Origin of the sequence: Marinomonas sp. S3726 (assembly GCF_000967665.1) — a bacterium.
Lineage (GTDB): Bacteria > Pseudomonadota > Gammaproteobacteria > Pseudomonadales > Marinomonadaceae > Marinomonas.
Window position 1 is genome coordinate 115,343 of sequence record NZ_JXYC01000012.1, and the last position, 57,671, is coordinate 173,013.

Annotated in this window: 55 protein-coding genes (2 of these 55 running past the window's edge); 34 read left to right on the forward strand and 21 right to left on the reverse strand. The window is 38.1% G+C overall.

The window, feature by feature from the left end; translation table 11 throughout:
* The 9 genes from TW85_RS11180 to TW85_RS11220 form a co-directional block, all read left to right on the forward strand.
* Nucleotides 1–459 carry the 3' portion of an ABC transporter ATP-binding protein gene (locus tag TW85_RS11180; protein WP_046017196.1) on the forward strand. The gene continues 258 nt to the left of window position 1, outside the view, so 459 of the gene's 717 nt are visible here — the last part of the coding sequence; its start codon lies off the left edge, out of view; it ends in the stop codon at nucleotides 457–459.
* On the forward strand, nucleotides 460–1,668 hold the full coding sequence (locus tag TW85_RS11185; RefSeq protein WP_046017197.1) for a hypothetical protein: 1,209 nt from the start codon (nucleotides 460–462) through the stop codon (nucleotides 1,666–1,668). It begins immediately after the preceding gene.
* Entirely contained in the window at nucleotides 1,668–4,703 is a 3,036-nt protein-coding gene (locus TW85_RS11190) for a hypothetical protein (protein ID WP_046017198.1), read from the forward strand. Before TW85_RS11185 ends, TW85_RS11190 begins: the two co-directional genes overlap by 1 nt.
* Complete coding sequence (locus TW85_RS11195; protein WP_046017199.1) at nucleotides 4,693–6,126, forward strand: hypothetical protein; 1,434 nt, start codon at nucleotides 4,693–4,695, stop codon at nucleotides 6,124–6,126. The genes TW85_RS11190 and TW85_RS11195 overlap by 11 nt, the downstream gene beginning before the upstream one ends.
* Nucleotides 6,110–6,886, forward strand: a complete 777-nt coding sequence (locus TW85_RS11200; RefSeq protein ID WP_046017200.1) for an SUMF1/EgtB/PvdO family nonheme iron enzyme — start codon at nucleotides 6,110–6,112, stop codon at nucleotides 6,884–6,886. The genes TW85_RS11195 and TW85_RS11200 overlap by 17 nt, the downstream gene beginning before the upstream one ends.
* 41 nt (nucleotides 6,887–6,927) lie before the next feature.
* Entirely contained in the window at nucleotides 6,928–8,490 is a 1,563-nt protein-coding gene (locus TW85_RS11205; protein WP_046017201.1) for a hypothetical protein, read from the forward strand.
* Entirely contained in the window at nucleotides 8,487–9,572 is a 1,086-nt protein-coding gene (locus TW85_RS11210; RefSeq protein ID WP_046017202.1) for a hypothetical protein, read from the forward strand. The genes TW85_RS11205 and TW85_RS11210 overlap by 4 nt, the downstream gene beginning before the upstream one ends.
* A gap of 61 nt (nucleotides 9,573–9,633) precedes the next feature.
* Nucleotides 9,634–10,587 (forward strand): hypothetical protein, encoded by a 954-nt coding sequence (locus TW85_RS11215; protein ID WP_046017203.1) that lies wholly within the window; start codon nucleotides 9,634–9,636, stop codon nucleotides 10,585–10,587.
* Nucleotides 10,588–10,757: 170 nt separating this feature from the next.
* Nucleotides 10,758–11,648, forward strand: a complete 891-nt coding sequence (locus TW85_RS11220; protein WP_157196932.1) for a hypothetical protein — start codon at nucleotides 10,758–10,760, stop codon at nucleotides 11,646–11,648.
* Between the two features lie 7 nt (nucleotides 11,649–11,655).
* Here TW85_RS11220 and TW85_RS11225 read toward each other — a convergent pair whose 3' ends face one another.
* The 7 genes from TW85_RS11225 to TW85_RS11255 all read right to left on the reverse strand — a co-directional run bounded on the left by TW85_RS11225 (nucleotide 11,656) and on the right by TW85_RS11255 (nucleotide 19,342).
* Nucleotides 11,656–13,491, reverse strand: coding sequence for an AarF/UbiB family protein (locus TW85_RS11225; protein WP_046017205.1), 1,836 nt, complete (start codon nucleotides 13,489–13,491; stop codon nucleotides 11,656–11,658).
* Nucleotides 13,492–13,511: 20 nt separating this feature from the next.
* Entirely contained in the window at nucleotides 13,512–14,771 is a 1,260-nt protein-coding gene (locus TW85_RS11230; protein WP_046017206.1) for a 2-oxo acid dehydrogenase subunit E2, read from the reverse strand.
* Between the two features lie 21 nt (nucleotides 14,772–14,792).
* Nucleotides 14,793–15,770, reverse strand: coding sequence for a transketolase C-terminal domain-containing protein (locus tag TW85_RS11235; RefSeq protein WP_046017207.1), 978 nt, complete (start codon nucleotides 15,768–15,770; stop codon nucleotides 14,793–14,795).
* The gene (locus TW85_RS11240; RefSeq protein WP_046017208.1) at nucleotides 15,763–16,953 is read right to left on the reverse strand and encodes a thiamine pyrophosphate-dependent dehydrogenase E1 component subunit alpha; all 1,191 of its coding nucleotides are present in this window, start codon (nucleotides 16,951–16,953) and stop codon (nucleotides 15,763–15,765) included. The genes TW85_RS11235 and TW85_RS11240 overlap by 8 nt, the downstream gene beginning before the upstream one ends.
* Before the next feature lie 375 nt (nucleotides 16,954–17,328).
* Nucleotides 17,329–17,724, reverse strand: coding sequence for an acyl-CoA thioesterase (locus TW85_RS11245; protein WP_046017209.1), 396 nt, complete (start codon nucleotides 17,722–17,724; stop codon nucleotides 17,329–17,331).
* 54 nt (nucleotides 17,725–17,778) lie between these two features.
* The gene (locus TW85_RS11250; RefSeq protein ID WP_046017210.1) at nucleotides 17,779–18,786 is read right to left on the reverse strand and encodes a GGDEF domain-containing protein; all 1,008 of its coding nucleotides are present in this window, start codon (nucleotides 18,784–18,786) and stop codon (nucleotides 17,779–17,781) included.
* A gap of 208 nt (nucleotides 18,787–18,994) precedes the next feature.
* A complete protein-coding gene (locus TW85_RS11255; RefSeq protein WP_046017211.1) occupies nucleotides 18,995–19,342 on the reverse strand; it encodes a hypothetical protein in 348 nt (115 codons plus the stop codon).
* 215 nt (nucleotides 19,343–19,557) lie between these two features.
* On the opposite strand from TW85_RS11255, the gene TW85_RS11260 reads away from it, so the two are divergent.
* Nucleotides 19,558–20,061 (forward strand): GNAT family N-acetyltransferase, encoded by a 504-nt coding sequence (locus TW85_RS11260; RefSeq protein ID WP_046017212.1) that lies wholly within the window; start codon nucleotides 19,558–19,560, stop codon nucleotides 20,059–20,061.
* Between the two features lie 24 nt (nucleotides 20,062–20,085).
* Here TW85_RS11260 and TW85_RS11265 read toward each other — a convergent pair whose 3' ends face one another.
* The 3 genes from TW85_RS11265 to TW85_RS11275 all read right to left on the reverse strand — a co-directional run bounded on the left by TW85_RS11265 (nucleotide 20,086) and on the right by TW85_RS11275 (nucleotide 22,486).
* A complete protein-coding gene (locus tag TW85_RS11265) occupies nucleotides 20,086–20,811 on the reverse strand; it encodes a pseudouridine synthase (protein WP_046017213.1) in 726 nt (241 codons plus the stop codon).
* A gap of 121 nt (nucleotides 20,812–20,932) precedes the next feature.
* Nucleotides 20,933–21,862, reverse strand: a complete 930-nt coding sequence (locus TW85_RS11270; RefSeq protein ID WP_046017214.1) for a D-2-hydroxyacid dehydrogenase — start codon at nucleotides 21,860–21,862, stop codon at nucleotides 20,933–20,935.
* Between the two features lie 9 nt (nucleotides 21,863–21,871).
* On the reverse strand, nucleotides 21,872–22,486 hold the full coding sequence (locus TW85_RS11275) for an arylesterase (RefSeq protein WP_157196933.1): 615 nt from the start codon (nucleotides 22,484–22,486) through the stop codon (nucleotides 21,872–21,874).
* 35 nt (nucleotides 22,487–22,521) lie between these two features.
* Here TW85_RS11275 and TW85_RS11280 point away from each other — a divergent pair, with 35 nt between their 5' ends.
* From TW85_RS11280 to TW85_RS11305, 6 genes are all read left to right on the forward strand, one after another.
* The gene (locus TW85_RS11280; protein WP_046017216.1) at nucleotides 22,522–23,208 is read left to right on the forward strand and encodes an ABC transporter ATP-binding protein; all 687 of its coding nucleotides are present in this window, start codon (nucleotides 22,522–22,524) and stop codon (nucleotides 23,206–23,208) included.
* A complete protein-coding gene (locus TW85_RS11285; RefSeq protein WP_046017217.1) occupies nucleotides 23,205–25,670 on the forward strand; it encodes an FtsX-like permease family protein in 2,466 nt (821 codons plus the stop codon). Before TW85_RS11280 ends, TW85_RS11285 begins: the two co-directional genes overlap by 4 nt.
* Nucleotides 25,671–25,673: 3 nt before the next feature.
* The gene (locus TW85_RS11290; RefSeq protein ID WP_046017218.1) at nucleotides 25,674–28,001 is read left to right on the forward strand and encodes a DNA polymerase II; all 2,328 of its coding nucleotides are present in this window, start codon (nucleotides 25,674–25,676) and stop codon (nucleotides 27,999–28,001) included.
* 136 nt (nucleotides 28,002–28,137) lie between these two features.
* Nucleotides 28,138–30,756: an EAL domain-containing protein gene (locus tag TW85_RS11295; protein WP_046017219.1), complete on the forward strand. Its 2,619-nt coding sequence runs from the start codon at nucleotides 28,138–28,140 to the stop codon at nucleotides 30,754–30,756.
* Entirely contained in the window at nucleotides 30,734–31,399 is a 666-nt protein-coding gene (locus TW85_RS11300) for a TetR/AcrR family transcriptional regulator (protein ID WP_046017220.1), read from the forward strand. Before TW85_RS11295 ends, TW85_RS11300 begins: the two co-directional genes overlap by 23 nt.
* Nucleotides 31,392–31,661, forward strand: a complete 270-nt coding sequence (locus TW85_RS11305) for a glutaredoxin family protein (RefSeq protein ID WP_046017221.1) — start codon at nucleotides 31,392–31,394, stop codon at nucleotides 31,659–31,661. The genes TW85_RS11300 and TW85_RS11305 overlap by 8 nt, the downstream gene beginning before the upstream one ends.
* Here the strand turns inward: TW85_RS11305 and TW85_RS11310 are convergent.
* Nucleotides 31,653–32,441, reverse strand: a complete 789-nt coding sequence (locus tag TW85_RS11310) for a TatD family hydrolase (protein ID WP_046017222.1) — start codon at nucleotides 32,439–32,441, stop codon at nucleotides 31,653–31,655. The genes TW85_RS11305 and TW85_RS11310 overlap by 9 nt on opposite strands.
* Nucleotides 32,441–33,631: an HDOD domain-containing protein gene (locus tag TW85_RS11315; RefSeq protein WP_046017223.1), complete on the reverse strand. Its 1,191-nt coding sequence runs from the start codon at nucleotides 33,629–33,631 to the stop codon at nucleotides 32,441–32,443. Before TW85_RS11315 ends, TW85_RS11310 begins: the two co-directional genes overlap by 1 nt.
* 115 nt (nucleotides 33,632–33,746) lie before the next feature.
* Between TW85_RS11315 and TW85_RS11320 the strand changes: the two genes are divergently transcribed.
* The 13 genes from TW85_RS11320 (at nucleotide 33,747) to TW85_RS11380 (ending at nucleotide 46,136) form a co-directional block, all read left to right on the forward strand.
* Nucleotides 33,747–34,682, forward strand: coding sequence for a chemotaxis protein CheV (locus TW85_RS11320; RefSeq protein ID WP_046017224.1), 936 nt, complete (start codon nucleotides 33,747–33,749; stop codon nucleotides 34,680–34,682).
* A 64-nt stretch (nucleotides 34,683–34,746) separates the two neighbouring features.
* The gene (locus TW85_RS11325; RefSeq protein ID WP_046017225.1) at nucleotides 34,747–35,550 is read left to right on the forward strand and encodes a hypothetical protein; all 804 of its coding nucleotides are present in this window, start codon (nucleotides 34,747–34,749) and stop codon (nucleotides 35,548–35,550) included.
* Between the two features lie 128 nt (nucleotides 35,551–35,678).
* Nucleotides 35,679–36,680, forward strand: coding sequence for a ferrochelatase (hemH, locus tag TW85_RS11330; RefSeq protein ID WP_046017226.1), 1,002 nt, complete (start codon nucleotides 35,679–35,681; stop codon nucleotides 36,678–36,680).
* Nucleotides 36,677–37,399 carry an HAD family hydrolase gene (locus tag TW85_RS11335; RefSeq protein WP_046017227.1) on the forward strand — a complete coding sequence of 241 codons (723 nt, stop codon included), beginning with the start codon at nucleotides 36,677–36,679 and terminating at the stop codon, nucleotides 37,397–37,399. Before hemH ends, TW85_RS11335 begins: the two co-directional genes overlap by 4 nt.
* Before the next feature lie 28 nt (nucleotides 37,400–37,427).
* On the forward strand, nucleotides 37,428–37,811 hold the full coding sequence (locus TW85_RS11340) for a hypothetical protein (RefSeq protein WP_157196934.1): 384 nt from the start codon (nucleotides 37,428–37,430) through the stop codon (nucleotides 37,809–37,811).
* A gap of 10 nt (nucleotides 37,812–37,821) precedes the next feature.
* Nucleotides 37,822–38,307, forward strand: a complete 486-nt coding sequence (locus TW85_RS11345) for a topoisomerase DNA-binding C4 zinc finger domain-containing protein (protein ID WP_046017229.1) — start codon at nucleotides 37,822–37,824, stop codon at nucleotides 38,305–38,307.
* Nucleotides 38,308–38,439: 132 nt separating this feature from the next.
* A complete protein-coding gene (locus TW85_RS11350) occupies nucleotides 38,440–38,817 on the forward strand; it encodes a CbiX/SirB N-terminal domain-containing protein (protein WP_046017230.1) in 378 nt (125 codons plus the stop codon).
* Between the two features lie 54 nt (nucleotides 38,818–38,871).
* Nucleotides 38,872–40,257: a Wadjet anti-phage system protein JetA family protein gene (locus TW85_RS11355; protein WP_046017231.1), complete on the forward strand. Its 1,386-nt coding sequence runs from the start codon at nucleotides 38,872–38,874 to the stop codon at nucleotides 40,255–40,257.
* A 2-nt stretch (nucleotides 40,258–40,259) separates the two neighbouring features.
* A complete protein-coding gene (locus TW85_RS11360; protein ID WP_046017232.1) occupies nucleotides 40,260–40,898 on the forward strand; it encodes a DUF4194 domain-containing protein in 639 nt (212 codons plus the stop codon).
* Between the two features lie 7 nt (nucleotides 40,899–40,905).
* On the forward strand, nucleotides 40,906–44,319 hold the full coding sequence (locus tag TW85_RS11365) for an SbcC/MukB-like Walker B domain-containing protein (RefSeq protein WP_046017233.1): 3,414 nt from the start codon (nucleotides 40,906–40,908) through the stop codon (nucleotides 44,317–44,319).
* 27 nt (nucleotides 44,320–44,346) lie between these two features.
* Entirely contained in the window at nucleotides 44,347–44,652 is a 306-nt protein-coding gene (locus tag TW85_RS11370) for a BolA/IbaG family iron-sulfur metabolism protein (protein ID WP_046017234.1), read from the forward strand.
* Between the two features lie 24 nt (nucleotides 44,653–44,676).
* Nucleotides 44,677–44,979, forward strand: a complete 303-nt coding sequence (locus TW85_RS11375; protein WP_046017235.1) for an STAS domain-containing protein — start codon at nucleotides 44,677–44,679, stop codon at nucleotides 44,977–44,979.
* Between the two features lie 14 nt (nucleotides 44,980–44,993).
* Nucleotides 44,994–46,136, forward strand: a complete 1,143-nt coding sequence (locus TW85_RS11380) for a fused response regulator/phosphatase (RefSeq protein ID WP_238326205.1) — start codon at nucleotides 44,994–44,996, stop codon at nucleotides 46,134–46,136.
* Between the two features lie 41 nt (nucleotides 46,137–46,177).
* On the opposite strand, the gene TW85_RS11385 is transcribed toward TW85_RS11380, so the two are convergent.
* On the reverse strand, nucleotides 46,178–46,831 hold the full coding sequence (locus tag TW85_RS11385; RefSeq protein ID WP_046017237.1) for a YecA family protein: 654 nt from the start codon (nucleotides 46,829–46,831) through the stop codon (nucleotides 46,178–46,180).
* Nucleotides 46,832–46,926: 95 nt separating this feature from the next.
* On the opposite strand from TW85_RS11385, the gene TW85_RS11390 reads away from it, so the two are divergent.
* The 5 genes from TW85_RS11390 (at nucleotide 46,927) to TW85_RS11405 (ending at nucleotide 50,947) form a co-directional block, all read left to right on the forward strand.
* Nucleotides 46,927–48,663, forward strand: a complete 1,737-nt coding sequence (locus TW85_RS11390; RefSeq protein ID WP_046017238.1) for an ATP-dependent DNA helicase RecQ — start codon at nucleotides 46,927–46,929, stop codon at nucleotides 48,661–48,663.
* 26 nt (nucleotides 48,664–48,689) lie between these two features.
* On the forward strand, nucleotides 48,690–49,145 hold the full coding sequence (locus tag TW85_RS11395) for a SprT family zinc-dependent metalloprotease (protein WP_238326206.1): 456 nt from the start codon (nucleotides 48,690–48,692) through the stop codon (nucleotides 49,143–49,145).
* Between the two features lie 95 nt (nucleotides 49,146–49,240).
* Complete coding sequence (locus TW85_RS26155) at nucleotides 49,241–49,393, forward strand: hypothetical protein (protein WP_157196935.1); 153 nt, start codon at nucleotides 49,241–49,243, stop codon at nucleotides 49,391–49,393.
* A 156-nt stretch (nucleotides 49,394–49,549) separates the two neighbouring features.
* Complete coding sequence (ttcA, locus tag TW85_RS11400) at nucleotides 49,550–50,386, forward strand: tRNA 2-thiocytidine(32) synthetase TtcA (RefSeq protein ID WP_046017240.1); 837 nt, start codon at nucleotides 49,550–49,552, stop codon at nucleotides 50,384–50,386.
* 9 nt (nucleotides 50,387–50,395) lie between these two features.
* Nucleotides 50,396–50,947, forward strand: a complete 552-nt coding sequence (locus TW85_RS11405) for a YfaZ family outer membrane protein (protein ID WP_046017241.1) — start codon at nucleotides 50,396–50,398, stop codon at nucleotides 50,945–50,947.
* Between the two features lie 50 nt (nucleotides 50,948–50,997).
* Here the strand turns inward: TW85_RS11405 and TW85_RS11410 are convergent, their stop codons facing one another.
* The 8 genes from TW85_RS11410 to ccoG all read right to left on the reverse strand — a co-directional run.
* Complete coding sequence (locus TW85_RS11410) at nucleotides 50,998–51,540, reverse strand: adenine phosphoribosyltransferase (protein WP_046017242.1); 543 nt, start codon at nucleotides 51,538–51,540, stop codon at nucleotides 50,998–51,000.
* A 21-nt stretch (nucleotides 51,541–51,561) separates the two neighbouring features.
* Complete coding sequence (fnr, locus tag TW85_RS11415; protein ID WP_046017243.1) at nucleotides 51,562–52,323, reverse strand: fumarate/nitrate reduction transcriptional regulator Fnr; 762 nt, start codon at nucleotides 52,321–52,323, stop codon at nucleotides 51,562–51,564.
* Nucleotides 52,324–52,352: 29 nt separating this feature from the next.
* Nucleotides 52,353–53,720 (reverse strand): oxygen-independent coproporphyrinogen III oxidase, encoded by a 1,368-nt coding sequence (hemN, locus tag TW85_RS11420; protein WP_046017244.1) that lies wholly within the window; start codon nucleotides 53,718–53,720, stop codon nucleotides 52,353–52,355.
* 102 nt (nucleotides 53,721–53,822) lie between these two features.
* Nucleotides 53,823–54,506: a sulfite exporter TauE/SafE family protein gene (locus TW85_RS11425; RefSeq protein ID WP_046017245.1), complete on the reverse strand. Its 684-nt coding sequence runs from the start codon at nucleotides 54,504–54,506 to the stop codon at nucleotides 53,823–53,825.
* A complete protein-coding gene (gene ccoS / locus TW85_RS11430) occupies nucleotides 54,503–54,661 on the reverse strand; it encodes a cbb3-type cytochrome oxidase assembly protein CcoS (RefSeq protein ID WP_046017246.1) in 159 nt (52 codons plus the stop codon). The genes TW85_RS11425 and ccoS overlap by 4 nt, the downstream gene beginning before the upstream one ends.
* Nucleotides 54,662–54,676: 15 nt before the next feature.
* The gene (locus TW85_RS11435; RefSeq protein ID WP_046017247.1) at nucleotides 54,677–57,055 is read right to left on the reverse strand and encodes a heavy metal translocating P-type ATPase; all 2,379 of its coding nucleotides are present in this window, start codon (nucleotides 57,053–57,055) and stop codon (nucleotides 54,677–54,679) included.
* Complete coding sequence (locus TW85_RS11440; RefSeq protein WP_052702110.1) at nucleotides 57,052–57,528, reverse strand: FixH family protein; 477 nt, start codon at nucleotides 57,526–57,528, stop codon at nucleotides 57,052–57,054. The genes TW85_RS11435 and TW85_RS11440 overlap by 4 nt, the downstream gene beginning before the upstream one ends.
* A 53-nt stretch (nucleotides 57,529–57,581) precedes the next feature.
* On the reverse strand, nucleotides 57,582–57,671 hold the final stretch of the coding sequence (gene ccoG / locus TW85_RS11445; protein ID WP_046017248.1) for a cytochrome c oxidase accessory protein CcoG. 1,317 nt of this gene lie beyond the right edge of the window; only the last 90 of its 1,407 coding nucleotides appear in the window; the start codon falls outside the window, past its right edge; it ends in the stop codon at nucleotides 57,582–57,584.

Sequence of the window (57,671 nt, forward strand, 5' to 3'; positions counted from 1 at the left end):
AAGATTAGAGCGAAAAACTTGGGTTTTATTTTTCAGTCTTTTGCGCTTATTCCAGAGTTTAGTGTGCTAGAAAATTGTGCTTTGCCGCTTTTAATGAATGGTAGTAAACGTACAGAAGCGAATCATAAGGCGAAGGATTATATAAAACGTTTTATGAATGATATTGATCCGGATAAAAAGCCAAATGAGTTATCAGGAGGAGAGCAACAAAGAGTTGCCATCATTAGAGCTTTGATCCATGAGCCTAGTGTCGTGATTGCAGATGAGCCAACAGGGAATTTAGACGAGATTAATGCTGAGTTTATTAAGTCAGAGTTAAAGCGAATTGCCAAAAGTTTAGGCAGTGCCGTCATTATTGTTAGTCATGATAAAAGTTTTATTGAAAGTGCTGACGCTTATTATCAGTTAGATGCTTGCCCTAATGGATTAAGTAAGTCTCTATTAACAAGGTATAAATGAGTGCGGTTAGATATCAAGTTGCTGCTTGCTTGGCGATTTTTTAAAGGGCCATTATTTAGCTTTTTTATACTCTTTGCCTTTGTTTCCTGCTGTATTTTTAGCTTTTTTTTAATTACTGATAGTTATGAGAAACAGGTTGAAGAACGTTTTGCTAGTAAACAGCCTCATTTCACTTTGAGTTTGGAGGGTGGTGTTTCTAGTTGGTCTGATTATAAAGCATCAGGTGAACTAGAAAATTTAAAGCGGAGCTTGCAAGATGAAGGCAGTATTTTAAGTGTAAGTGAATTTACTAAGGTAACTAAATGGCTAAGGTTAAAAGCAGCTACTGCGCAGCAAAGTGGTTTTGAGTCGGCTCAAGAGTACGATAAATTTAGCTCAGGTAATGTAACCCTAATTGGTTTAGAAAGGCATTTTCCAAGTGTGATTCCATTAACTGAGCTTAATTATTACGATGCTGGGGCCTATAAATTTAAAATTACTAATCTTGAGTTTGCTGCCGATTGGTTAATGAATCCGAGTTTAGTGTTACCCAATGCCGTGTTAGATGCGAGCTTTTTTGCTCCCATAAGCCAAGAAGTCAGTATTAAATCAGTAGGGCATGGCTATCAAGGAAAAATTAAAGCCTTTATAAATGATTATAACGACGAATCCATCTTATATATGGGGATTGATCAGATAGCGGCATGGCTTGATGACGATGACTTAAAAGAAGAGGGCCTTTACCTTCGTATCTTAGATAGTCGCGATATTGAGCAGAGTAAAAATGTGATTACAACTTTATTGGCCAAGACTGGTGAAAATTGGACTGTAACAACTTGGTTAGATGAGAAAAGTAAGCAAAAAAGTATTTTGTTGATGACGAAGCTTCTAGGTTATAGCTTGATCAGTGTATTGGTATTTGCCTTGATTCTTATATTGGGACTTAATCAGGCGAATGTCTTCATTAAAAAAGCTAAGTCATTGAATATACTTTATATGACAGGCTATTTACTGACACTACCTCTGGTTGTAACTAGCTTTTTCGTTGGTCTATTAGGACTTTTATTGGCTTATTTGGTGACTTTTACTTGGCTAAAACCCATGATTCTACAGGTGTTTTCTGTCTCAACGACTTTACACCAAGGTATGTCTTGGGGAGTGTGTATTACGGTACTTTTGTTGATTAACTTACTTAATTTGATCGGTATGAAGAATAGGTTAGGGTATTAATGTTTAATCGAAATTTTAGACTTGTTAGCAGTATTATCTTGGCAATAGGCCTTGTGGGCTGCAATACAGTTGAAGAAAAGCCATCAGGTCCGACTAATATTTTTGATGAACTTGAATTAAAAGTATCGGAAGCTAAGGCGGCTAAATCTAATAGTTCTAGTTGGTCTGACCCTAGCGTTAAAGACATTAGATTAGTTGGCCCTATTTACCAGACAGGTTTTGAAAAAAGGTCACCTGCTACCAAAGCGCTGACAAAAGTACTGCAATACATAGAAAATAACCCCTCTAAATTGTCTCAATTAACAAAACGCTCTTTAAATGACCAGTTCTCTGATTATCAGGTGAGTGATTTTGTACTAGGAGATAATGAATTTAGTTATATACCCGCTGTTTTTAATGTAGGTTATGGTGATGAAGCTGACTTAAATGCCGTGCTTAATATCGTTTTAGAGCCAAATGGCCCTGCTGAAATGGGGTTTTATATTGATGCTCAAGCTTGGCAAAAAGACATTATCAGTTTACAAGGCTATAAAACGATCAAGTCAGAAGGTAAAGATCGTAATTCTACTTGGTATCATTATAAGTTAAATCTCGAAGGGCAAGACAGTAAGGCTAAAGTCGATGCACTTTTGCGTATGGCTCTTTATGCAATTGGTTCAGATATTCGTGAGTTTGCGAGTATTGATCGCGATGCGGTTATGAAGTTTAACGATAAAGATTATGTTGTAGAGCGAGCCAATGGCGATACTTTCGCTTTTATCTACCAAGATAGAGTTAAGCTTATTGAAAAGGATATACAACGAAAAATAGATGGGTTAGATAAAGAAAGAATTCTTAACAATACTGCCAATGCGCGAAGCCTTTTTATTGATGCTAATGAAAGTTATGCCACAGTAAACACGCTAACAGATTATGTAAGCCAAGTTTCTCTTATATCCCTTAAAAACTCAAACCAAGTTAGGTCCCTATGGGAAAGTAAGCAATGGGATGAGTTTGCAAAAGCGGCATACTTTTTACCTAAAATAGACCTTACTCTTATTCTGACTGATAAAAACTTAATTCTAAAACAAGGTAATCTTGTTAAGTTTAAAAAAGACGCTACAAGCATAAGCTCTTTGAATGTGTTAGAAGCGAGAGAAAAAGCCTTTTATGTTAATAGCGGTGTTGCCTACTCCCTTGATCTTAAAAGTTATCAAGAAAAAGCACTAAACACATTGGGTAAACTGTCTCTATTGGCTGCAAGCCAAGACGGTAAAAGCCTTTATAGTTTGTCAGAAGAGACAAAGCTCTCTTATTTCGACGCTAAGAATCAGCGCTTAATTAAACTTAAAGAATCAATTGAGTTAACGGGTATGCAGGTCTGTTCAGCGGGTAAAAAACTCTTATATTGGCATAAAAATAAAGCGTATCTGTACGAAAACCAAACTCAAACACACCACCTTATCCAGTTTGCCTCAGACCTTGATGAAGACTTAATTGCAGCAACCTGCGCTGTGTCTGAAAATAAGCTCTTATTCATGACAGAGTCTGGAGGAATAAGACAAATTGACACAGAGACCTATCAAGAAATTACCCAATTTGCTGGAAGCTATGATGCCTATGACAAGCTAAATTCTGGCTACGTTCTTCATTATTTGACTGATAGCGAGTTTGTTTATGGTGGTAAAAATGACCTTAGAATTAGGCCCACTACCACAGAAGCTGAAATTAGACGTGTTTATCAAAAGCGCTTAGAGCGTATTGAAAGTGCACGCTCATGGTTAGATAAATCATCGATTAAACAGTTGGTCTTTGCTGAGTCTATCTCTGCAAGTGACTTAGATCTATACCAAAGTCTATTCAATGAGCAAGTTGTCACACAGTCACAAAAAAGTGCTTATCTTAACTTTATTAATGAAGAGCAGGCAGATCCTTTACTTGTAGCTAATAAACCCAGTTTATTTAATGCTTTGAGTGGTGGTATAGAGGTGACGCAAGACGGCAATATTATGCTTGTAAAACAAAACGAAGTTGATTCATCTCGCTTTTTTACGACGTCTCAGCCTAACTGGGAGCATTTAGGCTTTCAGGTGGATACCCTTTTTCTTGGGACACAAGGCTTTGAGTCTAAAGTCTATCGTCAGTTAGATAATGCGCAATTGACGGCAGATATCGTGAATATGGATTTAGGAAATGACGATTGGTTACTGACTAGTCTTACTAATGGTGAAATATCGTTCGAGTCTTTGTCATCAGAGTTTGAATTTAATGAAACTTTTGATGCTCACAAGGGTGCTGTGACTGCTACAGCGATGACACAAGACAGAAAGAAACTCGCCACCGCAGGCCGAGATGGTTTGATTAAAATTTGGCAGATAAATATACCGGCTAAAGAAGATGAGTCATGGATCAACTTAGAAAAAGAGCTAAAAGGATATGCGGGCCATGTGCTAGACCTTGAGTTTGTTGATGATGAGACTTTGTTATCAACGGGGACAGATCAGACGATAAAACTTTGGGAATTAAGTTTTGAAGGTACTGTGAAAAATGAAATGTTAGGTCATACAGATAGTGTCAAATTTGCTAAGTATGACGCTTCGATTCATAAAGTGGTTTCTGCTAGTGATGATGCCAGTGTCAGAGTATGGGATATAGATAAGGCTGAACAGGTTAAATCTTTTAAAGGGAGTAAAGGCGGGGTTGTTAGTTATCATCTCGGTTCTAACCGACTTGCTTATGTAAAGGGAGAGCAAATCATAGTTAAAAATATTGTCAGTGGCGATACCTTGGGCCGTATTGCAATTGAACAAATGCCAATAGGGTTAGCTCTTGGGGTAAATGGCCTTGTTAGCTATCTTATTTACCAAGACAAAGTGGCTGTCCACAAGGTGGCAACAGGTGAGCTGATTAATGATATTCAGCTGGCCAACGTAAAGAATATTAAACAAGTTTTTACCAGCTTTAATGATCATGATTTATATATAGTGACAGACCAAGAGGCTTACATGCTGAATATGGGCCGATATGCTTTATATGGAATTGAAGATGCTAATTAATAAGAAATCTGTGCTTGCATGTTTAGCTGCTGTATCTTGCTACCTAAGTCCAGCATTAACTTTGCAGGCTGCCGAGATTCAAGATGAAAAACCTGATTGGGCTAAAAGTAATTATAGAGCTGACTCGGGTTTGGATTTTATTGGTTTATCACAGCTATGGGTATCTGGTCTTGCTCAAGCTGAAGCAAAATCTATTACCGAAGCCTGTACTAATGGGCTAGGTAAAGTCTCCGAATTTTTTAGTGTTGAAATTGCATCAAAAAGCTCATCATCTCAAGTGGTGGTGGATGATGAGTTTCAAGGGCAGTTTAGTGTTAAGACTGATAAATTAAGTCGAATTAATCTCACAGGCATTAGTGTAACGGCTTCTTATTCAGAGCGGGTAGAAAAGGGCGATTATATACAATCATACTGTCTTTATCGTTTAACTCGTGCTCAGGTTAATGAAATTAAAAGGGATTTAGCGAAAGAGGCCGCTGAAATTCAGACACTTATTCGCCAATTTGGTGCAGAGTTAAACTCAGGCAATATAGCCCAAGCCAAAATACAATTGGCTTTATTAAAAGGAAAAAAAAATGTATCTCCTGTACTTATACAGGAGTTGGATGCTTTACTAGTTGAGTTTATAAAGAACAATATCGCGATAGATTTAGTGTTTGGCCAATACGCTTTTAGCGCTAACGATATTCTCTCTGTGCAGCTTAGGTCTAATCAAAATGTCTTTGTTTATTTGTTTGTTGATGATGGGCAATATACAAATATGATTTTGCCAAGCCCTGCTTATGGCTTTAATCTGATTAAGCAAGATGTTGCTCTGACAGTACCAACATTGGAGCAAAAGAAAAAAGGAAACATTTTTAAACTGGCTAAATCTCATCAGGGTAAAAAAGAGCCGAAGGTTTATTTAGTCGCTTCAAAGCAAAGGCTGCAAACAGGTTTTGCTAAACCTGCTTTTAATCGCTTTTTAGTGAATGATACATCCAAGTTTAGTGACTTTTTGGCCAGTTGTAGGCTAATTCAAGATTGTATAGTGAATCAATACCCTTTGATATTGGATCAAACGACATCTGATTTTAGTATTCAGTCCTATGCACTCTTTGTAAATCGCCAGCCTTATGATGATCTTAGCCAAAATGTTAAAGCTACCCTTATCGAGCAAGGTTTTAAATTTGATGATAAAGGGCTTAATTTAAAGTTCTTTATTAATCATAAAAAGGTTTTTTCAAATAAATTGGAAGCGGATTTGTTTGTGGCTGAATTAAGGCTGGTTTCAGATGTAAATTCACAAAAAAAGACACTGTTAAAAATGCGCTTTAATAGTCTATATGATGAGAGTCGTACTGACTTTTATATTGAGAGCATGCTTAAAAAGGCCACAAAAAAACTGATGAGTAAGGTGGAAGCAGGTGAAGTATCCTATTAATTTAGTATTAATAGGTTTGGTACTAAGTTGCTTCAATATTAACTTGGCAAATGCAGATAATGAGGCGGTTGAAAGCTTATTAAGTGAAGAGCTCCCTATAAATGCAATTGAATGGGTAAGTATTACTATTAAGGGTAATACTTGGCCTGAACTTATAGGGCCAACTTTAAACCTTGGTGATGACTTTAGCTTTATTCCCGCGTTGCATTCTTTGCCAAGTGACTTTTCTATGATGAAAACAGAGGTGACTTGTACTCAAATGTTAGCGGGTGAAGGCTTATCTTCATTTAGAAAAGTAGAAATAGCTAATTTGTGTGAATATGGTATGGATGAGCCTGTTACTGGTGTCGCATTTCATGAAGCAAATGATTTCTGTAACGCTTTAGATGCTAGTTTACCGACTGAGAGCCAATGGGTTTATGCGGCAAGTCAGGTAACAAATGACTGGTTAACGCGATATGGCATGATTAATTATTTACATTCTGAAGAGCCGCAAAACGAATTACTGAGTTATTTTGCGGCTTATAAAGAGGATGCCTATGAGACAAGTGAAGGGCCACTGGGCCTACTTGGGTTATATGCAAGTGTTTGGGAAATAACGCAAAGTATTTGGGGCAAGAACAATCGTGCCTATGTAATAAAGGGCGGTGCTTTTGATCTGGTTAATAAACCTTGGTTGATGCACCCATACTTAAAAGCGGCTTATAACGAAAATGATGTGGTCAATCAAAATGTTGGTTTTAGATGTGTTAAACCCTGACGTAGATTTTATCTATATAGATAACTTTAAAGGAGAGCGTGATGCTTAGCTTTAACTATCGATTAAAAAGTCGTTGCTTTAGCGCCATTTTAACGACGCTTATGGCGAGTTTATGTATAACGGCTAACTCGGCAAGCCTTGCTAACCAAGGGCTTAGTGAAAGCATTGATCATTATTCAAGTATCAATTATCAGGTGAGAAATAGCGCTCAACGTCAGTTAACTTATGCTAAGCCTGGTACGCAGACTACGATCCTAACCTTGTTAGAGTCGAAAAATAGCCTACAGCTCAAGCAAGGTATCAAGGCTTTCCAGCCATTGTTTCAATCAGTTCAGAAACAGCAGAATTATCAGAATTTAAAGAAAGCTTTTATTGATCAAAATGGTGTTGAAAGACAAGCAGATTTAACGAATGAGCTTAATGAGTTAGATCAAGAGGTAAGTGCTCTATCAACCCAAGTAAATAATGAAAAAGACGTAAATAAAAAAGCGAAATTAAATAGCGAACTGGGTAAATTAAAGCAAGAACAAAGGAACCTTGAAAAAGCAATAAAAGGTATTAAGCGAAAACAGAATAGCCTGACATCTTTGCCTGTTTATGACCTTTCTCAAGTGTTTGCTCACGCTTATAAGAAAAACTTCTTTTTGGTAGATAGTGAATCTTTATACCTAGTCAATGTGAAGGTGACAAGAGCTCGATATCAAGATAGTTTGAGTGGCAAAAGTTTGTCTGTAAATGAGCTAGATTATCGTATAGACAGCCAGATTACGCTGGCGTCACCTAATAAGTTTTCACGTCAAGATCGCTCAGTGCTTAAGCTAACTTATCATCAAGATACCTTGATGCATTTTAGTTATAGACAGCAAGAAGGTGTATTAAGTCATTTAGAAGACGCGGCCTTGTCTGAATTCGCGCGGTTGCTTAAGAGTACGCCGTTAGAACCTAAGGAGTTATCTTTTAAAGGTGAAACCTTAACAAACCTGTATCTTTGGTCGAATGCTGATCAAGAGAAAACGTTAGAGGTTAGCTATAAAGAAACAGGTAAACGTAAAAACTTGATTCAAGTGAAGGTCAGTGCGCAAACAAACGTATTTGACCCTAAGCAATCTTCTACTGCACTTGAAAAACACATAGGTGTGCTTGCTGTGGCAAAAGGCCAGCGCTTAGTTGAACTGAAGAAAATACAAACCATTAATGGCAAAAAAGACATAGGTTGGGATCAAGATATTCGTAATGGCATCATAAAGCTGGGGCCAGAAACCATTTTTGTTTCTAAAGAAGATTATTATGGTTATGAAGGCTTATGGTATCTCGCAAGCTGGATGAGTCGTAATAATATTAAGTTAAAACGTATCTTTTTGATTAATGGTACAGAACCCATTTCTTTAACCGCCAAATTAACAAAAGCGGGTGAGGTTGAGATATCGAAAGCAGGCAATGCGCTCTATCAGTTCAGTGTCGATTCAAATGGATTCGTTACAAATTTATTCTTTACCCCATCTAAACAAATGTTAACGCTAGTGAGTAAAGAAACAAAATCAACTAAGGCAAATAAAGCCAAAATTAAACAATACATGCAGAACAATAAGATAATTTTATTATGAATAAATTGATCTATTTAAGCCTTATTTCAAGCCTACTTCTTGGTTGTGCAAGTCAAGATACGGAAGATACATCCGCTGAGACAAGTTTAGAGCAGAGCTTTGAGCAGGACTTATATGTGGACCTGTTTGATGAGGAAGAAGAGGAGCTAGATTACGAAGCTTATTTCTTTGACTCTAAAGGGCAGCGCTTTTTAGAAAAGAATAGTTCTTTTAGTAAGCTAGATACATTAATTGAGAGACTAATAGAGCAAGCATTTGCTCAAGCAAGTACTCGTATGGCTAATGCTTATGGTGAGTTAGATGTTGCTTTAGAAGTAAGTGGTGGAGGCAGCTATCGTAATGACGTCATTACAGCATCTGAGCAATACATAGTTTCCAACCCCTTACTTAGCTTGAGAGCGCAAGAGGAAGAAGTCGATCAAGTATTAGGAAAAATCCTAAAACAGGAACTGGACCCTTTCTTTGCAACGTCTGACGGTGACTTTGGCGAGACAGCTGAGGTATCTGACTTGGTGCTATATGTATTGGCTGAAGAAAAGGAAGAGACTCTAGACCTTAAAGTCAGTGCCTTAAGTAAGTCTGGTCAAGTATTGGGCGTCGCTAAATCAGAACTTCCCTTAAGAGAGAAGGTGACCCAAGCTAACCGTTTTTCTTTTGTTGAAGTACCTTTTAGCGAGAGTAGTGGTGGTCGTGAATTTCAAATCATGAGCTACCCTGTGAGCGTGAATGAGATGTTTGGATCAGGTTCAACATCCATTGCAGTGACAGATGTTAGTTTAGAGCAGGCAAGTAATTACTGTTATGAAAACGATTTACGTTTGTCGTCACCCTATGTTTTTGAATTTGCTCGCCGTGATTTACAAATTAATCGACCGGCTGGCAATGCCTATGAAGAGATCATTGCGGCTGTTGATTATGAAGATATCGACGAGCCATTTTATCGAGAAGAAGACAGATTAGAACTAGAAGATGATGATATGGCAAATACCTTTCTGGCTTTTAACTGGAACACAGAACGTTACACAATAGTGTCAAATAGTTATAGCTCTAGAAATATGACGTTTCGTTGTTTTAAACAATAAAAGTCTTATAAAAGGTACGTATGTGTCATGATATTAAATCAGTATTTTAGGAGCCTTGTGAATGCGTAAATATCTAATAAACATGAGTCTTTGCCTTGTGTTGTTATTTACTCAATCAGCTTATGCAGCGAATAATATAGCGATTGCTGAGTTTGTAAATAATATTCGAGGGTCATTTAATATGCTCGTCGCAAAAGAGTTTGTTCCTGGCTCTAAGCGACTTAAAAAGACACGTAAAATGATTAAAAAAGGCTATAACAATGAAATCCGCAATATGCAGATTCTACTATCTGGACTGGATCTCGTTGCTAACATTCGTACCGCCAACCCCAAGCTGCTACCTCAGTTTGCAATTCAAGAAAAAGAGGTGGGTAAAACGTTAGATAATGTTGTCGTCTCTTTAACAAGTATTATAAAAACGCGTATTGATGCCAGTAATCAGTTGGCTTCAACACAAATTGATAATTCAGGGGCAGAAATTGAGCTTATTGATGAAGAATTTGATGAAGATGATATCGGTTCAGATATTGATTTAGATGATAATCTAATTGAAATATCAGACGAATCTATTGAGATAGATAATGAAAGGCTAAATTTAGATGATGTAGCTAAACAAGCTTACATTGATATAGCCATTCAATATGTGCCTCAGTTTGCAGGTAAAGAAGTGACTTGGTATGCGGGTGATAAATCCGAAAAAATTCAATTAGGAAAGGGGATGTCGTTAAAACATGCGTTTGTTCCTTATTCACGACAAGGGCTCATCCAGCCATATCCGCTGCATTCAATCTTTGCGACCTCTTTTCTACCTGACCGAAAAGGGGTGCTTCATGTGATGCGCATGTATATTATTCTCATGGTGAATGAAGCAGAACACGGTTCTGTCCGAGTTGCTACCAGGGAAATACCAACCTTTAGATGGGATAGGAACCCTTACTTTATCGCCGCTGCAACTGGAACTGTTTTGAAGAAGATATTTACCAGTACCTTAGGTCAAAAAGTAGATAGCTTTTAACGATAAGGATAAAGCTGGTGCTAGAACATTCAATTCAGTTGCTTAAAATTTTAAGCAGGGGGCAATCAAAATTTATCCGTTTAGCTCTTTTGAGTTTGCCCCTAATACTGATAATTGTATTTTATAGCTTTTTCATTACTCAAAACTTGGTAGATGCTTTTGAAAAGCATATGCACAAAAGCTACTTTGGTGTGTTTGGTGATCTACAACTAGTATCAACCTCAGGATTACTAGAAGAAGTTTATAATGCACCTGAACTCAAACATCTTAATCGTTCCTACCGTATCTCTACTCAGTCTGTTTTATTATTTGAAGCTGATAAAAAAGACGTTCTAAAAGGCGTCAAACTTCTTGCTTATGAAACGGATTACCTTATTAATAAATTTAACTCAGAGAGTGATCTTAGGGGCTACCAATCTGGTTCAATCATTTTAAGTGCAGTCGTATTTAACCAGCTTGATGCGGGAAACTATCAGATAAAAAGCATCTTTAACCCTTTGACTAAGTCATCAGCTAATTTTAATCAGCAGATGAAATTAGATTTTGGCTTTTTAGGCAGTGAACCCATTGTCGTCATGAGTTTAGTTGATTTACAAAAGCTATTTTCAAACAATAAGCGTGAGGATAATGCTGATGGAAAGCTTAGCTACAATCAGATCGAATTTAAAGGTTTGAATGAACAAGATATAGCGCTTGTTAAGCATGTTGCAAGTAGCGCTTTAACACTGGGTTTGGCTAATGATTATCAATTGATTAATCAAAAAGCGCTGACGCAAGAATCCCGTCTTATTTTTGCTCGCATTAATTATTTTAAAGCGGCATTCTTTTTTATTCTTATATCCATTAGTTTTGCGATTTATTTGATGGCGCTGAAATTGTTACTGAATACTAAGAGAGAGGCCCTTACTATTCTGCAATGCTTAGGTGTTTCAAATACTCGCATTGTGATGACATTAGTATTATTAATCTTTGTGGTGACTTGTTTATGCTTATTCTTAGCTCAACAGTTGGCTTTGTTATCAACGGCTGAATTCATTAAGTTTGTTGGTATAACGCTTTAGAAGAGGGTTAGTTGATTGCTAATGCTTGTTTAGGGTTTCTAGGGTAGAACTTTTCTTCAGCACATTCATTTAAGGTGAATTCTCGCGTATTTTTATAAGGCATTTTCATAAAACCGGATACACCTAACCCTTTAATTTCTGGTATGGCATCAACAATGCGAGATAGTGCTGCGGCAAACGCTTGTTCTTGCTCAGGCTCTAATAAGACATAATAACTATGTACTTTAAGGTGAGTCGGTAAAGCCTCAAAAATAATAAGCCCCGTGTGTCTTATCGTATTTAAGTAAGCAATTTCTCGCATAATGGACTCTGGTAAATTAAGTAATTCATCTGGGTCCTGACCGTCTTCAAAATAAGAGTGGTTCCGGCTGTGGTCTTCACTAAAAGGCGTGTGAGTCACGTCAAATGGTATGCTCATTCTATTGTCAGGAATAAAAGCGGCTTCTTCATCAACACGATTGATATGCTGAGTGTTTTTAGCGTTAAACATGCAGCATTTAAAGACACCATCTCTGTGGATTGTTCTTGCAAGCGCCACAATATTGTTAACGGCTGTGACAAAAGGGAGCCTTAACGCGTTATCTTTTAAATGTAAGCTGGAATCGATATAAAGGTGCTCTTCATCCCATCTAAGAGCTAGGCCACCCACGACAGGGTATTTGCCTAATCGGCTAATGGCACCTAAGAATGCTCGCTCAGTATGTCCCATGCCATGCATGAAATTCTTGTAATACTTTTCAAGTTCAACATCATCTACTTCGGCGAGTAAGTAATGATCAATATTACCTTCTTTTAAAAAGCTCTTTCTTGAGCTGTAAACAACGGTTTCCATATCAGTTGCTTCATTGAAGCTCCATATAGGAATGAGTGGCTTTTCTTCTTCTTGGGGTAATTCCGGCATCACAAGACGTTTCATGTTGTCGATTTGTCGGAATAAATAATCACCAGCGGTTTGTCTTTGTTTTCTGTCGCCAGAGAGTAGGGTTTGTAAACACACTGCAAACTCTTTAGGTAGGCCTAGTGACGTAACTGGGATAGCATCATAGCCATAGCGGCAACTTTGCCCAGAGGCTAAAGCATACAGAGTTCCAGCCGCACCTTGTTCATCAAATCTTGGTGAACTTAAGCCACCATTTAATTGCTCTTCACCTATAAAATATACATCACCTAATTTTGCATTGGTTTGTTGCAAGTCTTCACTTAAAAAGCTGAACTGCTGGTGGCCAATTGCTTGGCCTGTAGTATCAGTTTGTGCGAAAACACTTGAACCCCAGTCAATTAGCTTGATGGTTTCTGTGCTTTCGTCAAAAACGATATTGGAAGGTTTAATATCACCATGGACAATGGGGGTTTCAACCTCATCTTGGCTGGCATTACGCAGGCTTTTAAGAATATCGATTAATTGCGCTGCAATTTTGACAACTAATCTGGGGGATAATCGACCGTGCATGACTGAGTAGGCCTCAAGGTCCAGACCTGGCGCTCTTTCCATCATGAGTACAGATTGTCTCGATATTTTTGTGTATTCACTGACGGCGGGAATAAGCGGATGCATGACCTGCGACTGCATCCATGCTTCATCTTCTAACCTGTCTTGAATATGCTGAGGTAAGTTGATTCTTGAAAACTTAAATACGTAATCAGAGCCATCATTCGCTTGTCCACCAAAAACAAAACCATAGGCCCCTTTGCCAATAAATTCTATACCTGTAAAACCAAGCAATTTTAACTGATCAATACATAATTGAACCCAGTCTTTTATCTTCTGAGCATCTTCATGGCTCATCAAATAAATTGATTGTTCTTCGTTAATATAAAACTGTTGTAGTAAGGGGCGCGTCATAGATGCTTATTCTTGTTTGCTTAACGTAAGTGGGAAAGCATAGTTACTGGGTTTTCAAGATAAGCTTTCCAGTGATTACAGAAACGAGCCATAGTGGCACCGTCAATTACCCTGTGATCGCCAGACCAGCTGATCTGCATTATCTTACGAGCTTCTACTTCACCTTTTTCATTAAACCTTGGTAGGGTTTGAATCTTGCCTAGTGCAACGATTGCTACTTCAGGTTTACTTATAATTGGTGTCGCAATTGTGCCGCCAATTACGCCAATGTTGGAAATGGTAATAGTGCCACCTTTCATCTCATTGTTTTTGAGCTTACCTTGGCGAGCCATGTCAGCAAGACGGTTCACTTCTTGGCAGACTTCAAACAAAGAAAGAGACTCAACATTTTTTACATTAGGTACGAGTAAGCCTAATGGTGTGTCGGCCGCCATGCCTATGTTAACTTCGTTAAGGTAGGTTATTTCAGAACAAGACTCATTGACTCGACTATTGAGCTCAGGGAAATGAGGTAGGCTAAGTGCTAATGCCTTCATGAGGAATGGCATCATGCTAAGCTTGGCGCCTTGATCAGCAAAGCTAGCTTTAAGCTCCTGGCGAAGAGCATCTAGTTTGGTGACATCGATTTCTTCTGCGTAAGTAAAATGAGGAATCGTACTCACTGATTCCATCATTTGTTTTGCCATAACCGCTTTTACGCCCTTAATAGCTTCAGTTCTGTTTGTTTTACTATCAGGCACTATAGACAGTGTTTGTGGGTTATCTAATAGTGCTGGCTCTTGCATATTATTAAATAGGTCTTGTTTCATGACTCGGCCGTTTTTGCCAGAACCAACTACCTGGCTGATCTCAATATTGTTTTCTCTTGCTAAGCGTCTAACCGCAGGGCTGGCAATGGCTTTACCTGTATTTGCAAGAGCGCTGATTTGAGTCTCTGAATCTGGCACTGTTTGAGGCTCTAGAGTATTGATATCTGAATTAGCGACTATAGCAGGCGCTTCTACGACTTGCTCATTGGTATCTACTGATGTTGATTCATCATCTGCAACTTCAATTTCAAATAAGGGTTGATGTACTTTGGCAATTTCACCTTTTGCATAATAAAGCTTGCTAATGGTGCCTGTGTACATAGAAGTTATTTCTACTAAAGCTTTGTCAGTCATAACATCTGCTACAGACTGATCTTCTGTGACTGCCATACCTTCACTTATGTGCCAATCGACAAGTTCACATTCAACAATACCTTCACCGATATCCGGTAGAATAAAATCAATTTTCATTATGGGTCTCCTGATAACGGGTTAGTAGTTTAGGCTGGCTTTAATTGCTTCATAGGTCTTCAGATGATCTGGCATATATTCTTTTTCTAACGCTAGTGGGAATGGGGTATCTAAGCCCGCCACTCTGACAATAGGGCTTTCTAGATATAAAAAGCATTCTTCTTGAATTGCGGCGGCAATCTCTGCGCCAAAGCCACTGGTTTTAGGTGCTTCGTGGTTAATGATTAATCGGCCAGTTTTTTTCACTGATGCAGCTACAAGATCACGATCCCAAGGTAGTAGGGTGCGTAAGTCGATAATTTCACAGGAAATACCGTCTTTTTCAGCCATTTCGGCGGCTTTTTCAATGGCTTCCATTTGTGCTCCCCATGCAAGTAGACTGATATCTGAGCCTTCCTTAACTATTTCACCTTTACCGAGAGGGATTTCATAATCATGATCTGGTACTTCACCCGTTGAAGCTCGATAGAGCTTTTTAGGCTCAAAAAATATGACAGGGTTATCATCACGAATTGAGGCGAGCAATAAACCTTTCGCCTGTTCTGGATTGCGGGGAACAACCACTTTTAAACCCGGGGTATGGGTGAAGTATGCTTCAGGGGATTGTGAGTGGTAAAGACCACCATTTATACCACCACCATATGGGGTACGTATGGTCAGGCTACCTACATTAAACTCATTACCAGAACGATATCTAAATTTAGCTGCTTCATTCACAATTTGATCGAATGCAGGGAATATATAATCAGCAAATTGTATTTCGGCAATCGCTGTCATACCTTGAGATGCCACACCATTTGCAAAGCCTATAATGCCTTGTTCTGTCAAAGGGGTGTTAAAACAACGGTGTTTACCATGTTTTTCTTGTAGTTGGCTGGTCGCTCTGAATACTCCGCCAAAATGACCTACATCTTCACCAAAACAAAGGGTTTTCTCATTGCTTGTCATGGCAATATCTAAAGCATTATTGATTGCCTGTAATAAGTTAATTTTACTCATCGTCGAATCTCCAAGATGTTGTTTTATATGCATCCGGATATTTTCGGATATGTTGCTCTAGTGCCTTGTGCTGTTCTTCTAAATGCCAAGGCAAGCTGTCATATACATCTGTAAATAATTCTTTTAGAGCTGGGGCAGGTACTTTTTCCCCTTTTTTCATTGCTTGTACAACACTGGTTCTATGGGTTTCTTTACGCGCTAATTCTTGCTCTTCATCCCACCAACCTTGATGTATTAACCAATGCTTAAATCGAGAAACTGGACATTTAGAACGCCAAGTATCTTCTTCGGATTTATTGCGATACCCACTAGGATCATCAGAACTTGAATGAGCACCTAATCGGTAGGTCATCGCTTCAATCAAAACAGGTTGATGATGTTCAACGGCAAGCTTACGTGCTTCTTGTGTCGCTTTTAAAACCGCCAAAACATCATTGCCATCAACTCGAATTGTTTTAAGACCGAGGGCAACACCTCTTGGCGCTATACCATCACCGGCAAACTGTTCATGAGCGGGTGTTGAAATGGCATAACCATTGTTTCGACAGAAGAAAATTGAAGGTGTTTTTAAAACACCTGCCATGTTTAGCGCGGCATGGAAATCACCTTCTGAGGCTGCGCCATCGCCAAAATAACAAATCACACAGTTTGGTTTATCTTGCGCTTTTAGAGCGTAAGCATAGCCTGTCGCCTGTGGTAACTGAGTTGCTAGAGGTGACGAAACGGTCATGTAATGAAGTTTATTAGAACCATAATGAATGGGCATTTGTCGCCCTTTGCCGTAGTCCTTTTCATTAGAGAAGATTTGGTTCATAAATTCATCAGGTTCAAAGCCACGAAAAGCGAGAGCGCCTTGTTCACGGTATTGAGCCATGATCATGTCATCGTCTTTAAGCGCTGCTGTACTGCCAATATCGGCCGCTTCTTCGCCTGTTTCAGTCATATAAAAGCTAATACGACCTTGACGTTGAGACGCCAGCATACGCTCGTCTAAAGCACGAATAAAAAGAAAAGTATCGTAGATTTTAAGTGCTAGTGTCTGGTCAATATCAGGCATAGCAGCATTAGGGTAGAGGGTTCCGTCATCTTGAAGTATACGTAAGGTTGGTATATTCAAGGATGAGTTTTCTGAAAATTCAGGGCAATGCACGATCTGCGCATCTGTCTTGCGTTTATCACTCATAGTTGACCTTCTTGTTTTTATTTTATGACTAACGATTGTGTCGGTAGCATGGGTAAGATTTTTGGGATCGCCAAAAACTTACCCCGTGACTTTAATACCGAAACACTAGTTATGTAAAGATCATACTGAAGAAGATTATGTAAAAGAGTGTTGCAGTATTATCAGTTTTAAATATAGACCCTTAAGGCGCAACTGATTAAGCTTTATAAACTTTTTTGTTAGGAAACTGGTTCAAGAAGGCGGTTGGAGGGCGTTTTTGTGAAAAAAAGAAAATTTGATATTGGATATTTATATAATTACGACTGAATGCGATCTTGAAAAATCTTGGCTTTTTGATGATAAATAAACCTAATTCAGTCGTGAAAAATAAACTTTTTATATAAGTGCCTGATCAAGTCCAGAGAAAATAACTGGTTTTCCTTTGTCAGTGATTGAAGCTGCAATGATTTTTGCCTTCAAAATTACCTTTTTGTCACTGGTTCTTATGATTTCTTGATGAAAGTCGAACTTGAATTTTGACTGGCGTTCAGCCTTAGTTGTGACAATGAATTCATCACCACTGGTTAGAGGCTTCTTAAAATCGAGCTCTGCTCTCATAACAACTAAGTGAATTCCTTGCTTGGTAATTTTAGCAAAATCAACATTGTTAGCGAGTAAGAATTTGTGTCGAGCGTGTTCGATATAATTCTGGTAAACCGAGTTGTTTACTATACCTTGCATATCACATTCATAGTCTCTTACTTCAAAATTAATCGAGTGTAACTCAGACATAGGGCATCCTTGGTTTAAGTATAAAATTTACTATAAAGTTTGTAGTTTGGAGGGTTAATGAGAAACGGTGCTGTTTCTTCCCATTTTTTTCGCTTCAGTTAAGTATTTTTTGGCTCTATCCATTAGGTGATCGGCGTTTTCTTCACCAATTGTTGTTGCAACGCCAATGGATACTGTGAAGCGACATAGTACCTTTTTGGTTTCTTTATGTCTTAGAATCTGACCTTCGATATTCGCTCTTAATGTCTCAGCATATTGGCTACTAAAACTCATGCTTGCTTCATTCATCAAGATAGCGAAAGTACCACCATAGAGTCTGGCAATCAAAGCGTTTTCAAGCTTCTTACTTTTTAAGTAATTTGCTAAGAAACGAATTAGCTGATTTCCAACTTGTTTGCCATGGTCTTTATTGATTTTATCTAGATGATCAATGTCTAAAATGAAAAGGGATAAGTCATCTTCTGCTGCTGGGAGCCAAGAGAATAAATGCCTTTCAAGTCCTTTTTGATTAGCAAGTTTTGTAATTGGGTCAAGTTCTACTTCACTCTTAGCTTCTGCAAGGGCTTGTTTTAGCTCAGCCATTTCAGTTTGCGCTTCTTCAAGCTTAGCTAAGAATTTTTCAGATTCTTGTGAGGCTTTTTCTGTACCCTTTTCAAGATATGACACGACCTTTTCTAGTTGCTTATTACCTGAGCTCGATTTGAGAACTTTCTTGCTATTGCTAAGCACCAAGTTTAAATCCTTGATGCTATTTTCCATTTGTTTGGAGCTTGAACCCACTGTATTAATAATTTTTTCAATTTGACTCTTTTTGTCATCATCAAACTTTTTATCGTCATCAGCAACAAATTCGTGGAAGAACTCCTTTGCTAAGAAATGAGGAATATTACCCAGTTTGCGAATAGTTTGATCGACAATTGTATTTAATTGAGAGTCACGGTTGGAAACATAATGGTACCAGACACCATAGTTATAAGGTGTTGGAGGAATGTTTAATTTTACCATCAAGGGTACAGCTTTCCGCAGCAAACGTGACGCTTGTATTGGATTGTCTTGATGCATTTAAGCGTTTCCTCTTAGGTATACATTGTCGAATTTCCGTCCTGGTGAAATCGAAAAAATAAAACAGTTAAGTGAGTTGCTGTTCACTTATTCTTACTGAAACAGCATTTTTATCGTTTGCTTTGAAGTAAATTACGACTAGTTTATCGACTAAACATGTAAAAGCTTTAGTAGTTTTAAGTAAAATTAGAGTAGGGTTTAGTAAAACTTAGCCACCTGCTTTTTTTGCTCGTATCTTCTTCTTTTCTAAGGCTAAAATTAGTTTATCCCTATGATCTCCCTGGATTTCGATTTGATTGTTTTTTACCGAACCACCAGTACCACATAGGTTTTTTAGCTCTTTTGCTAGGCTTTTTAAGTCTTTTTCGGTTAAAGCTAAACCTGTGATAACAGAAACGCCTTTACCTTTACGGCCTTTTGTATCAAGGGTGATTTTTACGTTACCGTCACCAACTAAAGCGTTTTCATCTTTACAAATACACACATTTTGATGTTGGTTACAGTCAGGACACATTTGAGTTTGATCTGTGGAGTATACGAGGTTGCGCTTTTTCATCTTGCTCTTAATCTAAAAATTCTGCTTGGCATTATAACATCCTCTTTGAGGGAATCATGGCTGTTTAAAGTTATTTTGCTCATTAATTCGAAAACTTTGCTCAGTCTGCCTAAAATGAAAGTGACAGGAGTCACACAAAAGACATTAGATTAATTTTGATATGTCATTTTTCAAACAAGGTAATAAGGGACTCCTTTTATTTTCGAGTTATCACTATGAAGTCTCTTTTTTATACAAGAACGGCCAGCACTCAGGATGTATTAAAAATTTTAGCTTTTGAACAAGAAAACAAAGACTGGTTTTTAAATTATCTACCCAGCTCTTATTTAGATAAATTGGATCAAGGTTTCATACGTCAGCAAATAGAGAATCAAAGAGATCATAAGTACTACTTGGTTTATTCAAACTCAGGAGTACTGATTGGTCGATTTAACCTCTACTTCATTGAAGAACACAGGAAAGTTGTTGAGGTTGTTTATCGTATGGATCAAGCTTGGATAGGAAAAGGCATAGCAAGCTATATCCTTAAACGACTTGTTGCCTATTGGGCTTCATCTGGAATAGAAGAAATATATGCCACAACACTAAAGTCTAATTTGGCAAGCAACAAACTCTTATTGAAAACGGGTTTTAAGGTAACTAAGCGTCCTTCAAAACCTATTCTAATAGGGGATGTGAATCAAGAAACCTGTGAATATGTATGGTCGATTGAAGGTTAAACTTCTGTCTATTTTTGTTAAGTGTCAGCTGATACTTTCGTCGGCTAAATACTGAATAAAATCGCTAAAACTTACTGGTAACGGTGCTTCACAACTAATTGAGTTTAAGCTAACAGGATGAATAAAGCTGAGTGACTTGGCATGTAACATCAATCTTTGGGCTCGGCCTAAACCTCTAAAGAGTTTGTTATGGTGGCGACAGCCATAACGAGTATCACCTATGAGCGGAAACCTTATATGCTTAAAGTGTCTTCGTATCTGGTGTTTTCTACCTTGCTCAGTTTTGACTTCCAATAAGGCGCAGCGAGTGGTGCTGTACTTGCTTACAGGGTGATTTAAGGTAAACCGATTGAGGCAAGAAAAATTCGTGATAGCCTCTTTTTCTGTACCTTCTATTTTAAAGCGAGATTGGCCTTTGTTTTCATTTAATTTCGCCAAAGGGTAATCAATAATGCCACTGTCTTCTGGGTGACCTCTAACAATACAAAGGTAGCTCTTGTCTACCTTTGCTTGGCTAAACTGTTCAGAGAGGTGGCGAGCTGTCTCAGCGCAAAAAGTAAGCACAAGCGCACCCGATGTACCTCTATCAAGCCTATGAACAGGGTAAACCCATTTACCAAGTTGATTATTTAGCCTTTGTACAACGGCATCAGTTTCTTGGCTAGCAAGTTGAGTGCGGTGAACGAGTAAACCAGAAGGTTTATTGATGACAACAAGGTGATCATCTTGGTATAGGATATCTAAATGCATGTTTTAATAAATTAATGTGGATCGAAATAAAGGCTTATCAGTTTAATAATAAGCCTTTATGTATTGTTTGGTGCAATCATCAATAGATAAATACACGTTAGGCGATTTGATGAGTTAGATATTAGCTCATAAAGTCTGACAATTGCTGCATACTGGTATTAGCTAATGTTTGCATTGAGTCATGACTTGCCCAAGCTACATGTGGGGTCAGAATAAAGTTTTCTTCTTTACTCAGGTCTTGCAATAGGTGAGACGACGGCATGGGTTCTACACTTGCGACATCAAACCCAGCGCCAGCAATTTGTTTGGTTTTAATAGCCCTTGCTAATGCGGCTTCGTCTACTAATCCACCCCTTCCTGTATTAATTAGTACGCAATTTGCTTTCATATTGCTAAAGGCGGCTTCATCTATCATGTGTCTGTTGTCTTCTGTGAGAGGGCAGTGAAAGCTAATGACATCAGCAATTTCAATAGCGGTATCAAATGCGATATAGCCTTCTCTCACTTCGTGTGCATGTTTTCTTTCACTGAAAAACGTTTTCATACCAAACGCTTCTGCAATTTTTGCAACTTGGTTACCAAGTGCGCCTTTACCAAAAATGACTAAATTGGAGCCAGCTAGGTCTGTGATAGGAAAGTCATGAAAACAAAAGTGCTCAGATTTCTCCCAATCTCCATTCTTTGTTGCTTGGCTATAGGCAATGAGATTACGTTTAAGTGCCAGAAGTAGGCTAAATGTATGTTCAGGTACGCTATTAATTGAATACCCAGTAACATTTTTAACTAAGATATTATTTTGTTGGCAGTACTCAAGGTCCACATTATTTGTTCCAGTGGCTGTGACAAGGATAAGCTTAACACTGCTGGCTTGAGCTAAAATATCAGCGCTAAGTTGAACTTTATTAGAAAGCACGATATCAAAACCCTGAATACGTTCGAGCACTTGGTTTTTCTCTGTACTTGGGTATTCACGAACAGTCTCTAGTGTTGCTGGATAATCAAAGTTGATGCTGTCGGGGAAACTACCGCGGTCTAAAAAAACAGCTTTCATAGTATTTCCTTATTTTAATTCAAGAAGTGGCAAGACTTTAGGCATAATGTTTTCTAATACGAATGTTTGCCCTTGAGCATTTGGGTGAAGGCCATCATTAAGCATAAGATCTTGATTTAGCGCGACATTATCTAGCATAAAGGGAACAAGTGAAACCTCTTCTTGTTTAGCAATGTCCTGATATAGTTGAAAAAAGGCAGTTGAATAGCGACGACCATAGTTTGGTGGTATTTGATTGCCAATTAATAGAACCTTCGCACCCGCAAGTTTGCTGTCTTGAATCATCTTTATAAGATTGCTTTTGGTGGTTTTTAAAGGGTAACCGCGTAGTGCATCGTTAGCGCCAAGCTCCAGAATAACGAGCTTTGGTTGTTCTTGAAGTAAAGAGGTTAACCTTGCTGCACCGCCTTGGGTTGTTTCACCACTGATACTTGCGTTAATAATGTTAATGCTTTTACCCTGTTGGTTAACTTCTTGTTCTAACAGGTGTACCCAACCACTTTCGACAGGGAGCTGGTAGGCAGCACTAAGGCTGTCTCCAAGTACTAGAACGGTTGATGCCTGAGTGTAGGGTAAGAAAAGAGAGATAAGTGTTAAAAGAAATATTCGTAACAGTTTAAACATCATAATCGCCAATAATTGAAGAGTAAGTTTTATTTATGAATGATCCACAAGCAATTGCCATCAGAACCGATAATTTAATTCATAGTGTTGCAACCAGTGCTGGTGAACTATCCATATTGAAAGGTATTGATATGGAAATCAAGGAGGGTGAGTCTGTTGCAATTGTTGGCGCTTCTGGATCGGGTAAATCAACTTTACTTGGATTAATTGCAGGATTAGATGTGTGTTCAGGTGGCGAAGCTTACATTTATGATAAGGCTTTATCTAAACTTGATGAAGAAGAAAGGGCACAATTAAGAGGACAATATGTGGGTTTTGTCTTTCAGTCTTTTCATTTATTACCAAGCTTAACCGCGCTTGAAAATGTCATGCTACCTGCAGAGCTTAGTGGTGATAATCAAGCTAAGGAAAAAGCACTTGGTTTTCTAGAGCAAGTTGGTTTGTCTCATCGTTTAAATCATTATCCGAGACAACTTTCAGGAGGAGAGCAGCAACGTGTTGCTATTGCTAGGGCATTTGCTTCTGCTCCAAAAATACTTTTTGCAGATGAACCAACGGGTAATTTAGATGCTGAAACAGGCAAAGTCATCAGTGATCTGATCTTTGATCTTAATGAGTCTCTCGGAACAACTTTGGTTATGGTAACCCATGATGCAACCCTTGCTAAGCGTTGTCAGCGTCAACTTTCTATGAGCGCTGGTCGCTTAAGCGAGGCGTCATGAATTTAGCGCTGAGACTTTTATTAAGAGAGTTAAGAAATGGCGATGTGCTGACGTTAGCGCTTGCGCTTGCGTTATCAGTCGCGACAGTTACGGGTATTAGCTTATTCATAGATAGATTACAAAGTTCTTTTGAATTGCAATCAGCTACCTTGCTGGCAGCTGATAGGGTCGTACGAAGTCCTGAGGTTTTACCTATTCAATGGGAAGAAGAAGCTGAGTCTAAAGGGCTAGAAGTAGCGAACAGAGCTTGGTTTTCGACCATGGTGTTTACTGAATCTGGCTTACAGCTATCTCAAGTAAGTGCTGTAACTGAAGCTTATCCGTTAAGAGGTGAGTATCTAATTGATAGCACTCTATTTGGTACAGGAAAGGCGACGGAAAAAGGCCCTAACACAGGTGAAGTTTGGGTATCTTCTCGTTTAGCAAGCTTAATTGATGTTGAAATAGGGAATAGCATTCAAATAGGTGAAGCTGACTTTGTGGTAACGGCTTACCTTGTAAGAGATCCAGGTTCAACGGCTAGTGCATTTGCTATTGCACCAAGAGCGGTTATTAATTGGCAAGATCTCGATAAAACAGAAGTTATCCAGCCAGGTAGTAGAGTTCGTTATGCGTTGCTTATGGCTGGTATAGAAAGTCAGTTAGATGAAATGGAAGAATGGATTACGCCAAAACTAAGTGATAACCAAGAATGGCGTAGCCCAAGAGCGGGTGGTAGAGGTATAGGTGCAACAATTGATAGGGCTGAGTCTTTTCTATTGCTTGCAGGCACTTTGGCAGTGGTTATGGCTGGTGTTGCTATGGCATTGGCATCAAATCGCTATGTAAAAAGGCATTTAGCGCAAGTTGCTGTGATGAAAACTTTGGGCGCGACGCCTAAAAAAGTAGCCTCAATTTTAATTTGGCAACTAATTTGTATTTTAGTCTTGGGTTCTATAATTGGCCTTCTTTTAGGTTGGAGTGTTCAAGCATTTATAGCACTTTCTCTAGAGGCGTTGTTATCGACTGCCTTACCTGAACCTGGTTTTGAAAAAATGTGGCTAGGTGTTGTAACAGGCTTAACATCATTAGTTGCTTTTTGTTTGCCATTAATGGTGCGCTTATTGGGTGTCTCACCTTTAAGTGTGCTGCAGCCAATGGGGCGAATTGAGGGAAAAACAGCGCTGTTATATGCCTGTGGTTTCGTGGGTATGTTTGCTTTGATGGTGATATACACCCAAGGTATTTTGTTACCAAGCCTCATGGTATTGAGTATCTTATTAGTGTCTGCTTTGGTTGGTGTTATTGGCTTTATTCTATTCAAGTTAGGTCGGAAACTGACAACTGGTGCAACTAGTGGTTGGCAAATTGGTTTGGCTGCACTTCATAGAAGGCTGCAGTCTAACTTATTTCAACTATTGATTTTTACTCTCATCATCATGCTCGTACTTATTTTGACGGGTGTTAGAAGTAATTTGATTTCAGACTGGCAGTCTCAGCTTCCTGAAGGTGCGGCGAATCATTATTTATTTAATATTCAGCAGCAAGATGTTGAGCCTTTGCAATCAATGATGACAGGTCTTGAAATTGAAGAGTCTGACTGGTACCCAATGGTACTTGGGCGGGTTACTAAAGTGAATCAAGAAAAGGTTACTGACCTCTATGGTAAAAAAGAGGAAAGGCCCGAGATGTTATCTAGAGAACTTAATTTAACCTGGACTGATACACTTGGTGAAGACAATGTGATACTTGAAGGTGTATTTAACCCTCTAAAAGATGGTTTCTCTATTGAATCAACAGCTGCAGAAGAGGCCGGTGTAAAGCTTGGTGATGAAATTACACTATTCATTGGTGGGCGTGAGTACAGCCAAAAAATAACCTCAATACGTAAAGTTGATTGGGGGAGTATGAGGCCAAACTTTTATCTTATTCTACCTAAAACGATTTTATCCGATTTTCCTGCGAATTATATTACCAGTGTGCATGTAACTGATGTGAATAAGCAGGCGTTTTACAAGGGAATGGCAAACTACCCAACTGTTTCTTTATTGAATGTGGGTGATTTGATAGGGCAGATACAATTAATTATTGCGCAAGTTTCTCAAGCAATTCAGTTGTTGTTGGGCTTTATTGTTGCTTCAGGTGCTTTAGTACTAGTAGCAAGTATTAGAGCAAGTTTGGATGAAAGGTTAGAAGAAGGCGCCTTATTACGCACTTTGGGTGCAAGTAAGAGCTTAATTCGTCAGGCAATGCTGATAGAGTTTGGGTTTTTAGGCATATTTGCTGGCATTATTGCGGCAATGGCCGCGGAAGCTTGTTTGTTCGGGTTGCAGGTGTACTTATTTGAACTGAGTGCAAGTTTTCACCCTATCTTATGGCTGCTTGGGCCATTACTTGGATTTATTATAGTGACAAGTATCGGTTTGTTTGCGGGGAGAACTGTGCTAAAAGTGGCGCCTATGAGAATGTTGCAAGCCCTATAAGCTATGTCTGAGTTAACTGAAATTAATGGCTACATCCTTACTCGCCAGAGTAAGGATGTAGCTAATAAAATAGAAACCGCATTTTGGGTTAAAACTGATGCAGTTTGTTTGAAAGTGATTCCCGAAAAGCAGCAATGCATTTTTTTTGTATCTGTTCTTGCCTTGCCCTTGTTAGAAGGGCTTCCTTGCATAAAAATTATACAGCAATCTTATTTGTCATTTACAGAAGAGCCTCTTTATCTTATTTCTTGTGAAAGCTTACAGGTTCAATCTCAGGTTACTCTATTACTTGAAAAAAATGGTTTCCCATATTATGAGCATGATGTAAGACCAGAAGACAGATACATCATGGAGCGAGGTATTAAGGGAAAAGTAAAAATGCTTGGATATTTATCAGAGGATAAAAAAACTTTAACTCAAGCGCGCCTTTTACCTAGTAGATATGAACCGAATTGGCTTATTTGGTCATTAGATATCGAAACTTCAGTCTCACGTAATTGTATTCTATCGATTGCTATTGTTTGTGAAGAATATGAAGCCTGCTTTATCGTTTCAGATCAAAGTTTTGATGATGGAAGGGTCTTCCCTTGTAGTGATGAAAAGACTTTGTTACTCGAGTTTATGCGTTTTCAAAAGCAATATTCCCCCGACATTATCATTGGCTGGAATCTGGTTGGGTTTGATTTAAATTTTATTGATCAAAGATGTCACTTTTATGGTTTAAAGCCAGGTTTTGGTGTTGATGGCCAGAATTGGAATATGCGTGGAAAAGAAGGTTCTTCAAGGCGTTTTATTCGTATTCCCGGGCGAGCAGTGTTAGATGGTATTGATCTCCTGAAAGTGGCTGGTTATCACTTTGATTCTTATAGCCTTGAAAATGTTAGTCGTGAGATTTTAGATGACGGGAAATTGGTTCATGGTAGTCAGCGCTGGCAAGAAATAGAGAGGCTGCATCAAGAAGATCAAGTGAGTTTCATTGAATACAACTTGCAAGACTGCCGCTTAGTCTTGGGGATTTTCAAAAAACTAAATTTAATCGAGTTACAGCAAACACGCGTCGATTTAACTGGTATCCCATTTTCTCAAACCGGTGGTTCGGTACAAGCGTTTGAAAATCAATACCTTCCTCTGTTGCATCAACAGGGACGAGCTGGGCCAAATTACTCAAAAGACCCTTTTATTGCAAGCCCTGGTGGCTTTGTTATGTCATCCGTGCCTGGCTTGTATAAAAATGTATTGGTATTTGATTTTAAAAGCCTATATCCCAGTATTATCCGAACTTTTTTGGTCGATCCTTTAGCTAGAGTTAAGCAATCAGGTGAAAGGGTGGAGGGGTTTCTTGGTGCAAGTTATTCGAAAGATGCCCCCATATTGCCTAACTTAATCAGTGAGCTATCTTCAGCAAGGGAAGAAGCAAAAGCAACTGACAACGATATACTAAGTTATGCCATCAAAATTATCATGAATTCGTTTTATGGGGTTTTAGGTTCAAACTTATGTCGTTTTTATCACCCTGAGCTTGCAAGTTCTATTACTATGCGTGGGCACGAGATTCTAAATCAAACTCGCAAGTGGTTCGAGCAAGCAAATGCCAAGGTAATATATGGTGATACTGATTCATTGTTTATTACTTTTGATAATGAAAGCTTATCTTCAACAGAAGTAAAGTATAAGGGAGATGTGCTCTGTAAAGAAATAAATCAGAAGTGGGTATCGTTCTGCAGGGAGAATTATCAAATTGACAGCTACCTAGAGCTAGAGTTTGAAAGAACCTATGAAAGATTTTTTATGCCGACGATTAGAGGGCAGGTTGAAGGTAGTAAAAAGCGATATGCAGGTCTTGCTAATGATGAGCTTATCTTTAAAGGACTAGAGGCCGTAAGAAGTGATTGGACGCCATTTGCTCGCTATTTTCAGAAAGCTTTATTTAAGCGAATTTTTAATGATGAATCTCCTGTATCATTTGTTAAACAAGTTGTAGAAGAGCTTTATCAAGGTAAGTACGATAATCAGCTTGTCTATCAAAAGCGCCTTTCAAGACCTCTTTGTGAATATACTAAAGTGACGCCTCCACATGTAAGGGCGGCTAAGATTGCAGATCAGAGGCGAATACAATTAGGGGTTAAGCCCGAATTTTCATTAGGTCGTCAAAGTGTGCAATATTATTATTCTGTTCAGGGCGTGCAGCCATTTGCTGAGGAAGGGGACTTAGATAATATTGATTATGACCATTATTTAGAAAAGCAAATAGAACCTATTGCTGACAGTGTATTATCTTTGTTTGGAACTGACTTGGCGAGCTTAACAACGCCTCAGTTGGGTTTGTTGTAATCTGATTTTTAAAAAATATGCTATTTAGTTATGCAAGATATGAGAGCGTTATTTGCCTTAATCTTGATAAAAAGATTGATTAACGCTTTAAAACTGAGATAGATTGCATTGAAGGTAATAACTTGGTGACAAAGGAATGACATTTGCTAACGTACGAGTAGCGTTATTGGCGTTTTTTTTATTTGCTGTGCTAGTTTTGGTTTGGGCGGTAAATGAGCATAGGATTAGTAAGTCAAATATCGAGTATGCTTCAGATTATCAGGTATACATTTCTGAAAATGAAAACTTAGCTTTTCATGATATTCTAAATTTGCCACAAAGCGATTGGCAAAACCTACCGCAGAAGTCTAATTCACTTTCTTTTGGTTATTCGACCGCTTCTCATTGGATTAAATTACCCCTTAAAAATCAGATAAAGAAGGGGCAGTTCTTGGTTGTTAATTACTCATTACTTGATGAAATCGATTTTTATCAAGTAATGAAAGAAGGTGAAACACTAAAGATAGAGACAGGTGATGCTCGCCCTTTTGATAATAGGTTGGTTAAAGTCTCAAACTTTGCTTTTCCTATTGACGCTCAATCACAGGGTTCAACTTTATTCATTAGAGTGAAAAGTAGTGGTACTTTAAAGGTTCCCTTATACTTTGAGCAATATGAAGATTTGATTCAGGCGGAAGCAGCCGAAAATCTATATTCTGGTGCTTTTGCAGGTTATATGGGCTTAATGATCTTAATGAGCCTTATTATTGTTGCCATTAGTGGCGATAAGAATTATTTGCTTTACGGTGTTTATGTGTTGGCAAGTTTGGGGCTTACTCTAAATTTGAATGGCTTATTATTCCGTTGGCTTTGGCCTGGATCTCCCGAGTGGAATCAAGTCTCAACTAATCTCTTTTCTTATACCCTTATTTATTTTCAACTCGTTTTTGTATGTCGTTATATTAAGCTGGAAAATAGCAAGATAAAAGTGCTTTCTGACGTACTTAAAATGCTTGCCATGGTTGGCTTGCTGATTTCTCTTGTACCGCAATGGTATATGCCGTTAAGTAAAATTAGTGGAATATTTATCCTTTTAACTAACCTTTTTTGTCTTTTTCTTGCGGTTGATTACTGCCGTAAAAACAAGAGTAGGTTGAGAGGTGAGTTATATTTTGCTATGGCTTGGCTTGTAATGGCTCTTGGTGTGAGTGTTGTTGTACTTGGAGTCTTTGGAATATTGCCCTCAACCCCTATTGTTAATAACGCTAACATGATCGCTTCTGTTCTGGAGGTTTTCTTTTTAACAACAGCCATGGTGTGTCGTTTTGAAAGTGAGAGGCAAGCTCGTATTGAGGCGACTTTACAAAGTCATAAGGAAGCCGAGCAGAGAGTGCATATTGAAAAACATATGTTATTCCAAGCGACTCATGATTCAGTTTCGCATCTGCCTAAAAAAGACGTGTTACTAGCTAACTGGCCAAAGTTGAGTGCTGAAGTGCCTTCTGATCATAGTGCCAGTGCTGTTTTGATTCATTTTGAAGGCTATTATGGGCAAGTATTGTCGTTTGGTCAGCAAGTGGCTGAAGCTATGGTGCATGAGTTGCACGATAGAGTAAGGCGATTACTTGGTAATAAGTCTCAATATTTAAAGCTTGATTACCAGTGGAGCCAAGATAGGGCTGTGGTATTGGACTCATTAGATTTATGTCTAATTTTAATTAGCCCGAAAGAGTATGACATTAGTGAAGAGCTTAATTGGTTGCATAATAGTCTAAGTGGTCCATTTAATTATGAGAATATGTTTTTAGATATTGAATTAACGATTGGTGTCAGTAAACTGCATGACTCAGAAAAAGTAGACCGTGTAATAAGGCGTGCACAAGTTGCTTCTAAAGAAGCATCACAAAGGCGTTTAAAAGTGTTACATTACCATAACAAATTAGGCCAAGACCCTGAATTAACAGGGATTATAATGTCTAAATTGAAAATGGCATTAGACCAAGGTCGATTACAGCTTGCATTTCAGCCACAGGTAAATACTCATAATGGGAGTTTATTTGGTGTTGAGGCCTTGGTTCGTTGGAAGGATGATGAGTATGGTTGGATTCCTCCTGATGTCTTTGTGCCTATAGCTGAGCAGTGTCGATTAATTACACCTTTGACTGCATTTGTAGTGAAAGAATCGTGTGCTTTTTATCAAAGATTTTATCAAGAGACTGGTCAGGAAATTGCTATATCAATAAATTTATCGGCTAGAAACCTATCTGATGAATTTTTGATACAAGAAGTCTCAAGTATTATTGAGAAATATCGTGTTCCACCAAGGTTAGTTACTTTTGAGGTGACAGAAACTGCTATCATTGGTGATATAGAAAAAAGTCGTAATGCCCTTGAGGATCTTTTGGACTTGGGGGTTAAGATGGCGCTGGATGACTTTGGAACGGGTTATTCTTCTTTAGTGTATCTTAAAGAGTTGCCTTTTACTGAATTGAAAATTGACAAAGGATTTTTAGTTAAGGATGACAAGGCACAACACAATGCAAGTCTCGTCGAAGCAGCGGTGATGCTAGGTAAGGCTTTGAATATGGAAGTGATAGCAGAAGGTGTTGAAAGTCTCGAAATGGCTGAACAGCTTGCAGGCTATGGCTGCCAACTTTGCCAAGGTTTTTATTTTGCGAAACCTATGTCAGAGACAGATTTTGGATTGTGGTACAAAGGATATGACAATAAACGGAATATTATTGGAACAAAACATGAAATCACCTATGAAACGTGAACTAACTCTAGATAGATTACGCATGTCTGCGCAAACTATGATCTTACAATCTAATTGGAATGAAGTGGGTGTTCAGGACATTGCTAAGTTGGCAAATGTTAGTATTGGCACCTTTTATAACTATTTTGATAGTAAAGATGCCGCTTTGGATGACCTTAAAAAAGTATTGAGTGATGTCTTGTATCACGATCTTGATGCTTTATTAAAAGTAGAGATGGATCCAGTTTCGCAATTAACCTTGCTTATTAAATACTTTTTTGAGCTTGCGAATTCAAAAGCTGTATGGGCTCAGTATATTTTAGGTGGTACTGAGTTTTCTGATCGTCTTGAGCCTGGCGTGGATCAACTTTTATCACCCATTTTACAAGCAGGCAAAGCAAAAGAGCTATTCTCTATAGAAGTTGATGAAGTTGTTGTAGACTTTGTTGAAAAGGGTATGTTCGGTTTGCTAAGGCAAGCACTGGAAAATCAGGACAGAGGTCAAGAAATTGCAGTAAGCTGTGCTGAACTTGTATTAAGATTAGTAGGTGTTCCTCCTACTATTTCGAAAGATGCAGCTAAAAAAGTGTGTCCTTGTACACCATTATATACTTTACCTGTTTCTGTTTTATCACTAAACCAAACTAAAAATGACTATGCATAAAGCGTTACCAGAAGTTGTTTTATATGGAACACTAGGGTGTCATCTTTGTGATGATGCTCTTGCCTTAGGAAGGGCTACTCTTCCTAAGGATGTTTCAATAAAACAAATAGATATTGTTGAAAATGAAAGCTTGATGAGTGCCATGGCGACGAGGATTCCTGTCATGAAGCTTGGCGATCAAGAGCTAAATTGGCCTTTTGAGGCGAGTGATATTCAGAAAATCTGGCGTCAGCACTCACCAAAGCGTCGCTATTTACTCTAAATTAAGGCTTAAATTGAAAAGCTTTTCTGTGTTTTGACGGCTTGCCTGAATTAATTCATCGTCTGACAGATTAAGTTGATTCGCAATTTGAGTTGCTATGTGAGGTAAAAATTTAGGGTGATTCTTTTTAGGTCTTGGTCTAAGTGTTCTTGGTAGCAAGTAAGGTGAATCAGTCTCGATCAAGATTTTATCTTGAGGTATGTACTTGATTGCTTCTTGAAGGTCTTGTCCTCTTCGTTCATCACAAACCCAGCCAGTGATTCCAATATAAAGCCCTAAATCTAGATAACGCTTCAATGTGTTTTTATTTGCTGTAAAGCAGTGTAATATCCCATGTACTTCGCTTGAAAAGTGAGATTTTAAAATGTTGATCAAGGTTTCTTCAGCATCTCTTTCATGGAGGTATAAGGGGGATTTTAACTCTTTAGCAAGTTGGATTTGTTCGTTAAAAGCGATTATTTGGTTATCTTGAGTTGAGTAATTACGGTTAAAATCGAGGCCGGTCTCACCAATAGCAACTGCTTTTGTGCTCGCTTTATGTAAAGCAGTGATCCTATTTGCTGAATCTAGGTTCCATGAATCTGCATGATGAGGGTGGCAGCCTAATGTAATGTGGATGCCATCAAATTTTTTTACAAGCTCAAAAAGCTGCTCACTTTCTTCAATATTCGACGCGATTGCAATTATGTTGCTAACACCTGCTTGTTGCCAGTCAATCATATTTTGCTCAAGGTTGTTGAGCAAAGAGGGGTGAGTAAGGTTTACGCCAATATCTATCATTAAAACTGCAACTCTTTTGCTTGTTTGATACTTTCAATATAAAGCGACTTCATTTCTGCTTTATCAAGACCTGCTTGTGTTAAAGCTTCCAAGGGGAGACTTTCCCACTGCCCACGTTCGTATTGTTGAACCATTTTAAGAGTGTTTCCAAGAGGGCCTTTAAACTGAGTAAGTGCAAGAGACAAATTCTTATCAAGAGGTATTTCATTTAATAGCTGCTCAATGCTTTCACCAAAAAAAGAAGGAAGGTATGAGAATAGACCAACTATAAAAGCATGAGCTTCACCTGGGTAAAGCTTTTTAGCTACTTGCTGGCAAAACATTGCTCTGGTAAGGGCCATTTGACATAAGCAGTCAGGTTTACCATTAATAGCGTTAAAAACAGCCATGCTAAACCATTTCATTACATCCCTAAGGCCTATTACTTCTAGCGCTCTTTGAACACTTGATACTTGGAAGTTTTGATAGCTGGGTGCTCGTTTAGTAAGTTTTATTATTTTGTAAGCTAAAGTAGCGTCTTTTTCAATGATGGCTGCTAATTCGGTAATATTACTGTTAGCTTCATTTACCTTGGCAAGGAACTCAATAACAAGTGCTTTATATAAATGTGTTTTCTTGCCATGAATATCTTCTTTTGCAGTATGGAAGTTGCCTGAAAAGAGGGTTATCTTTGGTATCTGTTGTGCGGCATCATTATGCTGGCTTAGATTGATCTGATTGGCGAGTAAACAGACATCTTTATAGAAAGAGTCGTCAAGCAACTTAATTGTGTTTCGTAAACCCATTTCTTTAAGGTTAAATTTAACATAACTAATGTAATGCATAATTGCTAAAGGAACAGAGTCAGGAGTTGCATTAATTAAACCGAGTTTATAGCCATCTTCATGTAATAATGCGATATGTTCGATTAGACTGTCTGGAAAGGGTGACGGGGCCCTAAAAAAAAGTACATAATTATCTAAGGAAAAAGCGGGCGGTTTTAATAACACATCAATGCTAATGTCAATGAAGGCTTTTGTGTTATTAGTTACAATATCAAGATCAAGGTCCGTGATTAACGCGTGTAATAGGTTGTTACTACTTTCTAAATCAGAAAGTTTATTGTCAGGATAAAGGATTGAATAGGCTTCAATATGTCCTTTTCTATTTAAAATGGCTTGTCGTGCAAGCAGCACGGATTGTTCTTGCATGAAAGTGTCTCAAATATAGTGGTCAATAACTAAATAAGTACTGTAACAGCTTACGCAATTCAATATCATGTTTATAATAAACACAATGCTAGATTTAATAACTTTGGAGTAACGCATGGCGGGAATGTTAGAAGCCGTAGATCAGAGGACGCAACTTGTAGGGGAAAATAGATTAGAGTTGCTCATGTTTCGCCTCAATGGAATGCAACTTTTTGCAATCAATGTGTTTAAAGTACAAGAGGTAGTACAGCTACCGAAACTTAATCTAATGCCGCAGCGTCATCCTTCTGTCGGCGGAGTTACTCATTTCCGTGGTAAAACAATTCCTGTAATTGATTTGTCACAGGCAATTGGGCTGCGTCCTCTTTCTGATGAACAAACCTGTAATTTAATTGTATCAGAGTACAACAACTCCATTCAGGGGTTCATGGTTGGTGAAGTAGACCGAATTATCAATATGAACTGGAATGAGATTCTTCCACCACCAGACGGTGTAGGACGTCAAAATTATTTAACGGCGATTACTAAAGTAAATGAACGTATTGTTGAAATCATTGATGTTGAGAAAGTGTTGGCTGAAATATCTCCATACGATAGTCGTATCAGTGATGAAATTATTGATAAAGACCTTCTTTCATTAGCTAAAGGGCTTGAGGTTCTAGTTGTAGATGACTCTTCGGTTGGTCTTCACCAATGTCAGATAACTTTAGATTCTTTGGGGATTAAGGTTCATACAGCAACAGATGGTAAGAAAGGTCTGGAGATGCTTAAGAAATGGGCTGCTGATAACGAAGATGTGCCTAATAAGCTGCTGATGATGATTACTGATGCTGAAATGCCTGAGATGGATGGTTATCGATTAACGAAAGAAGTGCGTGATGATCCAAGGCTTAAAGACCTTTACATTGTTTTGCATACTTCATTAAGTGGCAGTTTTAATAAAGCCATGGTCCAAAAGGTTGGTTGTAATGATTACTTGTCTAAATTTCAGCCAGATAAGTTGGCGGCCATCGTACAAGATAGAATTAGAGATGTTGTGAGTCGTGACTGATTTTATTAAGTGTTAATGAAATAAGGCAGCATTCGCTGCCTTATTTTTTGTGTTGGAGAAAAGTTTGGATTTACTTTGGTTACTGCCTCTTGTTTTTGTGCTTGCGTTAATATCGGGTGTTTATTACAAGTTAAATAGTGTGAGTTTGTCATTAATCCTTATTCCGGGAATGTTGGGGTTTGAGTCTTTATTGCCGGTAAGTGTTGAAGATTCATTATTAATTTTAATTGCCTCTTGCTTGGCTGCAAGTTTGCCTTTCTGTGTTTTATCTTTTGTGTCGGCCGCGAAAAATTTTAAAGGGGACTTTGAGCTAGTTTCAAGGTTTTTTGCAACAAGAGTTAGCTTAAGTTCAATTTTAATTGCACAAATTTTAGGTATTGTTCCATCGATCTATGTTTACAGCTTCTATTGCATTCTTTTGGCTTTATTTGCAATGTCATTGATTTTAGGTCCATACCTTAACAGGGAAAAGTATTTTCAAGAGAGCTTTAGTGGTCGTTTTTGGTATCTTTCGCTACTTTCTTTGCCGTTAGGGGCGGCTGGAACGGAATGGCGAAAGGTTTTACCTATTAAATCTAATACAGAAGGGTTTGATTACTTTTCGACCTTAAGCATGTTTGTTGTTTTTCCTGCCTTACTAGGCTTCGTTTTTCCTGCATTACCAGTTACAGTTTTTGAATCACAGCAATGGCAGCAAAACTGGATGATTGGTTATATATGCTGGCCGCTATCAATTCTAGTATTTTGCGGTTCTTACATTGGAAATGCTTTGGTTAAAAACACGCAGAACCAAACTGATAAAGCATGGTTGCACTATATACTCGCTCTATTTCTTCTTGCGATCGTAATTAGAAGTATTATCACTTAGCCCTTTGCTTGTTTCTGAGAGAATTCGCGTGATAAAATTAACTGTAATTATATACATGAGTTAATTCTTTCGAGTGGGTGTTAGTCACTTGATGATATTTCTTTGTTTGAATCTAAATTGGATGTTAAATGACTGAAAATAAACCAGATTTTGGTGTTCTTCTTGTAAACTTGGGAACCCCTGATGCACCTACTGCAAAAGCAGTAAAAAAGTATCTAAGAGAGTTTTTATCAGACCCTAGAGTAGTTGATTTAACTCCCTTAATTTGGAAGCCCATTTTAAATCTAGTTATTTTAAATATCAGGCCGAAGAAAGTTGCCGAACTGTATGAAAAAGTTTGGTTTGATGACGGTTCTCCTCTCTTGGTTTTAGGTAAACGTTTAGCTCAGAAACTGGTTGCTAACTTTGATGAAGCGGGGCAAAACATTCCTATCGTGAATGCAATGACATACGGTAATCCAAGTGTTAGTGATGGCATAGCAGACTTACGCAAGCAAGGTGTTGAGAATATAGTTATATTGCCTATGTATCCTCAGTTCTCTGGTACAACAACTGCGGCTGTATATGATGCGGTTTTTAAATCTTTTTCTAAGAGCTCAGACTGGCCATCTCTTCACTTTATTCGTGATTATGCAAATCAGCCACTGTATATCAAAGCATTAGCGAATAGTGTCCGTAATCAGTGGCAAATCCAAGGTGAAAAGCGCCACTTGTTATTCTCATATCATGGCATTCCTAAGCGCTACGTTACTAACGGTGATCCATATGAGAAACACTGTAATGAAACAAGCGAATTGGTTGCTAAAGAATTGGGTCTATCTCCTTCAGAGTGGACTCACTCTTATCAATCTAGGTTTGGGCGTGAAGAATGGTTACAGCCTTATGCAGATGAAACACTTAAGACGCTGGCTCAAGGTGGTGTTAAGTCGCTGAATGTTATTAGCCCAGCCTTTGCTGTTGATTGTTTAGAAACACTTGAAGAGATTTGTTTTGAGTTAAAAGAAGTGTTTGAAGAGGCGGGTGGTGAAAAGTATGACTATATTTCTGCTCTAAATGATAATGATGATCATGCGGTTCTTTATCGCGAACTGATACTGAAAAATTCTAGCCAATGGTGTTCTGATAAATGAGTCAAACTGATAATAAATATGCCATCTCAACAATCGCTTTTGATGCTGATGATACCTTGTGGCGAAATGAAGAAATTTTTATGAAGGCACAAGAAACCTTTATTAATATGCTAACTGAATATCATGATGAGGCATATATATCATCTCATCTAGCTGAGATTCAGGTTAGAAATTTGTCATTGTTTGGGTATGGGATAAAAGGTTTCACTCTTTCTATGATTGAAACGGCAATTGAGTTATCCGAAGGGCGTATTAGAGGTCATGAAATTCATGACATTATTACTTTGGCTAAAGACATGGTTGCAGCTCCGATTCATCTTTTACCTCATGTGGTTGATACTGTAAAAGCTTTAAAAGGCAAGTATCAGCTTATGGTGATTACTAAAGGTGATTTGCTGGATCAAGAAGGTAAACTTGCTCGATCTGGAATCGCAGATTTGTTTGATTACATTGAAATAGTATCAGAAAAGAAACCATCCTCTTATCAGGATATCTTAACGCGTTACCAGATTCCAAAAGAGTCGTTTTTAATGCTTGGTAATTCTATGCGATCAGATGTATTACCTTTATTGGATATTGGTGTTAAAGCGATACATGTTCCATACCATAGTACTTGGGCGCATGAGCAAGTTGATGAGAGTGAACTGACTGCTTACGGTGAAATTGAAACATTTGAAAATATTTCAGAACTTTTGCCTTGGTTAGCAAAAAATGCTTAGTTATGACATTGAACAATTAGAGGTTGGCATGAAAAGAATAGTTGAAACGACGCTGATAGTATTTTGCTTAAGTGTTCCATATGTAAGTGCCGCCGATACGGATGTTGATAAAGCATTAGATAAAACGAAAGAGGGTGCGATCGAGTTATTTGAAATCGCAAAAGAGAAAAGTGCTCAGATTGGAGAAAACATACTAGACAAGAGTGCTGAGTTAGGTGACGAAGCTAATAAAAAAGCTGAAAAAACTGGAGAAGCTTTTTGGAATAAAATGAAAGAAATAGGTTCAGCATCTAAAAAGCTAGCTGAAGATGGCACAGAAAAGTTAAAAGATTTTGCATGTGATTTATCTGATAAGGCTTGTTTGGATGCTGCAAAACAAGAGTCACCTCAAAACCTAGATAATTCGATTTAGCGCTCCTTTTATGAGTAAAAAGAATGGCGGAACTTGGGAAAATGAATTTGTTAACCAAGACAGTGCTTACGTAGAAAAGGCTAGTGTTAGGTATCGCTGCCCCAAATGTCAGTCTTTTTTACAAAAACGTAATGGCAAAAAAGGAGAGTTTTGGGGGTGTAGTAGTTTTCCTGTATGTGATTACACTGCAAATGATGAAAATGGAAAACCTGTTCGTCAAAAACGATATCTTTGTCCAGACTGCCAGTCCCCTCTAAAAAAACATACGTACAAAGAAAATGTTTTTTGGGGGTGTACAAATTACCCTGACTGTAAGGTAACAATTGAGGATGAGGACGGAGTACCGACACCTCAAAAAAAATACCCTTGTAGGAAGTGTGGCCACTATCTAGTTAAGAAAAAAGGGCCCAAAGGGTATTTCTGGGGGTGCATTAAGTATCCAGAATGTCGTCATACACTAGATGACTTCGATGGCAAACCTAAATTAAAAAAATAACCCTGTTAAAAATTGCTGCAAAAATGCACAAGTCTTATTGGTATTGCTATTAAAGCGCGCCTTTTTACAAAACCTTCTTCTTTTTCTAATTAATGATAGCTAGAATGTCAGCTTGATTTAAAAGGGTGTTTAATGAATTCAACGAAATATGATCATGTAATCTTACTTGCTCATGGAAGCCCAGATAGTATCTGGAAAAAACCATTCCAATCCTTGCAACAAAGAGTAAGTGACGAGTATGGGGCAGGTAAGACAAGTTTGGCATTTATGGAGCTGACTGATCCTACTTTAGAGCAAGTTATCGCAGCGTTAAGTGATGACTGTCGACACATCGCTGTATTACCAATATTTTTAGCTGTTGGTAGGCATTTAAGGGTTGATGTGCCTGCTCAAGTTAAAGCTTTAGAAACGGATCAGTTGAAAATAGATTTACTCAAACCAATAGGCGATAGCCCTTTATTGCAAGATGCTATGTTGCAAGTGATTGCAAATCAACTGGGCGAAAGCTAGATGCATCATTACTTTCAACCAAGTTCCCAAGTTTTGACACAGGTATGATGATATATGCTCTTTAAGCATTTACCCGATGAGATATTTCAGGCCTTAAGTGGCTCAAACAAACAGCTAGTGGAAGCTGTACTGTTTGATTTATCAGATGTTTTTTATGATTACGCAGAAGACCCAATAAAAGATAAATCAACCATTATTGAAGCAATCGAAGATAGTTTGCATAAGGTTGATATCTTATCTTGGCAAGAAGATCAAAAAGAGTCGTTTGAATCCCCTAAAACCATTCATGATTATGCGCTGCGTATCTATCATAGATTAGTTAACACGGGCTGGCTGGTTGAAGAGCAAGAGCTTTACCGCGTTAGTGTGCTGATGACACCCCAAATCTCTATGCTGTTGAAATCTCTGGTTGAAATAAGTCGTCACGGTAAACGTAATTATGGTGCTACTGTATTAAGTATTTTAAGTAATTTAGAATCAGTGGCATTATCACCGTTAGAGCGCGGTGTAACGTTAAATCAGGCTGCAGCAGCTGCTCGTGATTTTTCTGCTCACCTCAATCAAATTCTCCTAGGTATTCGTTCTCTTCAGCGAGAGCTTTTTGCTAGCCGAGACCCAAAAGCGATAGTATCTGGTTTCTTCGAATTATTTGTCGAAGGGATCTTAATCGCAGACTATAAGACCCTTAAAACAAGCAACAACCCCTTTCGTTTTAGGCGTCAAATTTTAGAGTTAGTACAAAACTTCTTGGCAGACAGTGATTCTCTATATGCAATTTCTCAATGCTATAGCGAGCAACAGCTTATATCTATTGAAAAAGCTCAGGCGCTTGTAGAGAAAGACTGTCGTGCAATTTTACAAACCTTTAATAATATCGAGCAGCGATTAGAGCGAATTGATGAGTATAGGTACCGTCTAGAAAAGCGTGCCGCAGATACCGCTCGATATATGGACAGCTCTCGACCTGGTATGGCAACAAAAATTGCTAATATAATCACTAATGTTGCTCGTCATGAGTCGGTACCCGTTTTAAAGCAAATGTTAGGCGTTAAAGTGTTAGGTATGGAGTCGGCCGCGACACCAAGCCGAAGAAGAGAACCGCCAGCACCTAGGGTGGTAACACCTGCCAGTGTGTCAGAGAATGCAATTAAGATACGTGATGCACAAAGACGCTTCCATGAAGCTAGGCAAGTTACGGTTGCAAAACTACAAAGTTATCTGCAACGCCAAATGACAGAACTAGCAGAAAAGCATATTACTGAATTTAGCATTAATTCTGTTGAAGATTTTGTGTGCTTTGATCACTTGCGATATGTAGGTTCTTTGGGTGTTAATGCCAAAATAATTGAGAATGAATTCGAAATAAAATTTAGTGAACAGTATCTCGATGTGCACCAGTTTGTTGAGTGCCGAGAGTTTGTTGTGGTTCGCAGGAGATAGAAATGTTAAGAGAATTAAAAAAAGTTGTTGAAGAGTCTGGTAAAGACGCTCAAGAGTTTCAACAAGCTGCGAACTACTTGTTATCTCATCAGTTTGTTAGTGCTTATAAGCACGGACAGCGTAAATACTTCTTATTAGTAGAAGCATATCAAAATTATTTCTCGAACGTCTTTGATGCTTTGGGGATGAAATTATATGTAAACGAAAATGAAAGACTGTTAGGTTTGTTGCCAGTTGAAAGAGAAGCATTTGTGAGACTTAAAACTGATGAGACATTGTTTCTTTTAATCTTACGTCAAATTTATGAAGAGAAAATTGAAAACTTTGAAGTCGATAATGGCTTTGTAGCAACTAATACTCACGCTATCTTAGAAAGATACGTGCAATTAGTTAAGCGTGAAATTCCTACCGAAACACGCTTTAAAGATATTTTAACCTTGTTAAGTCGCCATGGTGTTTTGATAAAAGGTAAGGCGTACGAAGAAGATAGTAAAAACCTAGCTGTGCATGTCACACCAGTAGTTCGACTTGTTGTAACAGAAGCTTATTTACGTCAGCTTGAGTCTTTTAATGGTTCTGATCATGAACAAGACGAAGACCAAGATGAATCGATTCAACTAGATGCCACAAGTGAAGAGTAGGTAGAAAATGAAAAAACTTAGCAGAATTGTATTAGTTAACTGGTACCTACTCGGCGCAGAAGAAATCGAAATAAGAGGAAATACAGCGATTATTGGACCAACTGGTTCAGGTAAATCTTCTTTATTGGACGCTATTCAAACTGTCTTAACGGGTGCAAGTAAAAGGCACTTAAATTACAACGCTAGTGCCAATGATGGTAAAGCAAGTGGTCGAAGTATTCGTTCTTATATCTTGGGTATGATTGATTCTGGCCAACAAGATGCGAAAGTGTTTGGTACGTCGCCAAGACAAGATGCAGTGAGTTATTTAGGTTTGGTATTTACTGATTCAAATACAGGTAATGAATCAACTATTGGTTTAAGTTTGTCTGCCTCATTATCCTCTCCTGAAGAGGACGTATTAGGTCGTTTTGTTTTATCTAATTATGGTGTGGTGAAAGGCGACTTTATTGAAGAGCTTGAAGGTAGAAGCTTCAAAGCAAAACCCTGGTTAGATGTTCGTGAGGCTATGAAAAAGGTCTGCTTAGATCCATTTATTAAGTCAGGTAGTGCCTCTGCAACTCAATATATTAATCGCTACCTCGAAGAGTTAAGTCCAAGCCCTGATCAACTAATAACTTTAGATGGCTTTTTGAAAAACTTTAAAAATGCCCTTAAATTTGTACCTATTGCTTCACCAACTCGTTTTGTTCAAGACTTTGTTTTAGCTGAGCAGCCATTGCAGGTGAGTGCTTATCAAAAGTCTTTAAATGAATACAGACAACTTGAAACAAAAACTCAAGAAGTTGCAAAACGAATAGACGACTTAAACTTGATAGCGGTTGATTGCGAGAAAAAACGCCAACAAGAAAAAGCGAATATCAATTATCAATGGGTAGCAACAGAGGCGCGTTTTGATGAGTTAGGTAGTAAGCAAGATGAAATTCAGGATAAATATGAGGTTCATCAAGAGCGTGATGATGAAATTCAGCTTGAGCTAGGCACGCAAAACGATTTATCAAAACAACTTCAAAGCCAACTTGTTAGGCTTGAGCAGCAGTATGAACATTCAGATGTTGGTTTAAAGTTACAGCAGCTTGAGCAAAGTCGTAAATTACTAGATCTTCATGGGCAACAAGATAAGAAGAGTCTGTTGCAATGCAAGCAGATGCTGACCCTTTTGGCTTCTTTGTACGATTATGAAGATTTACTTTCTAATGAGATTCTTGGTTTATCAGCTCGAGCTGGTGACTTATACAAAAAAATAAACGATCAGGGACAGCTTGAGGTTGAATCGCACCAGTTTGATAAGGTTCTTGCGGAATTATCTAACTTACTAGATAGAGAAAAAACAGAACTCTTTAGACAAAGATCTGAGCTTAACCGGACCATTTTGAATCTAAAGGATGACTGCAAGCAGTTAGAGTCAGACGTTTCTTCCTTAAAAGGGGGTTCAAGTCCTTTATCAGGTAATACCAAAAAACTTATTTCTTTACTGAAGCAAACAGGTATTGAAGCAACCCCTTTGAGTCATTTAGCAGAAGTAACTGACCATAAATGGCAGGATGCGATAGAGGGATATCTTGGACAGCAAAGGGAAGCGCTTATTGTTAATCCTGAAGATGCTGAAGAGGCGATTAGGGTATTTAGGGCTCACCGTAAGCAGCTCATGGGTTGTCGAGTAATAGATACAACTCAAACTAGACTTTGGTTGAATCGTGGTGATAGATCATCCTTGTTACAATACATACGTTGTAATAATGATCATGCTCAAGCTTACTTGAATCGTCGCCTTGGTGGTATTAAGCCTGTCGATACAGAAAGGCAGTTGCTGCGTGAAGATAGTGCTATGACATATGATGGCATGCTGAAGCTTTCAGGAACGATTTCTACAATTCGTTTCACACCTCATATGATGGTTGGTATCAATACGGATGGAATGCGCCAATCACGTGAGTCTCAATTGCAAAAGTTGAGCGGTGAGTTGATGGACCTGTTGCAGACAGATCAAAGATTAGAGAAGGCTGATACATTATTAAGCCGTGTTGTGGCGAATCATCATGTTGATGCAGATGCTTTAAAACAACATAGTAATGCTTTAAATAAACAGCAGCATGATATTAGTTTAATTGATGATGAAATCCATTTGTTGCAACAAAAAGATGACACTGAACTGCAAGAGAAAATCGACCTGCTTAAAGAACGTATTGCAACAGTTGAGTTGGAACAAAAGAAACTGGACAGAGAGCGTCAACAAATTGCTGAGCAATACGGTAGTTTAAATACGCAAAAGGCTCAGTTAAGTGCCGCGCTATCCACATTGGATGAAGATAGAACGCGTCTTAAAAATCATCAATTCTATCAAGCTGAGTTTGCAAGTGAGCGTTATGAGCTTCTTGAATCAAGTATGGTCAATGGTGCTGCAATCTACAAAGAAGCCATGAGTAGGGCTGAAAAAGCACAAGAAAAAGCTCGTAATTTTGATCAAAAAGTCAGAAAAGAAGTCGCAGACCACTACGCTAAATATCATAACGCTGATATCGATTCTGATATACAACTAGACTATTTGGAGTCTCGTTTTGAAGAGTTTGAAAACTACATTCAGCATCAAGTAAAAGTACTATCTGAAACTGAATTAGCTCGTTACGCAAAAAGGGCTGAGTTAGCGAGAAAAGAGGCTGAAGAAACATTTAGAAGTGATTATGTTTCAAAACTGAAAGATTCTCTTGATCAGGTTGCTCATATAATCAGGGAATTGAATCATAGTTTAAAACGCCGTCCATTTAACTCAGAAGTGTATCAATTCAGATACTATGCAAATGGTGATATGAAGGATATTTTGGACTTGGTTGAAAGGTTTAGTAGCCAAGACCAAGCCAATGTTGGTGGACTGTTTGACCCAGCAAGTGCTGAAAATTCTGATCATGCAAAAGCAATAGAGTCTATTCATGAATTAATCAGTAATGAAGATAAGCAGCAAGATTTAGCTGACTACCGTAAGTTTTATAACTTTGAAGTTGATATTCTGGATCAAGAGGGTAATAAGAAAACAACTTTGAGCCAACGAATTCAAACTGGTTCAGGTGGTGAGCACCAAATTCCATTTTATCTAGCCATTGCTGCAGCTCTATCTACAACATACCGACTACATGAAACGGTAGAAGGCGATATAGTTGGCGGATTTTCATTAGCTATGTTTGATGAAGCATTCAATAAGATTGATATGGCAAAAACATCAACTTGTATGGGCTTTATGAAAGACATTGGCTTGCAAGTAATTGCAGCAGCACCAGATGATAAGCGAGCTGTAATGGCGGCAAACATGGATACCATTATAAGTGTTTGGCGAGAAGGTGGTGCTGTTTCTCTAGATGTATCTTATCCAAAATCTAAAGGACGAAAATTGTTAACAGGCCAAGTTGAAAATTTGGAAATAAGTTAATAATTGTTAGCAAATTTGAGTATTTATATGATAATTAAAGAACAAATCTTACAAAGTGTTACAAAAGCGTTTACTATAGAATATCTAGATGTTAAGAATGAAAGTTATATGCACAATGTGCCTGAGGGTAGTGAATCCCATTTCAAATTAACACTTGTTAGTGATGATTTTGTTGGGAAGAGATTAGTTCAAAGGCATCAAACTGTATATAAAGTATTAGCGCAACAAATGGGCATGATCCACGCCTTAGCGCTTCATATTTACACCCTTGATGAGTGGCAATCTAGACAAGAAAATGCCCCTTTATCTCCAAAGTGCCATGGAGGCGAATAGACTTTTAGTCATTTGTGAAGTGATATGAGTATAACGGTAACTGTTGAACAGAACTCAGAGCGAGTAGGTATTAGGGTTGTTGGCAGCTTCGACTTTTCATTGTTTAATGACTTTCGCTCTGCTTACTCCGATTATCTGACAGGGTTCAAAGAGCTTGTGGTTGATATGCAGGCTGTAGAATACTTAGATAGTGCTGCCTTAGGTATGTTACTCAGTATGCGTAATTCTGTTTCAAGTGATACGGATATCATAATTGCAAACTCAAATTCTTTTATACGAAATATTCTTATGATTTCTAGATTTGATAAAAGGTTTACAATAACTTAATGGACTTGAATAGCATGAAGCTACTGGTTGTTGATAGTGAAGAGATTTATCGAGACATTATTTCTACTTGTGTAGAATCTCGTGGCCTTCAAACTAAAACAGCAGCCTCTATGGATGAAGCGCTCGCATTATATAATGAATGGGAGCCTGACTTAATTACGTTAGAAGTCTTGTCTCCTTCTGGTGATGGCATTAAGTTGATAAAACAACTTAAAGATGTTGCCCAAGATAGAATTATCCCAATAATGGTGATTACCTTTAAGTCTGATGATGCGACAATGAATGCATGTATCAAGGCTGGAGCGGATGATTTTCTTGCGAAACCTTTCAATGATATTTTATTTAATACGCGTTTAAGCACACATTTGCGTAACGTGATGTTTAGTAAAGAAACTTTTCAGAAAAATCGCGACCTAATTTATTTTCAAAGTATGATTGAGCGTGAACATAGAATGGCGCACCAAGTGTTGGCGCATGCTATGGATCGTAGTGAAGATCATGATGAAAAGGTAGCTGTAACGCGATTAGCAGCAACAACCTTTAATGGTGATATTGCTTTGATAAAGCGTCGTGAAGACGGTGCGTTACTTTTGTTTGTTGGTGACTTCACGGGCCATGGTTTACCTGCATCTATTGGTGCTTTACCTCTTACGCAGGCTTTTTTTAAAGCAGCGAGTGATAATACCAGTGTTGCTCAACTGGCAAACCATTTTAATAGTATTTTAATCGACATATTGCCTGATTATATGTTTTGTGCGGCTTATATTATGTTGCTAAAACCAAATGATTGTTTAGAGTTTTGGGGTGGTGGTATGCCGCATGCTTTTATCATTGGTCAAGATTATATCGATATGGAAGGTATTCATTCCAAACATATGCCTTTGGGCATACTGTCTAGAGATGAGTTTGAAGACACAACAACTGAAGTAAACTTATGCTCTGGCTCAAGAGTTGTGATTGCCTCTGATGGTGTGCTGGAAATGTGTAATGATGAAGGTGTTATGTTGGGTGATGAGCAATTTAAATCAATTTTAGCTAGTCCTGACAACTGTATTTCTGTTGAAAGCTTTCAGTCGGCTTTAATAGAGCAATTACTCTCTTATCAAGGTAAAGCAGAGCAGCTTGACGATATAACACTTCTTTCTATTAATACATAAGAATAACCAAATTTCACTAGGTTATTCTTATGTTTAATTTGTTACTTTTTCTTGCTTTTACTCTTGCCTGTCTTCTTTTTGTTGTTTGTATTGCGCTTGTTGTGGTTAGGCTTGTTTGTCTTTTTTTCTGGCTCTGTTCTTAGGGCAAGATAAAGATCTGTCACAACTTCAGGAATCTGTTCTATACAAGATTGAGTTAATTTTTGATTGCTTTTTATTTGGCTAACTTCTTCGTCTTCGAATAGATCAGAAGCAACCATAAAAGGAAGGAGTAATTCGGCAATCGCGTCTTCCTTATCGTTTTCAAACCAAAAACGTTCGGTTAAAAACACACCTTCCATAAAGCCAGAAGCCCACTCTTGTAATTCGCTCAGTTCTTCAGGGTTTTCTGCAAGTGTAAGTTCACAAGGGACAATAAATTCATCTTCAGACTCTAGCTCTTTTTGTATGTCTAGGTGAAGGCGCTCTAGAAGTGTTGTGATTTGTTTTTCTTGCTTTTCGTTGGAGAAGTTTGGAGTTTGTTCAAAAATGATCTCCATCCAATTTTTAGGCGGATGGGCTGCTGGGCAAACACTTAATGCAGTTAAAAAGCCATGGGCCATTACAAAATTTTGGCACTCTTCGTGAACAGAATCTGATTCTAAAAAGTCTTCTAATGTTTCAAGTTCTAAATCATCAAGTGGTTGATGTGACATTTTTTAATCCTACAAAAATAATGGCGAATATTTTAACTAAAAGATTTATGAAAATCGATGCGAAAATAATGACTTTATAAGATAATCACTTATCTATGAAAATGATTAAGCAGTTATTAGAAAAATTTGGCCATCAAGACTTTTTGCCGCTTCAAGAAGAAGCGATAAAAACCATCATCGATGGACAAGATTTGTTGTTAGTATCCCCAACAGGGGGGGGGAAATCACTTGTATATCAGCTTCCTGCATTAAGGTTAGAAGGTGTGGCTGTTGTTGTATGTCCTCTGTTAGCGCTTATGTCACAGCAAGTTGAGAAGTTGAAATCTATTGGTGTAAGAGCTGAGTTTTTAAACTCTACTTTAAACCCTGGTGAACAAGATGACCTGGCTTATTCATTAAGAGCTCAGTCAATAGACCTACTTTTTTTATCTCCAGAAAAGCTGTTGCAACCATCCGTTATTGGTTTGTTAGAGCATGCAAAGGTCTCATTCTTTGCAATTGATGAAGCCCACTGTATCTCTCAATGGGGTCAAAGTTTTCGGCCGGAGTATGGCAGTTTGGGCTTGATCAGAAAAAACTTTTCAAATGTGCCTATTGTCGCAATGAGTGGCAGTGCTGATACAAAAACACAATCCGAGATTTTACGATCCTTATCTTTGCAGTCGCCAAAGATTCTTCAGCAAAGTTACAACCGAGAGAATATAGAGTTAACCATCTCTCAAAAGCGTTTAGCTAATAAACAACTATTGAACTTTATTAATCATGAGCCACATCTTGGTTCAGGGATTGTTTATTGTCGTTCCAGGCGCAAGGTTGAAGAGCTAAGTCTTTGGCTTAATGAGCAAGGTATAACTAGTCTTTATTTTCATGCAAACATTTCTGACAAAGATAAAGAAAAGAATCTGAGATTATTTTCTAAGAATGACAATATCGTTATGGTTGCAACGTCTGCCTTTGGGATGGGGGTAGACTTCGATAAAGTACGTTTTGTTGTGCATATGGATCTCCCAAATAGTGTTGAAAACTATTATCAAGAAATTGGGCGAGCAGGGCGTGATGGTCGTTCTGCAAGAGCGCTACTTTTGTATGGTTTACAAGATATGCAAAAGCTATTGCAGTTTGAGATGGAAGTGAATTTTACCTCTGAATCTGATTGGCAGAGAACATTAGCCTTTTGCAAAATATTAGAGCAAAGAGGCTGTAGGCGTAAGAGTCTTTTAGCGCATTTTGGTGAAGAAATCCTTGATTGCGGGAATTGTGATAGATGCAAAAATAAAGAAATAGAGCACAATGTCACTATAGCTGCTCAAAAGTTTTTATCTTTATTGCATAAGACTAAAGGGGGGGTTCCGTTTGGCGTTCTAATTCAAATTTTATTAGGAAAAAAAACAAAAGCCGTAGACTCTTGTTTTGGTCAGGCGATGAGTCTGTTTGGTCAAGGAACTGAGCTTAATGAAACTAGTTGGAAAAAACTGGTTCGTTACCTGATTGCAAATGAATATATCATGATACAGCAATTTTCACCTTTTCAGCTCGCTCTTCATGAAAAAGCAAAAGCTATTCTTAAGTCTAACATTCAGGTGGTGATTAATGAGGATTACTTCCATCCTAATCATGAAGTTTTGCCTATGCCAGAATATAAAAAGAAATTAATTCAGTGGCATACAAACACTGGAGAAGAGGTCTTCTCACCTAAGCAGTTAGACCTAGTTGCAGAGCATAAACCTAAGAGTTTAGCTGCGATGAGTCGGCTGACGGGGCTTGCTAAACATGTTTTGGAGCCTCTATCACCACCTATTTATGGCTCATCAAGTATTGGCGCTATTAGCTAATGCATAGAGAGGAGTTTGAGCTATCAGTGACAGAAGCTGTTTTATCATCAATTGCTAAGGCAAATAGATATTTTCAAACAGATATTAAGATGGTGAATATTAAATTTAATCAAAGGGGGTCTGCAGCAGGTACAGCCTATTTACAGCGACATGAGGTCAGATTTAATTATGATATGTATCTGCAAAATCCAAATGAGTTTTTGAAAACAGTTATACCTCATGAGATTGCTCATATTTTTGTTTATCAATTATTTGGACCTAAAGTTAGGCCTCATGGTAAAGAGTGGAAGAGCGTGATGCTTAATGTTTTCAACTTAATGCCGAGTCGAACCCATAACTTTTCGGTTAAAGCGCCACTTAAGAGTTTTCTTTATGAGTGTGACTGTATGGAACATGCTTTAACCATTAGACGGCACAACCGAATACTTAAAGGTAGTGAATATCAGTGCCGTAAATGCAAAGGAAAGTTGAGGGCAAAGTAAATTTATCCTCATATCAAGAAGATATTAATTTGATATGAATCATTATTAAGGTATTATCTTGGCAAAATTTATCGCTATGTTTGCTTGGAGATGATATGAACAACACACTTAAACTTTTTGCTGGATTTGCTATGGGTTTAGCAACCGCTGTAATGGCTAATTTCGCGCCTATGATAGTGCCTGCAATGTTAGCTGTAATAGCCGCAGCTGTAATTATCGATTCTCTTGGAATCAACAAGCAAGCATAATGCTTTTTAGGGCTAACTTAGTTAGCTCTATATATCCTTTCTAATTCTCCCTTCGTAAAAATTTCTTTTTATTTCCCTAATAGATTCAATTAATTGGATGCGGTGGATTTGTTACTGTTGTAGAATGTCGCTATTTGTAATTATGTGAAAGTAGCAATGGATTTATCAACGAGCCCGAAAGAAAAAACAGAACTAAATAAGCTTCATAAGCGCTTAAGAAGGCAAACTGGACAAGCAATCGCTGACTTCAATATGATAGAAGATGGTGACAAGGTCATGGTCTGCTTATCTGGTGGTAAAGATTCTTATACTATGTTGGAGATTCTTAGAAACCTCCAAGCAAGTGCTCCAATTGAATTTAGTATTGTTGCTGTTAATTTAGATCAAAAACAACCTGGTTTTCCTGAGCATATTTTACCTGAATACTTATCTTCAATTGGCGTTGATTTTCATATTCTAGAACGTGACACTTATAGTATCGTTAAAGAATTAGTGCCAGAAGGGAAGACGACCTGTGGTTTGTGCTCTCGTTTAAGGCGTGGTTCTTTATATGGCTTCGCAGATGAGATTGGTGCAACTAAAATTGCCCTTGGTCATCATAGAGATGACATATTAGAAACTTTGTTTTTGAATATGTTTTTTGGTGGGAAAATCAAGTCAATGCCACCTAAGCTGTTAAGTGATGATGGCCGTCATATGGTGATTAGGCCGTTAGCTTATTGTAAGGAAAAAGATATAGAAGCTTTTTCTGAGTTAAAAGAATACCCTATTATTCCTTGTAATCTTTGTGGCTCTCAAGAAAATTTACAGCGTCAAGTAATCAAAAATATGTTACAACAATGGGATAAAGAATACCCGGGCCGTACCGATACGCTTTTTACAAGTATGCAAAATATCGTACCATCGCATATGGCTGACACGAGTTTATTTGATTTTAAAGATTTATCTATTAGTCCTGATGCCTTAGATAAATTAAATATAATTTCACTATAGGATATATTGATGAGTTTTAATAAATATGCAATTACATTTGCGCTTGGTTTGTTAAGTGTTGGAGCGAATGCATCCAGTGTTTCAGGTACATTATCTGACGATACGGCCAAATTAAATGCGTCTTTAAGTATTGATCCAATAGAAATAGAAGCAGGCGCCTTATATCTCTCTGAAGGCGGTAAGTCTGGTTATCTTGGTGTAATGATAGTTGATAAAGCAGATCCTATTGAAGTAGGTGTTGGTGCTAGATTGCGTGCTGTGGAAGGTGATTTAGGTGTAAATGACTCTGGTTATGCCATTGGATTAGGTGGTTACTACCGTTATATTATCCCACAAGCTAACCGTGTGAGCTTGTATGCTTCTGGTTATTACTACCCTGGACTTTTTACCTATGGTGATATGAAAAGACAGCATGAGGCTGATCTAAGGGTTGAGTATTATGCAACACGTAATGCAAGAATTTACTTTAGCTATAGTGTTGTTAAGACAGAATTTAATGATTATAGTGACAAATATACATTAGATGAAGGTGTGCACTTTGGTGTAGCAGCTTATTTCTAAATAAGGTTAGTTGATATAAATAAAAAGGGCGCTAGATTAGCGCCCTTTTTTTATTCGCCTTCAAAGGCGCAAAGACTATAGACAGGTATCTCTAAGTCGCTGATGATTTCACTGCCTTTCAAATCAGGAAGATCAATAATTGCTGCAACTTCCTTAATATTAGCGCCTTGTGATTTTAATAGGCTGATAGCAGCAGTCAGAGTGCCACCTGTAGCGATTAAATCATCAAAGAGTAATACTTGGTCACCTTCAGATACTGCACCTTCTTGAATTTCTAGCTCGGCTTCCCCATACTCCAAGGCATACTTTTGAGAAATTGTTGCACCAGGTAGTTTGCCTTTTTTTCTTACCAAAATTAATGGCTTCTGTAGCTCATAAGCGAGTATTGAAGCAATTAGAAAGCCACGTGCATCAATGCATGCGATGTGACTAATATCGGTTGAAATGTATCTGTGAATATAAGCATCGACTACCATTCTCAAACCCTTAGGGTCTGAGAATATAGGAGTAATATCTCTAAAGCTGATCCCTTGTTTTGGCCAGTCTTCAACGGTTTGGATTAAAGATTTGATGTAAAAATCATCGTAAAGCATTATATCGCCTTGTATTAGCTATTAAATGCTTTCAATTTTATCACAATCTTCTGACATGCCGATTAGTTTTTGCATTTGATCTAGGTCGATAATGCTAATTTCTTTACCGTCTACTTGGATCATGCCGTTTTTTTGGAATCGAGTAATGACTCGACTAACGGTTTCAACAGCTAAACCTAAATAGTTGCCAATTTCACCTCGTGACATAGCAAGTCTAAATGATGTGGCAGAGTAACCACGCTTTTTAAAGCGAGCACTTAAGTTAAGTAGCAGGGAGGCAACTTTCTCATCAGCATTTTTCTTGCCAAGTAACACCATCATTTGTTGGTCGTCACAGATCTTACGGCTCATTACTTTAAAGAGCTGGTGCTTAAGAGTTGGGATTTGCTCAGAAAGCTGCTCCAAATGAGAAAATGGGATTTCACAAACCGTTGTTGTCTCGAGAGCTTTTGCAGAAACTGGGTAAATGTTTTTATCGATACCGCTTAGGCCAAGTAATTCGCTTGGGCAATAAAAGCCAGTAATTTGTTCTTCACCGGAATTCGTAATGTTAAACGTTTTTAGTGTACCTGTTCTTACTGCATACACAGACTCAAATTCGTCTCCCTGACGAAATAAGATGTCTCCTTTTTTCAAAGGTTTTTTGCGTTCAATGATCTGATCTAATCGATTCACATCGTCATCAGCTAAAGAAATTGGCAGGCAAAGCGCGCTTAGGCTGCAATTTTGACATTGAGATGTAAGCTTGCTGTTAAATCGAGCGTTGTTAAGAGCTACAGACATAATGATCTCCCTGAACTTGATCTATGTTTCTAAATTACTTTAGAGTATGAAATTACGTTATTTAAATATTTATCAAAAGTCATGCAAATACAGCGGATTAAAAGTCTTCCTGAGTCAGTTACCTTTATATGGAGGTTTGGCTCATTTGTTAACTCAATAATGCTGTCTTCTTCTAGTTTTCTAAGTTCTGATAGCTCATTTTTAAAGTAATTTGAAAATACAATATTAAACTCACTCTCTACATCACTTGAATCTAGTTCAAAGTTGCAAATTAAAGACATAATTACCTTATGTCTTATTTGGTCGTCACGATTACTCATGTATCCCTTCATAATCGCTAACTGGCCGTTCTCAATGCTTTTGCGATAATCTTTTGTTGCCGTATGGTTTTGAACATATGTATTGCCTATTTGGCTAATGGCTGATGTGCCGAAAGCCAATAGGTCACAGTTTGCATGTGTCGTATATCCTTGGAAATTCCGTTTCAACTCTCCTTTATTTTGTGCTTGTGCCAACGCATCCTTGGGTTTGGCAAAATGATCCATTCCTATGTATTGATAGCCCGCACTGGTAAGCATATCTATGCATAATTTAAGAATGGCTAATTTAGTATCTGTGTCTGGGAATTGATCTTCTGGAATCTGTCTTTGTGAGGCAAAACGCTTAGGTAAATGTGCATAGTTAAATACAGATATTCTATCTGGATCAAGTTCGATGACTTGGTTTAGCGTATGTTTAAAACTTTCTACACTCTGATATGGGAGCCCATAAATAAGGTCAAAGTTTATTGAATGATAGCCAAGTTGACGGCTATGCTGCATTAGGCTGTCGATTAGCTCATAGCTTTGTATGCGGTTAATGGTTGTTTGAACTCTTTTATCAAAATCTTGAATGCCGAAGCTTAGTCGGTTAAACCCTAATTCTCGAAGAGCTTCTAGTTTTTCTAGGCTTACTTCTCTTGGGTCAACCTCAATGCTGTATTCACCTTTGTCATCAGATAGCAGGTTAAATTCTTGCTTGATATAGCTGATTAGTTTTTTGAAGGCTTCAACTGATAAAAAAGTAGGTGTGCCGCCGCCAAAATGAAGTTGTTGAACTTCTCTTTCGTTGCTAAGCATCAAGGACTTTAATCTGATTTCTTCAATTAAAAGCTCTAAATATTCATCACCCTTTTTATAATTTGATGTGATGACTTTGTTGCAAGCACAGTAATAGCAGAGCTTTGCGCAGTAGGGTACATGGAAGTAAAGGCTCAATGGCTTGTTCGAGGGCGTAAGCATTTCTTCAATTAATGAAAGTTTGCTAATACTGCTATTGAATTGGGGTGCAGTAGGGTAAGAGGTGTATCTAGGACCCGAAATATTATATTTTTGAATGAGTTGTGTATTCCAGAGCATCTAAACGTCCTATTAAAAATTCTTATAGTATTTTAACTGCTAAGGAGATTTAAAAATTGATATATGTCAGTATTTTGGTTGGCGTGTTTTATAAATATAGTGCTATCGAGTAAATACGTCTTGTATTAAGTTTTGGAAAAAAGGAAATGTCCATACGGCGTAAATGAGCATAAAGATTCCACTGACAGTGTTGAGGTGATACTGCTTCCAGCTATCTTTTAGGCTTTTGCTGAAAATTCCAGTTGCTAGCATAGCAGGCATGGTGCCAAGGCCAAAAGCAAGCATAAGTATAATTGCTTCTAGTGGAGTTGATCTTGCTGAAATCCAGATTAGGCTTGAATAAACGAGGCCACAAGGAAGCCAGCCCCATACGAAACCTGCTAAAAATGCCTGTTTACGAGTTCTGATGGGTAATAGTTTTTTGGCAAAAGGTGAGATATATTGCCAGCCAAACGAACCAAGCTTTTCAACTTTGAGTATTAATTGCGACTGTTTTAGGAGATAAAGTCCCATTAAGAAAAGAATTGTTGCAGCTATGGTTCTTAGTGCATAGCTTGCACTTTCATAATAATCTGTAAAAGACTGGAAAAAAAAACTAAAGATAAGCGCTAAAATTGTATAGCTAGTAATTCGACCTAGATTATAGTTTAGTTGGGTTGTTAATAAGCCTTTGTTGCTAGATGTATTGAAGGATAAGGCGCTTATAATTCCGCCACACATTCCAAAGCAGTGACCAGCGCCGGCAAGGCCAATTAAAAAGGCGGTTAGGAGATCAAATTGGCTCATTTTTCTTTATCGTTATCATCTTCTTCAAAGAGAATTCTTTGACCTTCGCGGTCAAGGTCTTCAAATTGGTCCTTTTTTACAGCCCAAGTAAAAATAGCGACAGCAATAAAAACAAAGACTGCTGCAATAGGAATTAGCAGATATAAGCTTTCCATTTTTTCTCCAACAAATTATCTAGATAGTCGACTAGCATTAAGTGCGACGAGTAAAGAGCTAAGAGCCATACCTATCGCTGCAGCCCAAGCCGGAACATAGCCTAGAATTGCTGCAGGTAGCATGATGGCGTTATAGCTAGCTGCCCAAAACAAATTCTGTTTTATGATGATTTGGCATTTCTTAGCTAGCTTGATCGAATGATTAATTGTTTCAATTTGGCTATTTATTAAGACAGCATCAGCATGGATTTTTGCCAGATCAGAGCTTGCGGCCATGGCAATAGAGGTGTTTGCTCCAGCAAGAGAGGGTACATCATTTAATCCATCTCCCACCATTAATATGTTAGCTTTGTCTTTTTGTGTGTTGATCCATTGCCATTTTTCTTCGGGTGAAACTTGGCACTTAAAATGATCAAACTTTTCTGGTTTTAAAACTGATCTTGCTGACTCACTTGTATCACCAGTTAGCAAGCTCACTTGAATTTTATTGTTTCTTAGGTCGCTTATTGCTTCTTGGCAGTGAGGTCTTAGTCTGTCTTGTAGATAGATGGTTCCAATGACACCAGTATTTTCTTTAGCTAAATATAAGGTTAACCCAGTGAATTCAGAAGGGCTTGTTTTTATATTCTTGCTCAAGCTAGAAACAAACTTTAAGTTACCTAAAAGGTAACGCTCACCATTTATTTTTCCTTCAACGCCTAAGCCTGTGTGATTAATTATATTCTCAGCTTGAATAGGCGATGACTGTCTAAATGCTTTTGCGATTGGGTGAATTGACTCTCTTTCAAGTGCGCTTGCTATTTGAAGACAAAACGTATCATCAGTAGAGTCAATATGACTAATGTCGAACTGACCATGGGTAAGTGTGCCTGTTTTATCGAATATTATGTGACTGCATTTTGCAAGTGACTCAATTACGTGGCCACGTGTGACTAATAATCCAAATTCTTTTAGCTTATTTGTTGCTGATGTGAGTGCGACTGGTGTCGCTAAAGAAAGTGCGCATGGGCATGTTACAACCAATACACTAATCATTATCCAATAGGCCTCATCTGAGCCTGCAAGTGTCCAACCTATAAATGTTAGGCTTGCACATATGAGTACAAGAATGACGAAGTAATGAGCTACATTGTCAGCAATCTTAGCTATTTTAGGTTTTTCACTTAACGCTCTATCTGTAAGTCGTTCGATTGCAGCTGCTCGTGTTTGTTTACCAATAGCAGATACTAGTATTTCAATATTTTGTTCAACATTTATGGTTTGAGCAACCACATTGTCGCCAACAGCTTTGGTGATAGGGAGGTATTCTCCTGTTAGGCTTGATTCATCAATACTGGTGCTACCTTTAGAAATGATGCCATCTACAGGAATATTTTCACCTGATTTTATCAATATGGTGTTACCGAGTGATATTTTGCTTAACGGGATTTCTTTTACAGGTTCGTTTTCTTTAATTAACCAGGCGCTTGATAGCTCTTGTTGGTTACGGTTATTGCTATAAGATTTATGTCTTGCTGCTTCTTCTAGAAAACGACCTAATAGTAGAAAGAAGGTAAACATTGTAACTGAGTCAAAATAAACATGCCCAGTCTTACTAAGCATTGAATATATGCTTGCAGTGTATGCAAGTCCTATCCCCAGGGAGACGGGCAAATCCATTGTAAAGTGACGTGTTTTTAAATCCCTTAGGGCAGCTTTAAAGAAAGGGAAGCCTGAATATAAAACTACAGGTGTGGCAAATGCAAAACTTAGCCAACTTATTAAAGTTTTAAGGCTTTGGTCCATGCCTTGAATGTCACCAGCATAAAGCGCTATGGCGCTCATCATTACCTGCATCATGCCAACGCCCGCTACACCGAGGCGTATAATGGATGTTTTTTTAGCTTTTTTGATATCTATATCGGTTTGGTCTGCACGATAAGGGCTTGCCTGATAGCCAAGAAGCTGTACTTCTTCTGCAATATCAGTGATTTCAATTTTGTTTGGTTGCCATTCAAGAGTGGCTAAAGAGGTGCTTAAATTAATATGAATACTTGAAATGCCTTCAAGTTGTTGAAGTCTAGTTTCAATTAGCCAAGCGCAGGCCGCACAAGTCATGCCTTTAAGGCTAATTTGAATATGATGAATATCACCGTTCTCAAATACATATAAAGGATAGAGATCTGGGTCTTTGATTAATGAGAACTTATTGTCTAGCTCGGATGTGTTTTGAGCGTTTTGAGCTTTTTCGGTTCGATGTTGATAGTAGTTGCTTAAATCTGCACCTTGAATAAACTCTGCAATGGCTTGGCATCCATAGCAACAGAAATCGACAACTTGGTTGTCGATTTCACTTTGGATATTTAGGTCTTTCGGGACGTCTTCACCGCAATGGTAGCAAGGCTCTTGACTCATAATTTAAATTGAGCGTAATTAGAATCAGTAAGGTTTAATCTTGCGCCAATTTGCCAGCCAACAGCTGATTCCAAGTATAAATTCCAAATGCCTGAAATAGACTTTTTGAGGTTGCCTCTATATTGATTATCGGCAATACGATTTAAGGTCAAGGTGAAATCTTTATCCGAAATAGCTGAGTTAAAAAAGTTAAGTGTTAGGGTTTCTTCTTGAGCATTTTGACTCGTTAGAATAACTTCGCCTGTGGTGTTATCGATAACAATTGAAGCTCCGATATTAAGCTCGGCGGCCAGGTTACGTTTATCTAAAACTGTGTTAATACCTAGGCCTTCTTTATAGTAGTTGTCAACGACCATGTCATTGGGTGAGTTTAAAGCATATGAAATTTGTATTACGGCAACAAACATAGAACTTACAGGAATAGCTATAACAAACCAGGGCCAAAACTGTTTATACCAAGGGGTCGGTTTCACTTAAAATTTTCCTCTCATTAAGGTGCCCAAAAGGGCACCTTTGTTTAAGTGTGTTAGTTTACAGGGCCAAGGAAACGGCTTTCTGTGGTTTTACTAACATTAAAGTTTTCATCGATAGAGCTAATAGTAAAACTGATTTTGTT

What these genes read in the sequence shown, in the direction of transcription:
- TW85_RS11190 (WP_046017198.1), top strand. Translation starts at nt 1,668, where the DNA reads ATGTTTAATCGAAATTTTAGACTTGTTAGCAGTATTATCTTGGCAATA.
- TW85_RS11195 (WP_046017199.1), top strand. Translation starts at nt 4,693, where the DNA reads ATGCTAATTAATAAGAAATCTGTGCTTGCATGTTTAGCTGCTGTATCT.
- TW85_RS11205 (WP_046017201.1), top strand. Translation starts at nt 6,928, where the DNA reads ATGCTTAGCTTTAACTATCGATTAAAAAGTCGTTGCTTTAGCGCCATT.
- TW85_RS11210 (WP_046017202.1), top strand. Translation starts at nt 8,487, where the DNA reads ATGAATAAATTGATCTATTTAAGCCTTATTTCAAGCCTACTTCTTGGT.
- TW85_RS11215 (WP_046017203.1), top strand. Translation starts at nt 9,634, where the DNA reads ATGCGTAAATATCTAATAAACATGAGTCTTTGCCTTGTGTTGTTATTT.
- TW85_RS11220 (WP_157196932.1), top strand. Translation starts at nt 10,758, where the DNA reads ATGCACAAAAGCTACTTTGGTGTGTTTGGTGATCTACAACTAGTATCA.
- TW85_RS11225 (WP_046017205.1), bottom strand. Translation starts at nt 13,491, where the DNA reads ATGACGCGCCCCTTACTACAACAGTTTTATATTAACGAAGAACAATCA.
- TW85_RS11230 (WP_046017206.1), bottom strand. Translation starts at nt 14,771, where the DNA reads ATGAAAATTGATTTTATTCTACCGGATATCGGTGAAGGTATTGTTGAA.
- TW85_RS11235 (WP_046017207.1), bottom strand. Translation starts at nt 15,770, where the DNA reads ATGAGTAAAATTAACTTATTACAGGCAATCAATAATGCTTTAGATATT.
- TW85_RS11240 (WP_046017208.1), bottom strand. Translation starts at nt 16,953, where the DNA reads ATGAGTGATAAACGCAAGACAGATGCGCAGATCGTGCATTGCCCTGAA.
- TW85_RS11245 (WP_046017209.1), bottom strand. Translation starts at nt 17,724, where the DNA reads ATGTCTGAGTTACACTCGATTAATTTTGAAGTAAGAGACTATGAATGT.
- TW85_RS11250 (WP_046017210.1), bottom strand. Translation starts at nt 18,786, where the DNA reads ATGCATCAAGACAATCCAATACAAGCGTCACGTTTGCTGCGGAAAGCT.
- TW85_RS11255 (WP_046017211.1), bottom strand. Translation starts at nt 19,342, where the DNA reads ATGAAAAAGCGCAACCTCGTATACTCCACAGATCAAACTCAAATGTGT.
- TW85_RS11260 (WP_046017212.1), top strand. Translation starts at nt 19,558, where the DNA reads ATGAAGTCTCTTTTTTATACAAGAACGGCCAGCACTCAGGATGTATTA.
- TW85_RS11265 (WP_046017213.1), bottom strand. Translation starts at nt 20,811, where the DNA reads ATGCATTTAGATATCCTATACCAAGATGATCACCTTGTTGTCATCAAT.
- TW85_RS11270 (WP_046017214.1), bottom strand. Translation starts at nt 21,862, where the DNA reads ATGAAAGCTGTTTTTTTAGACCGCGGTAGTTTCCCCGACAGCATCAAC.
- TW85_RS11275 (WP_157196933.1), bottom strand. Translation starts at nt 22,486, where the DNA reads ATGTTTAAACTGTTACGAATATTTCTTTTAACACTTATCTCTCTTTTC.
- TW85_RS11280 (WP_046017216.1), top strand. Translation starts at nt 22,522, where the DNA reads ATGAATGATCCACAAGCAATTGCCATCAGAACCGATAATTTAATTCAT.
- TW85_RS11285 (WP_046017217.1), top strand. Translation starts at nt 23,205, where the DNA reads ATGAATTTAGCGCTGAGACTTTTATTAAGAGAGTTAAGAAATGGCGAT.
- TW85_RS11290 (WP_046017218.1), top strand. Translation starts at nt 25,674, where the DNA reads ATGTCTGAGTTAACTGAAATTAATGGCTACATCCTTACTCGCCAGAGT.
- TW85_RS11295 (WP_046017219.1), top strand. Translation starts at nt 28,138, where the DNA reads ATGACATTTGCTAACGTACGAGTAGCGTTATTGGCGTTTTTTTTATTT.
- TW85_RS11300 (WP_046017220.1), top strand. Translation starts at nt 30,734, where the DNA reads ATGAAATCACCTATGAAACGTGAACTAACTCTAGATAGATTACGCATG.
- TW85_RS11305 (WP_046017221.1), top strand. Translation starts at nt 31,392, where the DNA reads ATGCATAAAGCGTTACCAGAAGTTGTTTTATATGGAACACTAGGGTGT.
- TW85_RS11310 (WP_046017222.1), bottom strand. Translation starts at nt 32,441, where the DNA reads ATGATAGATATTGGCGTAAACCTTACTCACCCCTCTTTGCTCAACAAC.
- TW85_RS11315 (WP_046017223.1), bottom strand. Translation starts at nt 33,631, where the DNA reads ATGCAAGAACAATCCGTGCTGCTTGCACGACAAGCCATTTTAAATAGA.
- TW85_RS11320 (WP_046017224.1), top strand. Translation starts at nt 33,747, where the DNA reads ATGGCGGGAATGTTAGAAGCCGTAGATCAGAGGACGCAACTTGTAGGG.
- hemH (WP_046017226.1), top strand. Translation starts at nt 35,679, where the DNA reads ATGACTGAAAATAAACCAGATTTTGGTGTTCTTCTTGTAAACTTGGGA.
- TW85_RS11335 (WP_046017227.1), top strand. Translation starts at nt 36,677, where the DNA reads ATGAGTCAAACTGATAATAAATATGCCATCTCAACAATCGCTTTTGAT.
- TW85_RS11340 (WP_157196934.1), top strand. Translation starts at nt 37,428, where the DNA reads ATGAAAAGAATAGTTGAAACGACGCTGATAGTATTTTGCTTAAGTGTT.
- TW85_RS11345 (WP_046017229.1), top strand. Translation starts at nt 37,822, where the DNA reads ATGAGTAAAAAGAATGGCGGAACTTGGGAAAATGAATTTGTTAACCAA.
- TW85_RS11350 (WP_046017230.1), top strand. Translation starts at nt 38,440, where the DNA reads ATGAATTCAACGAAATATGATCATGTAATCTTACTTGCTCATGGAAGC.
- TW85_RS11355 (WP_046017231.1), top strand. Translation starts at nt 38,872, where the DNA reads ATGCTCTTTAAGCATTTACCCGATGAGATATTTCAGGCCTTAAGTGGC.
- TW85_RS11360 (WP_046017232.1), top strand. Translation starts at nt 40,260, where the DNA reads ATGTTAAGAGAATTAAAAAAAGTTGTTGAAGAGTCTGGTAAAGACGCT.
- TW85_RS11365 (WP_046017233.1), top strand. Translation starts at nt 40,906, where the DNA reads ATGAAAAAACTTAGCAGAATTGTATTAGTTAACTGGTACCTACTCGGC.
- TW85_RS11370 (WP_046017234.1), top strand. Translation starts at nt 44,347, where the DNA reads ATGATAATTAAAGAACAAATCTTACAAAGTGTTACAAAAGCGTTTACT.
- TW85_RS11375 (WP_046017235.1), top strand. Translation starts at nt 44,677, where the DNA reads ATGAGTATAACGGTAACTGTTGAACAGAACTCAGAGCGAGTAGGTATT.
- TW85_RS11380 (WP_238326205.1), top strand. Translation starts at nt 44,994, where the DNA reads ATGAAGCTACTGGTTGTTGATAGTGAAGAGATTTATCGAGACATTATT.
- TW85_RS11385 (WP_046017237.1), bottom strand. Translation starts at nt 46,831, where the DNA reads ATGTCACATCAACCACTTGATGATTTAGAACTTGAAACATTAGAAGAC.
- TW85_RS11390 (WP_046017238.1), top strand. Translation starts at nt 46,927, where the DNA reads ATGAAAATGATTAAGCAGTTATTAGAAAAATTTGGCCATCAAGACTTT.
- TW85_RS26155 (WP_157196935.1), top strand. Translation starts at nt 49,241, where the DNA reads ATGAACAACACACTTAAACTTTTTGCTGGATTTGCTATGGGTTTAGCA.
- ttcA (WP_046017240.1), top strand. Translation starts at nt 49,550, where the DNA reads ATGGATTTATCAACGAGCCCGAAAGAAAAAACAGAACTAAATAAGCTT.
- TW85_RS11405 (WP_046017241.1), top strand. Translation starts at nt 50,396, where the DNA reads ATGAGTTTTAATAAATATGCAATTACATTTGCGCTTGGTTTGTTAAGT.
- TW85_RS11410 (WP_046017242.1), bottom strand. Translation starts at nt 51,540, where the DNA reads ATGCTTTACGATGATTTTTACATCAAATCTTTAATCCAAACCGTTGAA.
- fnr (WP_046017243.1), bottom strand. Translation starts at nt 52,323, where the DNA reads ATGTCTGTAGCTCTTAACAACGCTCGATTTAACAGCAAGCTTACATCT.
- hemN (WP_046017244.1), bottom strand. Translation starts at nt 53,720, where the DNA reads ATGCTCTGGAATACACAACTCATTCAAAAATATAATATTTCGGGTCCT.
- TW85_RS11425 (WP_046017245.1), bottom strand. Translation starts at nt 54,506, where the DNA reads ATGAGCCAATTTGATCTCCTAACCGCCTTTTTAATTGGCCTTGCCGGC.
- ccoS (WP_046017246.1), bottom strand. Translation starts at nt 54,661, where the DNA reads ATGGAAAGCTTATATCTGCTAATTCCTATTGCAGCAGTCTTTGTTTTT.
- TW85_RS11435 (WP_046017247.1), bottom strand. Translation starts at nt 57,055, where the DNA reads ATGAGTCAAGAGCCTTGCTACCATTGCGGTGAAGACGTCCCGAAAGAC.